Below are 56,859 nucleotides of genomic sequence, written 5' to 3'. Positions count from 1 at the left end.
AAAGCCGATCATCATGTCGACCGGATTGGGGCCGGTCTCCATGATCTGCACGATCGGGCAATCGGCGACCTCCAGCATCGCGCGCGATTCCGCGGTCTGGTCGATGCCGGTGACGATCAGCCCGGCGGGCTTCTGCGCGAGAAACAGCCGCAGCAGCTTCTCCTCCTGGAGGATGCTGTAGCGTGTATTGGACAGCTGGATCGAGTAGCGGCTGCCTTCGGAGGCGTCATAGATGCCGCGCAGCACGTCCGAGAACACGTTATTGGTGAGCGAGGGGATCAATACACCGATCACTTCGGTGCGTTGCGAGGCCAGCGCGCGTGCTGCAAGGTTCGGCACATAGCCGAGCTCCTTGGCGGCGCTCTCGACCCGCGTCCGCTTGGCAACCGACAGCGCTTCCGGATTACGGAAGAAGCGGGACGCCGTGATCGGGCTGACGCCAGCAAGCTCGGCGACTTCCGCCAGCCGGATTTTGCCTGACTTGGTGCGTTTTCGACCCATTTGTTGCTCTTATCACAGTCACCGTCGCAAACAAAGGAACGTTGACAGCGCTACCAGCACAGACTAACCAAAGACAAATTGCCAAAACCGCACAAACTGCCGACAATGTCGCCCGCTAAGATCGGGCTTCGTTCGGTGAAGTCCGACAAGAACAAGCAGGACGGTCGCGGCGCTAAGAGGCGTCCGTGGACTTTCGAGGAGGGAGCTAGATGTCGTCTGTGCAAATCCGCGACGTGCGAAAATCGTTCGGCAATTTTGAAGTCCTGCACGGCGTGACGGTACCGATCGAGGACGGTCAGTTCGTCGTCCTGGTTGGTCCCTCCGGCTGCGGCAAGTCGACGCTTCTGCGCATGCTCGCCGGTCTCGAGAACATCACCTCCGGCACGATCTCGATCGGCGACCGCGTCGTCAACAATGTCCAGCCCAAGGAGCGGGACATTGCCATGGTATTCCAGAACTACGCGCTCTATCCGCACATGACCGTTGCCGACAACATGGGTTTCTCGCTGAAGCTGCGGAATGCCGGCTCCGACGAGATCAACAAGCGCGTCAAGCGGGCCGCCGAGATCCTGGCACTGTCGCCGCTGCTCGATCGTTATCCGCGCCAGCTCTCGGGCGGCCAGCGTCAGCGCGTCGCCATGGGCCGCGCCATCGTCCGCGATCCGCAGGTCTTCCTGTTCGACGAGCCCTTGTCGAACCTCGATGCCAAGCTGCGCGTCGCCATGCGCACCGAGATCAAGGAGCTGCATCAGCGGCTGAAGACCACGACCGTCTACGTCACCCACGACCAGATCGAGGCCATGACCATGGCCGACAAGATTGTCGTGATGCATGACGGCATCGTCGAGCAGATGGGCACGCCGCTCGAGCTCTACGACAGGCCCGACAACCAGTTCGTCGCCGGCTTTATCGGCTCGCCCGCCATGAACTTCCTCAAGGGCCATGTGCGCGTCAACGGCGTTGCGACCTTCGAGGGGCCGAACGGCGTCAAGCTGCCGCTCAAGAATGCGCCGGCAGGGTCCGACGGCCGTCCCGCCGTCTACGGCGTGCGGCCTGAGCATTTCACCATCGCCGATGACGGGGCCGAGGCCGAGATCATCGTGGTCGAGCCGACGGGCTCGGAGACGCAGGTGTTCGCCAAGATCGGCGGCGAACAGGTCGTCGCGGTCTTCCGCGAGCGCCACCAGTTCAACCCGGGCGACAAGGTGCGGCTGAAGCCCGACCCGTCACTGGTGCACCTGTTCGACGAGGCGACAGGCAAGCGCATGTAGCGACGCTTACTGAAGTAAAAACTACCCAATACAAATATAAAATTAGGGAGAGAACTGATGAGCGATTTCGACAGGCGTAGTGTGCTCAAGGCGGGCCTCGGCGGCGCAGCGCTGCTGGCCGGCCCGGGCATCGTCCCGGTGCGCGCGGCGGAGTGGACCAACACGCCCGAGCCGAACGCGTCCATCCGCGTGCTGCGCTGGAAGCAGTTCATTCAGGCCGAGTTCGATAAGTTCGCCGAGCAGACCAAGAAGTTCTCTGAGAAGACCGGCGTCAAGGTCAAGCTCGAGGCCGAGAGCTGGGAGGACATTCGTCCGAAGGCGGCGGTCGCCGCCAATGTCGGCGCCGGTCCCGACCTCATCATCGGCACGCTCGATGATCCCCACAAATTCCCGGAGAAGCTGATCGACGTGACCGACGTCGCCCAATATCTCGGCGCCCAGTATGGCGGCTGGTATCCGGTCGCCGAGAAGTACGGCAAGAAGGGCAATGGCTGGATCGCGATTCCCCAAGGCGCGACCGGTGGCTGCCTGAACTACCGCATCAGCCATGTGAAAGCCGCCGGCTTCGAGGAGTTCCCGAAGGACACCGCCGGCTTCCTCAAGCTCTGCCAGGCGCTGAAGAAGAACAACACGCCGCCCGGCTTTGCGCTCGGTCACGCCACGGGCGATGCCAACGGCTGGTGCCAGTGGGCGCTGTGGGCGTTCGGCGGCAAGGTCGTCAACGAGAAGAACGAGGTCGTGATCGACTCGCCCGAGACGATCGCCGCGCTCGAATACGTCAAGCAGCTCTATGAGACCTTCATCCCCGGCGTGTTGTCCTGGAACGACTCCAACAACAACAAGGCGTTCCTGAACGGCGAGCTCAGCCTCACCCTGAACGGCATCTCGATCTGGACGGTCGGCAAGAACTCGACCGATCCGAAGCAGCAGGAGATCGCCAAGGACATGAACCACGCGCCGATGCCGATCGGTCCCGTGGGCGTGTCGACCGAGCAGCAGAACGTGCTCGTCTATTACGGCTACAAGCACTCGAAGTATCCGAAGGCGGTCAAGGAATACATCAAGTTCATGATGGACAAGGAGAATTACGACGCCTGGGAGGTTGCCTCCAACGGCTACGTCTCGCCGCCGCTCCCGGCCTACAACGAAAACCCGGTCTGGACGTCGGACCCGAAGATCACCCCGTACCGTGACTGCCTGAAGCGCTGCCGCGACAACGGCTTCGCCGGCGATCTCGGTTATGCCTCCGCGGCCGTGATGGGCGACTTCGTCGTCGTCGACATGTTCGCCGAGGCAGCCTCGGGCTCGGCAACGCCGAAGCAGGCGGCATCGCGCGCCGCCGAGCGCGCCAAGCGCTACTACCAGGTCTGATCAGCTCCAATCCCCGCGGCGTCCGGTTCACCGGACGCCGCGACTTTTCGTAGAGGGGAATCCGACATGGCAGTCATGGCCGAGTCCACTGCGGCGCAGGTCAAGCGCAGTAGCCTGTGGACCAGAGCATTCGAAAGCCGGAATTTTCTCGGCGCGATGTTCATGGTGCCTGCGATCGCCATTCTGATCCTGTTTCTGGCCTATCCCTTGGCGCTTGGCTTCTGGCTCGGCATGACCGACACCAAGATCGGCGGGGCGGGCCGCTACATCGGCTTCCAGAACTTCATCTCGCTGTCCAAGGACTCCGTGTTCTGGCTGTCGGTGTTCAACACCATCTTCTACACGGTGTTCGCGAGCGTCGTGAAATTCGCGATCGGACTTTACCTGGCGCTGTTGCTCAACGAGCGGCTGCCGTTCAAGTCGATGATCCGTGCGATCGTGCTGCTGCCTTTCGTGGTGCCGACGGTGCTCTCCGCGATCGCGTTCTGGTGGATCTATGACAGCCAGTTCTCGATCATCTCCTGGGTGCTGATGAAGGCCGGCCTGATCACGCAGTACATCGACTTCCTCGGCGACCCCTGGAATGCACGCTGGTCGGTCATCGCCGCCAACATCTGGCGGGGCGTGCCTTTCGTGGCGATCACGCTGCTGGCGGGCCTTCAGACCATCTCGCCCTCGCTCTATGAGGCCGCCAATCTCGATGGCGCCACCAACATGCAGCGCTTCCGCCACATCACGCTGCCGATGCTGTCGCCGATCATCGCGGTCGTGATGACCTTCTCGGTGCTGATGACGTTCACCGACTTCCAGCTGATCTACACCATCACGCGGGGCGGGCCGATCAACGCCACCCATCTGATGGCGACGCTGTCGTTCCAGCGGGCCATCACCGGCGGCAATCTCGGCGAGGGCGCGGCGATCTCGAATGCGATGATTCCGTTCCTGGTCGCGGCGATCCTGCTCAGCTTTTTCGGGCTTCAGCGCTCTCGCTGGCAGCAGGGCGGGAGGGACTGACCATGACGACCGCAGACGACCAAAGCGTCGGAATGGACTACCTCGAGAGCTTCCCGCGGAAGTTCTTGCGCGTCTACCTTCCGCTCGGCCTGATCATCTTCTTCCTGCTGTTCCCGTTCTACTGGATGGCGGTCGCGACGTTCAAGCCGGACGCGGAAATGTACGACTACGAGAAGTACAATCCGTTCTGGATCGTGCATCCGACGCTGGAGCACATCAAGAAGCTGATCGTCGAAACCGACTATCCGCTCTGGATGTGGAACACCGTGATCGTCTCGGTGTCCTCCACCTTCATCTCGCTGTTTGCCAGCGTCTGCGCCGCCTATGCGATCGAACGTCTCCGCTACAAGGGTTCGCGCTATGTCGGCCTTGCGATCTTCCTCGGCTATCTCGTGCCGCCCTCGATCCTGTTCATTCCGCTGGCGGCGATCGTGTTCCAGCTCGGCCTGTTCGATGGCAATCTGGCGCTGATCCTAACCTATCCGACCTTCCTGATCCCGTTCTGCACCTGGCTCCTGATGGGCTATTTCCGCACCATTCCCTACGAGCTCGAGGAATGCGCGCTGATCGACGGGGCGACGCGGCTTCAGATCCTGGTCAAGATCACGCTGCCGCTGTCGCTCCCGGGGGTGATCTCGGCCGGTATCTTCGCCTTCACGTTGTCCTGGAACGAGTTCATCTACGCGCTGACCTTCATCTCCTCGTCGGAGAACAAGACGATTCCCGTCGGCGCCATCACCGAGCTCGTCAGCGGCGACGTCTACCATTGGGGCGCGCTGATGGCGGCGGCCCTGACCGGCTCGGTCCCTGTAGTTATCCTTTATTCCTTCTTCGTGGAGTACTATGTGTCGGCGATGACCGGCGCCGTGAAGGAGTGATCGCGGGGCCTGCCTTGAGAGCGCACCAGGAGCGGTGCGCTCCGGCCAATAAGTAAGAAGGAGTAGGCTCTTGCACATTCTGGTTCTGGGCGCCGCCGGCATGGTCGGCCGCAAACTCTGTGAACGGCTGCTGCGCGACGGTCGACTCGGCAAGAGCGACATCACCAAGCTGACCATGCATGACGTGGTCGAACCCAAGAAGCCGGAGAAGGCCGGTTTTGCCGTCGAGACCGCTTCGGGCGATTTCGCTGTGCCGGGCGCTGCCGAGAAGCTGATCGCCGGCCGCCCCGACGTGATCTTCCACCTCGCGGCCATCGTCTCGGGGGAAGCCGAGCTCGATTTCGACAAGGGCTATCGCATCAATCTCGACGGCACGCGGATGCTGCTCGATGCGATCAGGCTCGTCGGCGGCGGCTACAAGCCACGCGTGGTCTTCACCTCCTCGATCGCGGTATTCGGCGCGCCGTTCCCCGATGCGATCGGTGACGAATTCTTCCACACCCCGCTGCTCAGCTACGGCACCCAGAAGGCGATCGGCGAATTGCTGCTCGCCGATTATTCGCGCCGCGGTTTCCTCGACGGCATCGGCATCCGCCTGCCGACCATCTGCATCCGCCCGGGCCTGCCCAACAAGGCGGCATCGGGTTTCTTCTCCAACATCCTGCGCGAGCCGCTGGCCGGCAAGGAGGCGATCCTCCCGGTGTCCGAGGACGTCCGCCACTGGCACGCCACGCCGCGCTCCGCCGTCGGCTTCCTGCTCCACGCCGGCACCATGGATCTCGCGACCGTCGGCCCGCGCCGCAATCTGACCATGCCGGGCCTGTCGGCCACGGTCGGCGAGCAGATCGCTGCCTTGAAGCGCGTCGCGGGCGAGAAGGTCGCCGCACGCATCAAGCGCGAGCCGGATCCCTTCATCGTCGGAATCGTCGGCGGCTGGCCGCGCAATTTCAATGCAAAGCGGTCGCTCGAGCTCGGCTTCACCACTGCCGAGAAGAATTTCGACGACATCATCCGCATTCATATCGAAGACGAGCTCGGCGGCAATTTCGTCGCCTGATCTCTGACTGAGCGGGTCAAATGATGGCGAGCGTTGCTTGCATCGGCGAATGCATGGTCGAGCTCCGGCAGGCCCAAGGCGGGCAATCTGCCGGGCAGTCCGGCGGGCAGGCTGGCGGGCTTTACTCGCGCGGCTTCGGCGGTGACACCCTCAATACGGCGGTGTATCTCGCGCGGCTCGAGGTCAAGGTCGACTATCTCACCGCGCTTGGCGACGACGGCCTCAGCGATGAGATGATCGCGGCCTGGAATGCCGAGGGCGTCGGCACCAGGCGCGTCGTACGGCTGCCGGGCAAGCTGCCCGGCCTCTACATGATCCAGCTGGATGCCAAGGGCGAGCGCCAGTTCTTCCACTGGCGCGACAGCGCGGCGGCGCGCCAGCTGATGAATCTGCCGGAGACCGACGAGCTGCTCAACTCGCTGATGAGCTACGACATCGTCTACCTCTCCGCGATCACGCTCTCGATCTACGACGCGCCCGGACGCGAGCGCCTGTTCGCCGCGATCAAGCGCGCGCGCCTGCTCGGTACCCGCTTCGTGTTCGACACCAATTTTCGCGCACGAGGCTGGCCGGATCGCGATGTCGCGCGCGAGGTGTTCGCCGCCGCCTTCGCGGCCGCCGACATCGTGCTGACCTCGACCGAGGACCTGCTCGCGCTCTATCCCGGCGAGAGCCACGAGCAGCTGATGGCGCGCATCCCGAGCCCTGAGCTGGTGTTCCGGCTGGCCGAGCCGGTGAGCCTGCTACGCTTTCCCGGCGGGACCAGCGAGATCCGCGCCGAACCAATGACCAAGCCCGTCGTTGATACCACGGCGGCCGGCGACAGCTTTGCCGCGGCCTATATCGCGGCCCGGCTCGCCGGCTCGGATCCGGTCGAGGCCGCGCAGGCCGGGCATCGTCTTGCCAGCCTCGTGATCTGCTATCCCGGCGCCATCATTCCGGGCTATGCCATGCCGCCGAAGAAGCGGCACCGGCCGGCGACTACGCGCCAGGCGACCAAGTGAAACGAAGATCCAAGATAAGATCCACGAGATGACCACAGCCGCCCAACAGAACCACCTCGTCGCGCTGTTCAGGGACGCGACCGTTATTCCCGTCCTCACCATCGAGCGTATCCAGGATGCCGTGCCGCTGGCGCGCGCGCTGGTCGCCGGCGGCGTCCGCACGCTGGAGGTGACCCTGCGCACCCCCGTTGCGATCGAGGCGGCGAGGGCGATGATGTCCGAGGTCCCCGAGGCGAGCGTTGGTATCGGCACGATCCTCAATCCAGCCGACTTCACCCGTGTCGAGAAGCTCGGCGTCAAGTTCGGCATCAGCCCGGGCCTGACCCCCGATCTCCTCAAAGCCGCAACCGACAGCTCCTTGCCATTCGCGCCGGGCATCGCCACGGCGTCCGAGCTGATGATGGCGCTGTCCTACGGCTTCGACGTCGCAAAATTCTTCCCGGCCGAGCAGGCCGGCGGCATCAAGGGCCTTCGCGCGCTCGGCGGTCCGTTCCCGAACGTGCGGTTCTGTCCGACCGGCGGGGTCGGCGAAGCCAATGCGGCGACCTGGCTGGCCGAGCCCAACGTGGTTGCGGTCGGCGGTTCCTGGCTGTGCCCGACGGCGGAGATCAGGGCCGGGAACTGGGCCGGCATAACTGCCATCTGCCAGCGCACACTCAAGGCCCTGAAAGCGGCGTGAAGTCTTGCCATCCCTGGGCTAAGACTTAGCTCAGGAAGAGACCCTAGGGAGAAAAGACCATGACCGCCAGCATCGTCGGATGGGCGCACACGCCGTTCGGCAAGTTCGACACTGAAACCGTCGAAAGCCTCGTCACCCGCGTGGCTAATGAGGCGTTGGCGGACGCCGGCATTTCGGCCTCCGACGTCGACGAGATCGTGCTCGGCCATTTCAACGCCGGCTTCTCGCCCCAGGACTTCACCGCTTCGCTGGTGCTCCAGGCCGACCCGAAGCTGCGCTTCAAGCCGGCAACCCGGGTCGAGAACGCCTGCGCTACCGGATCGGCCGCCGTGCACCAGGGCCTGCGCGCGATTGCCGCAGGCGCCGCCAAGATCGTGCTGGTCGTCGGCGTCGAGCAGATGACGCGCACGCCGGGTCCGGAGATCGGCAAGAACCTGCTCAAGGCCTCCTATCTGCCGGAGGACGGCGAGACGGTCGGCGGCTTCGCCGGCGTGTTCGGCAAGATCGCCAGCTCCTATTTCCAGAAATACGGCGACCAGTCCGATGCCCTGGCGCTGATTGCGGCCAAGAACCACAAGAACGGCGTCGCCAATCCCTTCGCCCAGATGCGCAAGGATTTTGGCTTCGATTTCTGCCGCGCCGAGAGCGAGAAGAACCCTTACGTCGCCGGTCCCCTGAAGCGCACCGACTGCTCGCTGGTCTCCGACGGCGCCGCGGCGCTGGTGCTGGCCGACGCCGAGACCGCCAAGACCATGAGCAAGTCGATCGGCTTCCGCGCCACCGCGCACGCCCAGGACTTCCTGCCGATGAGCAAGCGCGACATCCTCCAGTTCGAGGGCTGCACGATTGCCTGGCAGCGTGCATTGGAGAAGGCGGGCGTGCAGCTCTCCGATCTCTCCTTCGTCGAGACCCATGACTGCTTCACGGTCGCCGAGCTGATCGAGTACGAAGCCATGGGCCTGACGCCGAAGGGGCAGGGCGCCCGCGCCATCAAGGAGGGCTGGACGCTCAAGGACGGCAAGCTGCCGGTCAATCCGTCCGGCGGCCTGAAGGCCAAGGGCCATCCGATCGGCGCCACCGGCGTTTCCATGCATGTGATGACCGCGATGCAGCTTGCGGGTCAGGCCCCCGAGGGCATGCAGCTCAAGAATGCCAAGCTCGGCGGCATCTTCAACATGGGCGGTGCGGCGGTCGCCAACTACGTTTCCGTGCTGGAGCCGTTGAAGTAAGCTTTAGTCCTGCGGGTGGGCAAAGGCGCCATGCGCCTTGCCCATCCTCGTTCTTGCGCTAGATCAAGGTGGGCACGCTTCGCTTTGCCCACCTTAACGCTCCTGATTGGTTTGCGGGAAAAGCATCATGAGCAATGCCTACGAAGACTCGCTGTCGATGGACGCACTCAACGATCGCATCGCGATCATCGAGGACAATATCCGCCAGCTCATCGAGCAGGCCGCCGCCGCCTCGGGCGAGCAGAACGAGTCGCGGATCGCCGACCGCATCAACCAGCAGAACGACGAGCTCGATCGTCTCATCAAGATCCGCGAATCCCGCCAGAAGAAATAGCAGGCGACGGCGCCGCGCGATGCATGCCGCCATACGTCGGTCGCCCTTGCGCGAGCGGCGGCACTGCCGTTAGCTGGATCGAGATCGCAGGGACGTTCGAGCCCCGCGCAATCGGGAGCGAAACGAATGGGGCCGCTGAAAGGCATCAAGGTCATCGACATGACCACCGTGCTGATGGGGCCCTACGCGACCCAGATGCTCGGCGACTACGGTGCCGACGTCGTCAAGGTGGAATCGCTGGACGGCGACGTGACCCGCCTGATCGGCCCGACGCGGCACGCCGGCATGGGCCCGGTGTTCCTCAACACCAACCGCAGCAAGCGCTCGATCTGCCTCGACCTGAAGAAGCCTGCGGGGCGCGAGGCGGTGCTGCGACTGCTGAAGGACGCCGACGTGCTCGTCTACAACGTCCGCCCGCAGGCGATGGCGCGGCTTCAGCTCGGCTATGACGTCGTCTCCGCAATCAACCCGCGCCTGGTCTATGCCGGCGTGTTCGGCTTCGGCCAGGACGGGCCGTATGCGGCAAAGCCCGCCTATGACGATCTGATCCAGGGCGCCACCGCATTGCCGGCACTGATGGCGCAGACCGGCGACGGCGTGCCGCGCTACGTGCCGAACGCGCTGGTCGACCGCATCGTCGGCCTCACCGCCGTCGGCGCGATCTGCGCCAGCCTCGTTCATCGCGACCGCACCGGGCGCGGCCAGCGCGTCGACATCCCGATGTTCGAGACCATGGCCGGCTTCGTCATGGGCGACCACATGGGCGGGCTTACCTACGAGCCGCCGCTCGACAAGGGTGGTTACGCCCGCCACCTCTCGCGCGACCGCCGACCTTACAAGACCTCGGACGGCTATCTCAGCGTCATCGTTTACAACGACAAGCAGTGGGAGAACTTCTTTGCGGCGACGGGACGTGACGATCTGCGGACCGATCCCAAATTCGCGACCTTCGCCGGTCGCGCCGCCAATATCGACGTCGTCTATGCCGAGCTCGCGCGCGTTTTTGAGACGCGCACCACCGCGGAGTGGATCGACCTTCTGACCAAGGCCGATGTGCCGGTCATGCCGATGCACGATCTCGCGTCGATCCTGCACGATCCGCATCTGGAGACGACGAACTTCTTCCCGGTGGTGAACCACCCGACGGAAGGCCCAATCCGCAGCATGAAAGTGACCGCGACCTGGTCGGAGACCGAAGCGGAGCCGGTGCGGCTGGCGCCACGGCTCAACGAGCACGGCGCGGAGATACTGCGCGAGATCGGCTATTCCCAGGACGAAATCGCCACCATGGTCAGCGACGGCGTTACGCGCTCGGCGCCGGAGTAGGGAGGTGTGCCCCATGAGCTTCATCACCGGCGTCGGCCTCACGCCGTACGGCAGGCACGAAGGCTCCTCCTCGCTCGACCTGATGAGCAAGGCCGCGCAAGCCGCGCTCGACGATGCCGGCCTGAAGCGTTCCGAGATCGACGGCATCCTCTGCGGCTACTCCACGGTCTCGCCGCACATCATGCTGGCGACCGTCTTTGCCGAGCACTTCGGCATCCGCCCTGCTTACGCGCACGCCGTCCAGGTCGGCGGCGCCACGGGCCTGGCGATGACGATGCTGGCACATCACCTCGTCGAAGCAGGCGTCGCGCGCCACGTGCTCGTCGTCGCCGGCGAGAACCGGCTCACCGGGCAGAGCCGTGACGCCTCGATCCAGGCGCTGGCGCAGGTCGGCCATCCCGACTACGAGGTGCCGCTCGGCCCGACCATTCCCGCCTATTACGGCCTCGTCGCCAACCGCTACATGCACGAATACGGCGTGACCGAACAGGATCTCGCCGAGTTCGCGGTGCTGATGCGCAAGCACGCCTGCACCCATCCCGGCGCGCAATTCCACGATCCCATCACGGTCGCCGACGTCATGGCCTCGAAGCCGGTGGCGATGCCGCTCAAGCTGCTCGATTGCTGCCCGGTGTCCGATGGCGGCGCTGCCTTTGTCATCAGCCGCGATCGGACCGGGGAAGCGGGCGTGCGCATCCGCGGCTGCGCGCAGGCCCACACCCATCAGCATGTCACGGCCGCACCCGGCCTCAGTGAGCTCGGCGCAGAAATCGCGATCGCGCGCGCCAAGGAGGCCACCGGCCTTGTGATCTCCGATGTGCGCTATGCCGCCATCTACGACAGTTTCACCATCACGCTCGCGATGCTGCTGGAAGACCTCGGCCTCGCCGGACGCGGCGAGGCGGCCGCCCGCGTGCGATCAGGCCATTTCAACCGCGATGGCGCGATGCCGCTCAACACCCATGGCGGCCTGCTTAGCTATGGCCATTGCGGCGTCGGCGGCGCCATGGCGCATCTGGTCGAGGCGCATTTGCAGATGACGGGGCGGGCGGCGAATCGACAGGTGCGCGACGCCTCGATCGCGCTGTTGCACGGCGATGGCGGCGTGCTGTCGTCCCATGTGAGCATGTTCCTGGAGCGGGTGCGATGAGCGAGCGTCTAGCCGACTGGACCAGGGGCGAACCGGCGATCACCTATCAAACCTGCGCCGGATGCGGCCATGTGCAGTATTTCCACCGCGCCTTCTGCGCCGCCTGCGGCGTGTCCGATCCGCACGAAGCGCGCGCCAGCGGCAAGGGCAGGGTCTACGCGACCTCGCTGGTCTGCCGTGCCGCCACATCAGAGACGCGCGCGCACGTGCCCTACAACATCCTGCTGGTCGATTGTGTCGAGGGGTTTCGCATGATGGCCCACGGTGAGAACGATCTCGCCATCGGCGATTCGGTCACTGCGAGCTTCAAACCCTTTGCCGGCAAGCTCGTACCGTTCTTCACGAAAGAGAAACAGAGAGACCAATAGAGGAATTCGTCATTCGGGGGCGGTCCAAGGGACCGAACCTGGAACGGGATTCTGGGCCTGGCGCTGTGCGAGGCGCCACCCCGGAATGACGAAAACTTTGACCTAGCGCCCGTAGAACAAGATGCTGGCGATGACGAGCATCGCCGTCACCGCCAGCATATGCGCGAGCGCTTCCGAGGCCGCCCCCTTGGTGGCTTCCTTCATGCCGTTTTCTCCCTAGACTTGGGCGTGACTCATCGTTGCGTGGTGAGCGCAAGACGGCCAATTATTTTACTCGGAACACCCCACTTGCGAGTATTCACCGCGATTTGTCCCCACGCGGCGAATATCGACTGTGCCAAGGTCGATCAGCAATGCGGCGGCAATTTGACTCGATGATGTTGCTCCTGCGTCGGCGCAAGAATAGAGTTTCGCGGAACTCTCATCGACAACGACAAAAAGCATCAATAGCCCGAGAAAGTTTTAGGGAAGAACTTCTGGGAAAACTTCAGGAAAATCATGGCCCGCATCAACTACAGCGACCCGTCCAAGGCGTCCGATCGCACCCGCGAAATCCTCGACAAGAACCGCAACGCCAACATTTTCCGCATGATGGCGCACTCGCCGAGCTATTTCGAGCAGTACTGCCGTTTAGGGGGCGCCATCCGCCACAAGGGTGAGCTCGACCCGGTCGTGCGCGAGCTCGCGATCACGCGTACCGGAATCCTGTGCGAGGCGCCGTACGAGATTGTCGCGCACAAGCGCATCGGCAAGAACGTCGGCGTCACCGACGAGCAGAACGAGGCGCTCTCAAACTGGCAGACGGCGGCCTGCTACAATGAGGTGCAGCGTGCCGCGCTCGCCTTCACCGACGAGATCGTGAAACTGAACAAGCCGACGGATGCGACCTTCAAGGCAATCGCATCGAGGCTGACGCCGGCCGCTCTGGTCGAGCTCCAGCTCTCGGTCGGCTTCTACATCATGACGTCAAAGTTCTTGGAGACCTTCGAGATCGATCTTCAGCCGGTGACGGAAGTGGTCGGCTGATCCGATAGAAGCGGCGAGGCATGCCGATGACGATCGACGAATATGCGGCCTGGGCCGCGACCATTGCGAAAGTCGAAGAGCACCCGACCAACGAACGGCTGTCTTATCTCGGTCTCGGCCTTGCCGGCGAGGCCGGCGAGGTGGCCGATCACATCAAGAAGCTGCTGCGCGATGACTGGCTCGACAAGGCAGGTCTCGTCGATGAGCTCGGCGATGTCATCTACTACTGGGCCTGCCTGTGCGCCGCGACCGGCCAGAAACCATCGGAATTGCTCGAGGCAAGCGCCGCCAAGATCAAGCGGCGGCTAGGCGAGGCGGCGAGCCGCTGAGCAAGGTGTGAGCTGAGGGCGCCGACAGCCTCCACGGCGTCTTGGCCGGGCTTGTCCCGGCCATCCACGCCTTGCCACGCAGCGCAAAGAACGTGGATGCCCGGGACAAGCCCGGGCATGACGAACTCTTTTGAGCTTCCGCCGGCGCTCACGTCGACGTCAAAATATCCACCTTCGCATTGGCGACGATCAGGCGGTCGGCCAATAGCTGGGCCAGGTTGCGCATGATGCGCTCGCTGGCGCGCGGGTGCTGTTTGCGGAAGCGCTCGAAATCCATCAAAGGCACTTCGAACGCGGTGGCTGCCATGTCGGCGAACACGTCGGCGGATCGCGTTGCCTCCAGCAGCGCCATCTCGCCAAAGGCCATGCCGGCGGTGAGCGTCGCCAGCCTGACGCCATCGGGCAGCGTGACGTGGACCGCGCCGCTGCGCAGGAAGAACACGGCGTCGGCGACATCGCCGGTCGTGACGATTTTTGCGCCGGACGGAAAGCTCCTGACGGTGCAGAGTACAGCGAGATCGGCCAGCTCGTCCTCGCTCAGCCCGGCGAGCAGCGGCTGCTCGGCAAGCTCGGTGGTCTCGTGGAAGTCAATCGAGCCGCCATAGCGATAGACGATCTGGTCCTCGGCCCATTCGATCGCGGCGTCGAGCAGGTAGAAATCGCGGACGTTCTTCAGCTCCGCGGTCCATTCCCGCAAGGTGTCCCATTCCCTCGAGGCGCGCCTGACGCCGGATAGCACGACGGTCACGTTCAGCGCCGCGAGCTCCTCGAAGGCCTCGGCGACGAGCCGCGCACCGGCGCGCGTGGTCGAGGTGACGCGGTGAAGATCGAAAATCACGAATTGCGGCCGCGGCTGGCCTGCGAGCCGGCGCGAGACGTAGTCGACGGCCGACAGCGACAGCGTCCCGACCAGTTCGATGACCCGCACCTCCTGCTCATGCGCCGCCAGGATCTCGCGCTCCTGCGGCCGACGGACGCGCCGCGACGGGCTCTTGCCGATGTCGTAGTCGGCGATGACGGCGTTGCGCGCGTCGTCGCTGCGGTTGAGCATGTGCAGATCGTAATGCGAGGACAGCGCCTCGCAGACCTTGATGCCGCGCACGCTGTTGCCGTGCTTGTCGAGCTTGGGCGAATAGCTGCCGAGGCCGAGCCGGGCAGGGAGCGCGGCTAGAATGCCGCCGCCGACGCCGCTCTTGGCGGGAATGCCGATCCGGTAGATCCACTCGCCGGCATAGTCGTACATGCCCGAGGACGTCATCACCGAGAGTGTGCGCGAGATCGCGTAAGCGCTCAGCACCTGTTCGCCCGTCACCGGATTGATGCCGCGATTGGCGAGCGTCGCCGCCATCACCGCGATGTCGCGCGCGGTGACCAGCACCGCGCATTGCCGGAAATAGACGTCGAGCACGCCGGCGACGTTGTCGGAGATCACGGCGTTGGTCTTGAGGAGATAGCCGATGGCACGGTTGCGGTCGCCGGTTTGGCTCTCCGAGCTGTAGACGGCCTCGTCCACAGCGAGATCGCGGCCGGCAAAGCGGCTGAGCGCCAGGCGGATCTGCTCGAAGGCGCCCGTGCCCTTGCTGTCGTAGATCAGCCCGGTGCAGGCGATCGCGCCGGCATTGACCATCGGGTTGAACGGGTGGTTGTCGGAATTGAGCCGGATCGAGTTGAAGGGATCGCCGGAGGGTTCGACGCCGATCGCGCTTTCGACCTTGCCTGCGCCCAAGAGGTCCAGCGCCAGCGCGAACACGAACGGCTTCGACATCGACTGGATGGTGAAGGGCACCCTGGAGTCGCCGACTTCGTAGACATGGCCGTCCAGCGTCGCGAGGCTGATGCCAAAACAGGCAGGGTCGGCCTTACCAAGCTCGGGGATGTAGTCGGCAACGCTGCCTGAGGTCTCGGCCGAGAATTCGTTGAGGCAAGTTTCCAGAAACCGCAGCAAGGGCGGCTTTGAGCGGGTCCAGGCGGAGGGCGACAGCGGTTCCATCGCCTCTCTTGTGCAACGCAATCAGGGCGCGCGCAACCCGTCCGGTACGATGGTCTGCCGGCGAACCAGGAGCAGGGCGAGCAAGGTCGTGGGCACGAGGATCGCCAGGCCGAGCAGCGTCACCTGCATCTGCGACAGCGGCATGATTCCGCCGCCGGGCGTTGCCACTACGAAGCCGCCGATCACCAGCAATACGCGGATGGGCCACTCCAGCACGCCGGCGCCGCGGAGGTCGCCGACAAAGGCTTGGTAGCCCTGGATGCCGCCGCAGATGAACAGCGTGCCGAACGCGGCAAGCCCCATCAGGCCGAGGCCGGCGAAGTAGGGGCTCGGCCCCTGCAGCACCAGCGCCGGATTGAGCACGAAGAAGAACGGGATGAAATAGATGATGCTGCCGACCCACATCGATTCCCAGCCGGTCTTCATCGCTGGCGAGCCGGCGATGCCTGCGGCAGCGAAGGAGGCGATCGCGACCGGAGGCGTGATCGACGACAGCATGCCCCAGTAGAAGATGAACATGTGGACCGCCATGCGGTTGAGCCCGAGCTTCTCCAGCGCGGGCGCGACCAGGATGGCGAGGAAGATGTAGCAGGCCGTCGTCGTCAGTCCGAGGCCGAGAATGAGGCTGGTGAGGGCGCACATGCCGAGCAGCAAGAAGGCATTGTCTCCGGCAATGTGGAGCAGATCGTTGGCGAGGCTCGATACCACGCCGGTCATCGAGAACGCGCCGATCAGAAGACCGCAGCCGGCGAGGATGCCGACCAGTTCGACGAAGGTGCGGCCGTTGACCTCCAGGAATTTGCCGATGGTCGCGAACGTCCAGCGCGTGTCCTTGGAGAAGAGCTGGTTGAGGACCAGCAGCAGGGCCGTGGCGTAGAACGGCGCGTGGCTCTCGCGCTTGAAATAGAGCAGCATCACGATCAGGAGCGCGATGACGAACACGTAGTACCAGCCGTCCTTGATCGTATCCATGACCCGCGGCAGCTCGGCGCGCGGGATGCCTTTCAGCCCGTGACGCGCAGCGTAGGTATCGACCTGCATGAACAGGCCGACGTAATAGAGCGCGGCCGGGATGATCGCGGCGACGGCGACTTCTGCGTAGCTGACGTTGAGGAACTGCGCGATCACGAAGGCGGTCGCGCCCATCACGGGCGGCGCCAGCACCGCGCCGGTCGAGGCGCAAGCCTCGATCGCGCCGGCATAGGAGGCGCGGAAGCCGCTCTTCTTCATGACGGGAATGGTCATGGTGCCGGCGGTGAGAACGTTGGAGATGATCGAGCCGGACATCATGCCGAGCAGGCCGCTGGCAAAGATGCAGACCTTCGCCGCGCCGCCTCGGAAGGTGCCGCACATTGCGAAAGAGAGGTTGATGAAGAATTTGCCGGCCCCCGTCATCATCAGCGCGGTGCCGAACACCAGGAAGCCGATCACGGTGTCGGCAAAGGCCTGGATGGGAATGCCGAGCAGGCTTTCGCCGGAGAGCACGTGATAGGCGGTGGCCTGCTCCAGCGTCGATTGCGTGCCGCAGAACGGTCCGAGCCAGCCGGCCTCGGCGAACAGCGGATAGACGGTGAAGGGGAACACGCTCAGGAGCAGGCTCCAGCCGCCGGTGCGCCGCAGCGCTTCCATCAGCATCACCCACATCACGAGGCCCGCGGCGATCACACCGTTCGGCGCGCCGCCGAATTCCCAGCCCGCCTCCGCCGCCTTGCGCACGTTCGACATCAGCATGATGGCCGCAGCGAACGTCGCGACGAACAGGACGAGATCGTACCAGGGAATGCGATCGAGCGGAGCGCGCGCCGTCCCTGGAAAGATCAGGAAGGTGAACGGCAGCATCAGCGCGATCAGGAGATAGAAATACTCCGTGTTGAGCTGGGTGTAGCCGATGAAGAAGCGCAGCGAGAATTGCTGGTTGATGCAGAGCAGGATGGTCGCTGCCGTCGCGACCACCAGCGTCCAGCGCCAGGCGCCGCGCAGGGTGCGCACGCGCGTGACCTCCGCCTCCTGCATGTTGCCGGCGGCGCCATGCGGATCGTCGAACACGACTCGCTTGACTTCGTCCGTGGAGCCGGTGGAGGTGGAAGCAGACGACATGATCGATCCCGCGCGTGGGCAGCTAACGTTAACTAAAGCGAATGGCCGTTGGTTGAATCGAATGCGGCCGCGGGCTCAACCTCTCCCGCTTGCGGGAGAGGTCGGCGCGCCAGCGCCGGGTGAGGGCTCTCGCCTCTGGGGGAATCCCGCCGTGGAGACACCCTCTCCCCAACCCTCTCCCGCAGGCGGGAGAGGGAGCGCACCGCGTCCTGGCGACCATCAGCTCCGTCGCAACACTATTCATCAAACCCGTTCGGCATGTCGGCCTTCGCAAGCGCTGCGCCGCGCGCCTTCATCCAGCCGTCGAGAAACGCCTTGTCGTCGGACGGCGGATTGGATTTGCCGTACTCCGTCCAGGCGGCGCCGAGCACCTCCTGGCGCTTGATCAGCTTGCTGTTGTGCGCCTCCTGCGCATCGCTCCATTGGCCGGCTTCCTTCAGCGCCTTCACCGCGCCGGGATGCACCGGTACCACCCAGTTCTTGGTCTGGCGGTCGGCGCCGAGGCCGCCGGCGCCGGGCGCTGAGTCCTTGTAGGCGTCGTAGTTCACGATCATCGACTTGGTGATCGCATAGATCTGATCGGCCGGCTGCGAAGCATAAGCCACGAAGATCGGGTAGGGGTAATTGCCGAGCTCGACCGGCTTCTGTGGCGAGATGCCGGCGCCGCAGGTCGCAAGCTGCGGAAAGAAGAACGAGCCGACCTTCTGCATTCGCGCCCAGCCCTCCTTGTCCTTGGCCGGCAGCGGCGGCCAGATCAAGCCGCGCGGCGAGGTCTCGGCTTCCTTGGCCGGGCCGGTGATGGTGGTGCCGAAGGCGGCATCGACGTCGTTGTTGATGAGCCCCTTCCACATCGCGCCGTAGCTTGCGAACTCAACGGCCTTGACGTCCTTCTGCGTCAGCCCTGCGAAGGCGAGCACCGCGAGCGAGTTCTGGTTCAGCGCGGGCGAGCCGACCACGAAGCCGACGCGTTTGCCTTTGAGGTCTTTCAGTTCCTTCACGCCGGTGTCGGCCGCCACGCCCAGCGAGCCGCAATTGCAGTCGACGGACGAGAGCAGGATCTGGAGCGGCTGCGGACCCCATTCCTTCGAGCCGAACTCGAACACGCCTTCCTGCGCGAAATAGGTGCCCGATCCCATCGCCGCGGAGGCCGCCCGCTTGGCGCGCAACGGTGCAAGGCGTGCCACGTCGTTGCCTGCGGGGAGTACGCGCACATCGGTGCCGTATTTATCCTTCATCATCTTGCCGACGCCGACCGCGATGTTGAAGCCGGCGGTGCCGGTGTCATAGGCGGTGAACGTCAATGTCGCCGGCAGCTTGATATCCTCGGCGGATGCATAGCGTGTAGACACAACAGAAATGCCCGCCACCAAGGCAGGCGCGAGCACGAGCAGCCCACGAAGCATGTTTCCCTCCAATGATCTCCGCTTTTGCCGCGAAGATTTTCGTTCTTTGTTTGAAACAGTTTTTTATTTGAAACAGATCATGTCACCGCGATCAAGCGATGGCAACGCCGTACCCCATGCGTGCAGGAATGAGGCTGACAGATTGTCGCGGAAGCGGCGCATAGCGCAATCAGTTTGCAACGATCGCGATCGCCTGTCCTTCGGCGACGACGTCGTCGAGCTTGACGAGAAGCGACGTGATGGTGCCGCTCGCAGGCGAAGGCACGGGTATCTCCATCTTCATCGCTTCGACCACTACAACGTCGTCGCCATCCGCAACGGTTCCTCCAACTTGCACGGGAGTTGAACAGATGCGACCCGCGACCTCCGTGACGATCTTAATTTCTGGCATGCCATCGCCTTTTTGTTGTCGTCGCAAAATGCCTGAGGTAGCGTCGTCTGCAAGTGGAATTTAATTCCGCAGAGCGGAACAGACCGGTAGGGAACATGGGACGACGATCGGAGCGGTTGAGTAGGCAAGGTGCACTCGCTGGCGACGCAGGCGAGGGTGATGTCATCCAGGTGGTGTCGCGCGCGTTCGACGTGCTGCGATGCTTCGAGGGCCACGATAGCAGGCTCGGCAATCTCGAGATTTCAAATCGCTGCGGTTTGCCGCGCTCGACGGTGTCGCGGCTCACGCACACGCTGACCCGCATGGGCCAGCTCGTCTATCTGCCGCGCGATCAGAAATATCGCATTGGCCCGAGTGCGGTGGCGATGAGCGCTTCGATGATGAAGGGCGCGCAGCTGCGCAGCATGATCCGCCAGCGGCTGCAGGAGGTCGCCGAGCAGCTTCCCGGCACGGTCGGATTCGTCGTGCCCGATCGCTTCCATCTCGTCTATCTCCAGTTCGCGCGCTCGCCGAGCGCGCTCGGCCTGCACGAGGGCACCGGCAGCCGTATCTCGATGGCTTCGACCGCGGCAGGCGCGGCCTACACCGCGGCGTTGGCGCCCGAGGTGGGCGACGCCTTCATTGCGGAGATGGAGCGGGAAGCCCCCGAGGCCGTGAAGATCCTCAGGCCCCGCATCGAGGCCAACCGGCAGTCACTGCGTGAGCGCGGCTATGTCGTGGCCTGCGGTCTGTGGAGCCCGCATATCAACGGGCTCGCGGTGCCGATCTGGTCGCCGCAATATCAGACCTTCGTCGTCATCACGATCGGCTTGCTCGCTGCGATGTATGACGAGCAGCGTCTGCATGCCGAAGTCGCCCCGTTGATGCTCACGCTCGGCCGCTCACTCGGCAGCCTGATGGAAGGCGCGGAAGGTGACGTCTTCAACAACCGTATCTCGCGTAAACCGGTCGCAATGGCCGTGCACAACAATAACAAGCCGATCAACTCGGAGGGAGTGAATGAACTGGAAGCCGGAACTCGACGAGCTCGCCCGGCGCGAAGCCTTCGCGCGGGAGATGGGCGGCGTTGACAAGGTCAAGCGACAGCATGACCAGGGCCGGCTGACTGTTCGGGAGCGCATCGACGGACTGATCGACAAAGGAAGTTTTCACGAGATCGGTGCCGTCTCCGGCATCGGTGAGTACGATTCCAGCGGCGAGCTGCAGAAATTGACGCCGGCGAACTGCGTGTTCGGCCGGGCGCGCGTCGATGGCCGCACGATCGTCGTGGTCGGTGACGATTTCACGGTGCGCGGCGGCTCCGCCGATGCGTCCATTTCCGCAAAGCCGCTGATGGCGGAGGAGATGGCGCACGACTTCCGCCTGCCCATCGTCCGCATCATCGAAGGCTCCGGCGGCGGCGGCTCGGTCAAGACCATCGAGACCAAGGGCGCAGCCAATCTGCCCGGCGGCATCGGCGGCACGCGCTGGTATCACTTCACGACGGAGAATCTGTCGCGCGTGCCGGTGGTCGCGCTCGGCCTCGGCTCGGTGGCGGGCTTGGGCGCTGCGCGTCTTGCCGCCAGCCACTATTCCATCATGACCCGGAAGTCCGCGATGTTCGTCGCAGGCCCGCCGGTGGTGAAGGCGCTGGGGCAGGACCTCTCGAAGGAAGAGCTCGGCGGTGCCGACATCCAGACCCGCGCCGGCGCGGTCGATCATGCCGTCGACACCGAGGAGGAGGCCTTTGCCTGCGCGCGGCGCTTCCTCTCCTATCTGCCGTCGTCGGTCTACGAGCTGCCGCCGACCTTGCCGTGCAGGGACGATCCGGAGCGCACCGAGGAAGCGCTGCTCAACGCGGTGCCGCGCAACCGCAAGCAGGTCTACAAGATGCGGCCCATCATCGAGTCGGTCGTCGACAGGGGCTCGTTTTTCGAGGTCGCCAAGAATTTCGGCAAGCCTGTTATCGTCGGCCTCGCGCGGCTCGAGGGCAGGGCGGTGCTGCTGCTCGCCAGCGACAGCTTTCACTATGGCGGCTCCTGGACCGCGGATGCCTGCCAGAAGGTGGTGCGCTGGGTCGATTTCGCCGAAACCTTCCACCTGCCGGTCGTCTATCTCATGGACTGCCCCGGCTTCATGATCGGCCTCGATGCCGAGAAGGCCGCCACCATCCGCCACGGTGTCCGCGCGATGGCCGCGGTGAACCAGACCACCGTGCCCTGGTGTACCGTGATCCTGCGCAATGCTTTCGGCGTCGCCGGCGTCGTGCATCAGCCGGCCGACCGGTTCTCGATTCGCTACGCCTGGCCGTCCGCCTATTGGGGCTCGCTGCCGCTCGAAGGCGGCATTGAAGCGGCCTACCGCGCCGACATCGATGCGGCCGAGGACAGGGTGGCGAAGCTGAGGGAGATCGAGGAGCGCCTCAACAAACTGCGCTCGCCGTTCCGCTCGGCCGAAAAGTTCTGGGTCGAGGAGATCATCGATCCCAGGAAGACGAGATCGCTCCTGTGCGAGTTCGCGCGCCTCGCCGAGCCGCTGCGCAAGGCAGGGCCGCCTGAAAACATGACGATCAGGCCTTGATAATCAGGCATCATCGCGACTGCCGCGACAGTCTTGTCGCGGCAGCGATGGCGTGACCTCCAGACAACGACGCGCTACGTTCCCCCGGCAAGAACAAGAGGACGCGCTAATCGTGTACGACTTCATTATCGTGGGCGGCGGCTCGGCAGGGTCCGTGCTGGCCCACCGGCTCTCCGCAAAAAGCGCCAACAAGGTCCTGCTGTGCGAAGCCGGGCAGGACACACCGCCCGGCAACGAGCCGGCCGAGATCAGGGACAGCTATCCGGGCACGGCCTATTTCGATCCGCGCTTCCACTGGACCGAGCTCAAGGTCACGACCCAGATCGTCAGCCACAACAATCCGAACGAGGGACGTCCGCCCTTGCGCAAATACGAGCAGGCGCGGGTGCTCGGCGGCGGCTCGTCGATCAACGGCCAGATGGCCAATCGCGGCGCGCCGACCGACTACGACGAATGGGAGGCGCGGGGCGCTGCGGGGTGGAGCTGGAAGGACGTGCTGCCCTTCTTCAGGAAAGTCGAGCGCGACCTCGATTTCGATGGGCCGTACCACGGCAAGGACGGCAGGATTCCGGTGCGCCGCATCCCGCGCGAGCACTGGACGCGGCATTCGCAGGCCTTTGCCGAGGCCTTCCAGCAGGCCGGCCACCAGTTCTTAGCTGACCAAAACGGCGAATTCGTCGATGGCTATTTCCCGGTGACGCATTCCAACCAGGCCGAGCAACGCGTCTCGGCCGCCATGGGCTATCTCGATCGCGACACCCGCAAGCGTGCCAACCTCACGATCTCCACCGGCACACAGGTTCGGGAGCTGCTGTTCGAAGGCACGCAATGCGTCGGCGTGAAGGCTGTGGTCGACGGGCGGGAGCAGGAATTCCGCGGACGCGAGATCATTCTCTCCAGCGGCGCCATCCATTCGCCGGCGCATCTGTTGCGCGCCGGCATCGGGCCGGTCGGTCACCTCAAGGACCTCGGCATTCCCGTGCTGATGGGCTTGCCGGGCGTCGGCCAGCGGCTGATGGATCATCCCTCGATCTCGCTGTCCTCCTTCGTTCGCCGCGGAGCGCGCATGAACGAGCATACAAGGCGACACATGCAGCTTGGCCTGCGTTACTCCTCCGGTCTGCCGGCCGTGCCGAAGGGTGACATGTTCGTCGTTCTGCTCAGCAAATCCGCCTGGCATGCGGTCGGCGAGCAGATCGGCTCGCTCTTGACCTTTGTCAACAAGACCTATTCCGAGACTGGACAGGTCAAGCTCGCCTCGAGCGATCCCGCCGCGGAGCCGATCGTCGAATTCAACCTGCTGTCCGACCGGCGTGACCTCGATCGCCTGATGAGTGGCTTCCGCAAGATGGCGGCCATTCAGATGAGCGACGTCGTCAAGAAGGTGACGGACAAGCCGTTCCCGGCCGCCTACACGGACAAGGTCCGCAAGATCGGCGTGGTCAACACCAGGAACAAGATCCTCACCAGGATCGCCGCGACCTTGATGGACGGGCCGGCGGCGCTGCGTCACTACATGATCGACAATTTCGTGGTCGAGGGCTTCACCTTCGATCAGGTGATCAACGACGACGAGGCGCTGGAAGCCTTCGTGCGCAAGGCGACCATCGGCGTGTGGCACGCCTCCTGCTCGTGTCGCATGGGCCGGGCCGACGATCCCATGGCCGTGGTCGACAGCCAGGGCCGCGTCAAAGGCGTGCAGGGCCTGCGCGTCGTCGACGCCTCGATCTTCCCGGTGGTGCCATGCGCCAACACCAACTTCCCGGTCCTGATGTCGGCGGAAAAGATCGCTGCTGCGATGCAGTGAGGGGGCATCCGCGGCGGGCTGGCCGGAGTAGCCGCGGGCCCTCCATGTCCCAGGCGAGGATGCCGCAAGCCAGGCCAGGATGCCGCCATCTGGGCCTGTCGCCGGTTGATCCTTACCGGCATTCTCCACGATCGCGTTTATGCGACGTTAATGATGCTTTCTCAATATGGAACACGGCACTTTGCTGCGGTCCATGTTTGTCGATTGCCCGTAAGTGTTGATTAAGAAGGCCATATCCATATTCCCGACTGCGATGCGCGGGTGACCGGCGGCAGGACTGCTGCGGCCTCTCTCATCACGAGATTTCAGGAAGTGTTTTTGCCGCAACGGCGGCAATCAGGATGAAGGTCATGCTCCGCCGCGTAGTGCTCCGTTTCGCGAGTGATCGGAAGGCCAACGTCGCCATTATCTTCGCGCTCATGATGGTGCCGACCATCTTTCTCCTGGGCATGACGCTCGACTACACGCTGGCCCTGCGCAAGCGGGAGCAGTTGAACGCAGCCGCCGACGCCGCCGCGATCGCAGCCGTGCGGCCCGCCATGCTGACGCAGACCGATGCCGAAGTCGTCAAGGCGACCGCGAAAGCCGTCTTTGCGGCGAAGTCGAATCTTCCCGGTCTGGCGGAGGTGCCGACGCCGACGGTCACTGTCACCGATTCCGGTCTCGCGCGGTCCATCACGGTTTCCTACAGCGCGAAGTCCGTCAATAATTTCCCCGGCGTTCTCGGCAAGCAGACTTGGGATGTCTCCGGTTCTGCAACGGCGAAGGCGTCGAGCGCGCCCAACATGAACTTCTACCTGCTGCTGGACGATTCTCCGTCGATGGCGATCGCGGCGACCCAGACCGACATCACCAACATGATCAACTACACCAAGAACCAGCCGTCGGGTTCGAAGAATTGCGCGTTCGCGTGCCACGAGACAAATCCGCAGAAGGACAGCGGCGCAACCTCCTCGACCAAGGACAACCTCACGATCGCACGCAACAACAACGTCACGCTGCGCATCGACCTCGTGCAGAATGCCGTTACGCAATTGCTGGTCGGACCCTGGTCGTGCCCACAGTCGGGTGTGTCCGGCGGTGTCATGCAGTGCATGTCGGCGCTCAACAACACCACCTACAGGGCCGCCATCTACACCTTCGACTACGCCCTCAACACGATCCAGACGCTGACCACCCCGACCACCGCCGGCACGAAGATCGCCAACATTCAGCTCATGACGGTCGACCACCAGAACTGCATCATTCTCGACAGCAAGGGCAACTGCGTCTACAGCACCGACTACGGCACGGATATCTCGGGCGGGCTGACGGGCGTCAACACCATCATGCCCAATCCCGGCACCGGCACCAACCAGTCGGGCGACACGCCGCAGGAGGTGGTCTTTCTCGTCACCGACGGCGTGGAAGACAAGCTGATGCCGAAGCCTGGAACCTGCGACGCAGCCGCCACCTATCCGCTCCCGACGGGCAACAGCTCGACCGTGCGATGCCAGCAGCCGCTCAACACGTCGATATGCACGACGATCAAGAACCGCGGGATTCGCATCGCGGTCCTCTACACCGAATATCTGCAGCTGCCGACCGACAGCTGGTACAACAGCCGGATCGCGCAATTCAACAATCCATCCTCGTCTACGGGCACGATCGCAACACGGCTGCAGTCGTGCGCGTCGCCCGGCCTGTATGCGAGTGTACAGACAGGCGGCGACATTTCCGCGGCGCTGACGAACCTTTTCCTCAAGGTCGCGTCCAGCACGGCCAGCCTCGTGCAGTAGGGAAGGGGCCATGCTCGGATCCGCCGCAACAACCAAGAGACGCCGCAACCGCTGTGCCGCCTTCGCGCGGGACGATAGGGGCGCCACGGCCGTCGAATTCGCGCTCATCGCGGCGCCGTTCCTCGCCCTCATCATCGCGCTGATCCAGACCTTCCTGGTCTTCTTTGCCCAGCAGATGCTCGAATCCGTGGTGCGCCAGTCGGCGCGCCTCGTCCTGACGGGGCAGGTCCAGTCCGCGCAGATGACGCAGGCGGTCTTCAAGCAGAAAGTCTGCGATCAGATCGTGATCCTGTTCAATTGCAGCGGCCTGATGGTCGACATGCAGGTGGCGACCTCGTGGACATCAGCGAACACGGCGATGCCCACCCTGACCTTCGACAGCTCGGGCAAGGTTACCAATGTCTGGCAGTACGATCCGGGCGATGCCGGCGATATCGTCGTTCTCCGCGTCATGTACGTGTGGCCGGTCGTCCTCGGGCCGCTCGGTTTCAACCTCTCGAATCTCAGCAACGGCAACAGGCTGATCATGTCGTCCGCTGCGTTCCAGAACGAGCCAGGAGCTACCTGATGATCTCCGCCCTGTCGTCTCGCGCTCGGCACCTGTTGACCGATGACCGCGCCGTCGCAGCGACGGAGTTCGCCATGGTGGTGCCGTTCATGCTGGTGCTCTATGTCGGCGGCGTCGAGCTCGGCAACGGCCTCGCCATGAACGTCAAGGTCAGCGCGACCGCGCACAGTGTCGCCGACATGGTCACGCAGAACACGGCGGTCACCTCGTCCCAGATGGACGGCATCCTTGCAGCTGCGACCGCCATCATGGCCCCATATCCCATCAAGAGCGGCACGACCTCCTTGATGACGATCACGGTCTCGGAAGTGTCGACTGACAGCAGCGGCAAGGCGACCGTGCAATGGAGCAAATCGACAAGCTCCACGGGGGCGAGAGCCGTCGGTCAGCAGATGACGCTGTCATCCTTCACCGCGCCGAGCGGTACCAGCAACGCCAATATCTCGCTCATCTTGAGCGAGGTGTCCTACGACTACGCGCCCAACCTCGGCTTCACCATCGCCGGCACCGTGAAGCTGTCGGACAGCTACTACCTGTTCCCGCGTTGCTCGACCAACAGCCCGGCCACCTCGAGCTTTCCCTATTACGACGTGAAATATCCGGCGACGACCACCTGCACCTGCGTCCAGCATTTGCAGCAGAAGAGCTGCTAGCGTCGCGCGGTCGATCTTTCCCCGACCGGGCCGCGCCAGACCCTAGTGAATGATCTGGCTCAGGAAACCCCTTGCCCGTTCCGTGCGAGGAGCTCGGAAGAACGTTTCCGGATCTGCCTCCTCGATGATGCTTCCGCGGTCCATGAAGACCACCCGGTCGGCGACCTCGCGGGCGAAACCCATCTCGTGCGTCACGCAGACCATCGTCATTCCCTCTCGCGCCAGCTCGACCATGGTGTCCAGCACTTCCTTGACCATCTCTGGGTCGAGAGCGGACGTCGGTTCATCGAACAGCATGATCTTGGGCTGCATGCACAGCGCCCGCGCAATGGCGACGCGTTGCTGCTGACCGCCTGATAGTTGTGCGGGATATTTGTCCGCCTGATCGTGAATGCGAACCTTTCGCAGCAAGCCGAGTGCGCGATCGCGCGCTTCCGCTTGTGAAATGCCGCGCACCTTCATCGGGGCCAGCATGCAGTTCTCGGCGACCGTGAGGTGCGGAAACAGGTTGAAGCTCTGAAACACCATCCCGACCTCAGAGCGAACGCTGTTGATGTCGGCGACACGATGGCTCAACTCGACGCCGTCGACGACGATCCTGCCTCCGTCGTGTTTCTCGATGTGGTTGATGCACCGGATCAGCGTCGACTTGCCGGAGCCTGACGGTCCGCAGAGCACGATCTTCTCGCCCTTGCCGACCTTGAGATTGATCTCGTTCAGCGCGGTGAATGCGCCGAACCGCTTCATCACGTTCTCAATGATGACGATTGCGCCGGGCTGCGTGGCATTGCCGACAGTCTCTTGAGGCATGTTCGTCTCCCGAATGCGTGGCTGCTTGATATCCCGGTGGTCATCGCACCGCGGCAAGGGCATATCGCTTGCGGAGGGTGGCGACACACTGCGAGGCTGCAGAGCTGATGGCCAGATAGACCAGGGCGATAACGAGGTACATTTCAACGAGCCGGCCATTGAGCTGCGCGAGCTTCGAAGCGGCTCCCAGAAGATCCGTCAGCGAGAGGACGTAGACGAGAGAGGTGTCCTGAAACAGGATGATCGTCTGGCTCAGGATGATCGGACTGGCAACACGCAGCACCTGCGGAAGGACGACATGGCGGTAGGTGTCGTAGGTGGACAATGCGAGTGCCTGGCAGGCCTCGAACTGACCCTTGTTCACCGCCCGCAGCCCGACACGGATGATCTCGGAGTAGTAGGCCGCCTCGAACAATCCGAAGGTGATGAAGGCCGTATATGTGGCGCCGATCGGAATCGGGCGGCCGTTGCCGCTCAGGTGCCCAAGCACGATCGGCACCAGGAAGAAGAACCAGAACAGGACGAGGATCAGCGGGATGGACCGGATCAGCGCGACGTAGCCGCGGACAATCTGCGCAAGCACGGGGATCTCGAAGTGCTGGACGAGCGCAAGGCAGGTTCCGAGAACCATGCCGATGACGAACGCGGCGGCCGTGAGCGACAACGAGAAGAGGAGGCCCGACCAGAGATAGGGCCAGGATTGTGCGAGTATCGAGAAATCGAGGGTGTTCATTTCACAACCTCCATGGCGCCGGGCAGGGCGCCGCCTTGCTGCATGTCGGCAGTCAGATCCTGATCAGAAGCGAGCTTGGCGGGGGCGCTGCCGGGAATCCGGACCGCTCTGTCGATCAGCATCATGGTTTGATAGGCAATCAGTGCCAGACACAGGTAGACGATGGTCGCCGCGCCAAATGCCGAGAATGTCTGGAACGTGGCCTCGCTGATCTGGCGGGCCTGAGCGGTCAGCTCCATCAAGCCGATGGTGAGTGCGACTGAAGTGTTCTTGTAGATGCCCATGACCTCGCTCGTGAGGCTCGGCACGATGAGGCGCAAGGCCTGCGGCACGATGACATAGCGATAGGTGAGGTAGCCGCCGAGACCGAGGGCGCTCGCGGCCTCGATCTGCCCCCGTGGGAGCGCTTCGATTCCCGCCCGGACTTGCTCGGCTATGCGGGCCGCGGTGTAGAGCCCGAGGCAGAGAAGTGCCGGGAAGAACGAGGCCCAGGGCGGCGGAATTTGCTTGATTGCATCGCCGACCGCGCTGGGCACCACCTCTGGGAAGACAAAATACCAGAGGAACATCTGCACCAGGACAGGGATGTTCCGGAATATCTCGACATAGAGCCGGGCCAAGATCGAGAAGAAACGATTCCGGACCGTGCGGCCCACGCCGACGATCAAGCCGATGCCGAACGCGATCCACCAGCCGAAGAAAGCCAGAGCCAGGGTCCAGCCGAGACCCGACAGAAGCCAGTCGATATAGCGCTGGCCGTCCGCCGCCTGTTCAAACAGCACTCCGAACATCGCGAGCCTCCAGGTGCAGGTGCGAACGAGGATGACCTCGCGAGAAGAGCCGAACGATGCCGGCGTTAGTCGACGGCGTCGCTCGGATGCGCGATCCTGTCCTTGAGCGTCTCGGAGAGCGGGAATGCGAGATTTTCGCCCTTGGGCGGAATCGGGCTGTTGAACCACTTCGCATAGGTCTTCTCGAATTGACCCGATGCCATCTGCTTGGACAGGACCTCATCAACGAGCGCCTTGAAGCCGGCGTCGCCCTTCGTGAACATCAGTCCGTAGTAGATCTTGGCGTATCCCTCGGGCAGGAACCTCAGTGCATTGGGATTTGGTGCCGCGGCCTTGAGGCCCGCAAGCAGGATGTCGTCTTCCATGAAGGCGGAGGCACGCCCGGTGGTCAGCATCAGGAATGACTCGGCGTGGTCTTTTGCCTGGACGATGTTGAAGCCGAGCTGCTCCTTTGCGTTCACGCCCTGGGCAAATCCGACGGCGTTGGAGCCCTGGGTCACGACGACGGTCTTGCCCTTGAGGTCTGCCGCGCTCTTGGGCCCATCCGCCTTGACGAGCCATCGCGGCTGGCTGACGAAGGTGGCAACGGAGAATGAGACCTGCTCCTGCCGCTTCTTGTCGTTTGCCGTGCCGCCACACTCGATGTCGACAGTTCCGCTCTGGATCAGTGGAATCCGGTTCGAGGAGTTCACCGGGGTGTAGTTCACCTTCACATTGGGCAGCTTCAGCGCCTCCTTGATGCGATCGACGATCGCCCCGCAGAGATCGAGCGAGAAGCCGACGGGCTTCTGGTCGGGCCCGAGATATGAGAACGGTATCGATGCCTCACGGTAGCCGATGGTGATCGCGCCGCTGGATTTGATCTTGTCCAGCGTCGGGCTGTCGGCGGCCACGGAGGGAGTTGGACTGACGGCCATCAGTCCCGGGAGAAGTCCCAGCACCTGAATGAGCTTCTTCATGCTTTTCACCTTCCCATGGTTTGTCGAATTCAAGCTGCGGCCGAGGACCGCGTGAGCCCTCGCTTGCGAACGACATCGATCAGGCGATCGATGTCGGTGGCGGTGTTGAACATGCCGAGCGAGACGCGAATGCCGTCTCGTTCGGGCGACACGCGCACGCCATTTTCCTCGAAATAGCCGAGCCAGTCCGCCGCGGGCAGGGCGATGACGTAGATATGCGGCGCGCGGTGCTGTCGATCGCGCGGGCCAACGAGGCGAACGCCCAGCTCGTCCAGGCTCGCGATCAGGTGATCGCCGAGGTCGAAGCAGTGGTTCTGGATGTTCTGCACCCCGATCTGCTCGATCATGTCGAGGGAAGCGCCGAGAGCATGGACCGCGGGCAGATTGAAGTTGCCGAGCTCGAACCGCCCAGCGGACGGCGAGGGCGCCATCTTGTCGGGGCGCGCAATCAGATCCTCCGGAATCTCGGCGAGGCTCGCGGCCGCCAGATAGGTCGGCTCCAGCGCTTGGAGCGCCTTGTCCCAATAGAGCAACCCAAGCCCTTGCGGGACCAGCAATCCCTTGTGGCTTCCAGAGCCGATGAAGCTGGCGCCGATCGCCTTCGCGTCAACAGGCACGACGCCGATCGCCTGCATCACGTCCACGACGAAATAGAGCTTCTTCCTAGCGCACATCGCGCCGACGCTCTCGATGTCGAAGCGGTGGCCGGCGTGGAAGGTCACATGCGACATCGAGATCGCGCGCGTCTTTTCGTCGATGAGGGGCGCAAAGCTGTCGGCATCGACGATATCGGTCATCGGGATGAAGCGGACCTCGACGCCCTTTCGCTGCAGATTGAGGAACGCATAGGCGTTGTTCGGATGATCGCCGTGGATCATCAGGACATTGTCGCCGGCCTGAAGCGGCAGCGCGTTGGCCGCGATGTTCATGCTTTCCGACGTGTTCTTCGTGAAGGCGACCTCGTCGGCGGTCACGCCGAGAAAGCGGGCGACCTTGGCGCGGGTCTGCTCCACCCGGTCGAGCCAGACGCTTTTTGGTCCGGCCATCTCGAAGCCCTCGCGAAGGAAGAGCTCGATCGCGGCCTTCACGGGACGTGCGAGCGGCGTTTGAAACCCGGAATCCAGGTAGACCATCCGCTCGACGGCGGGGAATTCCTTCCTCACCGCGTCGACGTCATAGTGACGAGACATGCACATCTCCTGTTGGGCGCGCCGTCACCCCCTTGGGTCTCGGCCAATGGCGGAGCGAGATTCTGGGAACGGCGAGACTGCGTTGCACAACTTCTGGTCAATCACCGGCAACGCCAAGAATATGAGCTTTCCTGATTTCGACAAACGAAATTGTCGAATTTCAATAGATTTAATTCCGAAAAATGATAATGCTTGACGTTGATCTTGATTTCGCTACCTATTTCGGCCGGTGAGAAGATGACGAAGCGCCTGGAGAAGGATGGGCCCCTGGATCGCGCCATTGCGATCGTTCGGCACGTGGCCGACCAGCGCAAAGCTGTCTCGGCCGCGGAGATCGCAAAGGCTCTCTCGCTGCCTCTTCCGACAGCGCACAGGTTGATCGGAAATCTCGAGGATCGCGGACTCCTGCAGAAGGCGCTGGGGACCAAGCGTTACGTCGTGGGCAACCAGCTCGTCACACTGTCGGCCACTGTGATCGGAGCAGCCTTCCGCACGGCGCGGCGGCACGCCGTCCTGCGGGCGGTCGCGGGAGAAATCGGCGAGCAATGCGAGATCGGCGTCGTGCGCGACAATTCCGTCGCCTATGTCGACAGTGTCCGCGTTTCGGAGCCGCAGGGTCTTCAGTTCAACCCGGGGGAAGCGGCGCCGTTGCACTGCACGTCCACCGGCAAGATCTACATGAGCAGACTGCCCGAGCGTATCAGGGCGAAGCTGTGCCGCGCGCTCCCCCTGACCAAATTCACGGAAACCACGGTCGTCGACGTCCACGCACTGATGAAGGTTCTCGATGAGACGCGGCGGCGCGGTTGGGCCAAAACCAACGAAGAATACGTGAAGGGCGTGGTGGGATGTGCCGTTCCCATTCTGTCACCGGATCGGGAGTTGATCGCTTGCCTGGGCGTTTCCGTACCGGTGGCGCGCGTGAGCTTCGCCGAACTGGACCGGTTCATAGCGCCGCTGCAAAAGGCCGCGGCGCTGCTGTCGGAGACCATTCTGCAGGTCGAGGACGATGACGGCGCGGATGGGCAGTGATGACGCCGTGCTCGCGTGATCGCGAGCTCCGATCATTCCGTCACAGCCGCAGCACCTTGCCGGGGTTCATGATGTTCTGCGGATCGAGCGCGCGCTTGATGGTTCGCATGATGTCGAGCTCGATCTTTGAGCGGTAGTGACTGAGCTCGTCGAGCTTGTCCAGGCCGATGCCGTGCTCGGCCGAGATCGAACCACCCATGGAGGTGACGAGATCGTTCACGGCGCGCGTGATGGCGGGCGTGTACTGGGTCAGTGTCTGCCGATCCATGCCCTTGGGCCCCATCAACGAAAAATGCAAATTGCCGTCGCCGATATGCCCCAAAGGATAGGGGCGAATGGTCGGGAGAATGTCGAGTACGGCCTTGAGCCCCTTGTCGATGAACTCGGGGATCTTGGAGATCGCGACCGACACGTCGAAGCTGAGCGCCGGTCCTTCGGCCCGGGTGGCCTCGGCGGAGCCCTCCCGGATGCGCCACATGTTGCGCGACTGACCGACCGTCTGCGCGATCGCTGCATCGAGCACGCGACCGGCCTCGAGCTGATCGGCAAGGAACTGCTCCATCTTCTCGGACATGCCCTCGGCCTCGTCCTGGCGGGCCCGCGCGGATGACCATTCGAGCAGGAGGTACCAGGACGCATCCGCCTTCAGCGGATCCTGGGTGCCGGGGATATGGCGCAGCACCATGTCGATGGCGGCGTGGCTCATCAACTCGCAAGAGCTGACATTGTCCTCGGACGCCGCGTGCGCTTCGGACAGGATCTCAAGGGCCGCGCGCGGATCGCGGATGGCCAGCCACGCTGTGCAGACGTCCTTCGGTGCCGGCCATAGCTTGAGCACGGCCTTGGTGATGATGCCCAGCGTGCCTTCGGCGCCCATGAACAGATGCTTGAGGTCGTAGCCCGTGTTGTCCTTCTTGAGGGCACGCAGTCCGTTCCAGACATCGCCATTGGCCAGCACGACTTCGAGCCCCAGGACGAGATTGCGGGCATTGCCATAACGCAGCACCTGCACGCCGCCGGCGTTCGTCGACAAATTGCCACCGATCATGCACGAGCCCTGGGCGCCGAGACTGAGGGGCAGGAACCTGTCGTGACCGGCCGCAGTCTCCTGAAGCGTCTGGAGAACGCAGCCGGCCTCGACCGTCATCGAATAGCCGACGGGATCAACCTCCAGAATGCGGTTCATGCGGCCGAGCGACAACACGATGCCGGTGTGCGCTGGCCAGGGCGTTGCCCCACCCATCAGGCCGGTATTGCCACCCTGCGGCACGATCGCAACGCCGTGCTCGTGGCAGAGCCGGACTACTTTGGAGACCTCTTCGGTGTTGGCGGGACGAACGACGGCTCCCGCACCGCCAACCAGCAATCCCCGCCAATCCGTCACGAACGGCTGCTTGCCGTGGTCGTCCTCGATAAGGCCCTTCTCGCCGACGATCGCGCGCAACGCATCGCGCATCTCGGTGGTCAAAGGAGCGGTCGGGATGGTGGGGAGGGACGACGGGAAGGCTGCCGGCATTATGTTTCCTCTGGCGCATCTTGGTGTGCACTGCGCGCGTCAAGCGCTTGAGGGCATTGTCCACGTTTGCGGCGGGGAGTCTAACGACAATGTGGCTTGACCCTGTGGACCGGTGGGCCCGCATCGACAGGTCCGGAGGTTCTCGATCCCTGACGTCCGGCAATTGATCCAGGTCAAAGGAGAATGACCGGATCGCTGGAGGACGATGGTCCCCCAACGATCGTTGCAGCTTCGTCAGGCGGCCACCGTGGCGCGGTTGAGCGCGGCGATCAGCTTTGCGGCGATGGGTTGATCCGACCGCGGGTTCTGGCCAGTGATGAGCTCGCGGTCCTCGACGACGTAAGGCTCGAAGTCGATGGCGCTCCTGCTGACCTCGCCACCAGCCGCGCCAAGCGCGTCCGGCATGGTGAAGTAGATCTTGCCGTGCAGGAAGTTCTCCTCGATTGGCTTCTCCTCCGAGGCCGTGAACACCGTCATCTTGTATCCCGCATACTGCCAGCCCTTGCCCAGCTCGGCGATCCTGGCCTTGTCGCTGGCGATCAGGGCGGCGCGGTACTCCTTTGCGTGCGGCAAGGCGGCCAGTGTCGCGATCGGTCCGTGGCAGAGCAGCGCGGTCGGCTTCTTGCGCTCGTGGAAGTACCGCAGGATCTTGCCGAGCTCGACATCCTGCATGAGGTCAACCACCGGGGCCTGTCCGCCGGGGACGAAAACCGCGGCGTAGTGATCCAGCCCCTCGTCGATGATCGAGCGCAGCGTCCTCACGTCGGTCATCGACGGATCGCTGTCGAAATAGGTGCGGGCCCGACGGTAGGCATTCTCGTCGCCGCCAAAATGCTCAGCGGAGTCCGATGGCGGATCGATATACGGCTTCGTACCGTCAGGCGTGGCCAGCACCACCTCGTATCCGGCGTCGATTAGCGCCATCGCCGGCACGACCGTTTCATTGAGGTACTGGCCGGTCGGACCGGTGCCTCCACCCTGGATCTCGATACGCGTAGCGTTGGAGCCGACGACGAGTACTTTTCCTTTGGACATGGTGTCTCCAGGAGTTTTGCTTGATCGTCTGGTGGTTAGAACGTCATCACGGCCAAACTCACACGCTCGCCCTAGTGCTCGAGCAGCGGCTGGCCTGAAGCACGCGCACAAGCGCCGATCCGCGCTGAGACTTCGCTCGGAAACAGCGTCGGTTGTCGGCTCAAAAATCTGTGGTTGGCATAAAGGTGAGCGTGTTCGCTGATGGGCACAAGCAGGCCTCGCAACGTCATTCCGCGCGCATTCTAGGGGCGGCGGCGCAGTCTGACTATGTGGGACGATTGGCTTGAAGCGGATGCTTCGTGCGATTCCGCAATAATGGCATGATGCCCCTGTTTTGCCCGACGTGTCAAACGGCGTTGCGGACGCACCAAGCTAAGTCATTGATCCGACTGCTGCCGGCTACTGTGCATGGGGTTGTTTTCGCACTGTTTGTTTGAGCTGCCACCCGGATGACGCATTACGCGCTCTCCGTCTCCCGGTGCACGTCGTGCACCACGAGCCCCATGCCTTCATCGGGCATCTTGATCCAGTCGCGGCGCTTCAGGGTACGCTTGGTGTCCTCATAGCCGCTTGTCCAGTGCTCGCGCATCGAGGTGCCCGAGAACTCGTGGTCCTTGGCGTCGCCCTCGTAGGCCTTCTGCTGGTAGATCAGGTGCAGGATCGCGATCTCCGGCATGCGGCGCAGGCTCGCCTTGAGCTGGCGGTCCTCGTCGGAGAGCTGCTCGTCGGGGACTTTCGCCAGCGCCTTGTAGAGCAGGACCTTGAGATTGTGGGTGCGGCGATAGACGTCGGTGTTGTGGCGCGTGCGCGAGGAATACATGATGTCCTTGTGGCGGGCCATCACGTCCTGGATCGAGCGCGGCAGCACGCCCCGTGCGCTGAACAGGTCGACCTGGAACACCAGAGAATTGAGCGCGTCCTCCTGGTCGAGCAGATGCTGGAGCGGCGTGTTCGAGACGATGCCGCCGTCCCAGAAATGATCGGTGCCGATCCGCACCATCGGCAGCGCCGGTGGCAGGGCGCCGGAAGCCATGATGTGCTCCGGCTCGATCTCGTCATGGGCATTGTCGAAATAGATGAAATTGCCCGAGAGCACGTTGACCGCGCCAACGGCGAAGCGGACCTTCTTCTCGTTGATGAGGTCGAAGTCGACGAGTTCGAGCAGGCTCTCCTTCAGCGGCATCGTGTCGTAATAGCTGGTGGCGGTCTTGGCGCCGACCGGGCTGAACCAGGGATTGACCTGGTGCGGAGTGAAGAAGCCCGGCTGGCCCATCGCGGAGGTCATCCAGGAGCTGTAGAGATTGCGCCACTGGCGGAAGATGTCGCCGTCCGGCGTGTAGTGCCAGATCTTGCGGTTGGTGATGCGCTCCCAGAAAATCTGCAGGGCCTCGAGCCGCTTCTCCGGCTTGTTGCCGGCGATGATGGCGGAGTTGATCGCGCCGATCGAGACGCCGGTGACCCAGTCGGGCTCGATGCCGGCCTCGTGCAGCGCTTGGTAAACGCCGGCCTGGTAGGCGCCGAGCGCGCCGCCGCCTTGCAGCACCAGCGCGACCCGGTCGCAGCGCTCCGGCCGCCAGCCCCGCGAGGGCGGCTGATGGGTCTGATATGTCGGTTGCGACGTGCGGGCGTCCATGGCGATGTCTCCTGCTTGCGGCAAACGATTGCGTCCAGCAGTGACGGGGTGATGACAACTTCGGCGCCAATGCATCGGCTGCATGCACGTCAACCGCAAGGCGAATGGCAGCCGGTCACGCGCCTGACGGAAATTCATCACATCGCAGTCAATGAGGATCGCTAGCAATTCGCACCAAGCCTGTTGCGGCCGGGCGGGCATCACATAAGACATCACACAGGAGATCAGGATGCGCAGGGAAGACGTGCTGAGACTTCCGTCCATGCCGGCGGCCGGGCCGAGCTACCCGGCCGGGCCCTATCGCTTCGTCAACCGCGAATTCCTCGTCATCACCTACGAGACCGATCCGGACCTGATCCGCGCCGGCCTGCCCGAGCCGCTCGAGCCGATCGACCAGCCGATCGTGCATTACGAATGGATCAAGATGCCGGATTCCTCCGGCTTCGGCAGCTACACCGAGTCCGGTCTCGTCATTCCGGCACGCCTCAATGGCGAGGAGGTCAACTTCGTCTCGCAGATGTATCTGGACGATGATCCGCCGATCGCGGCCGGCCGCGAAATCTGGGGCTTTCCGAAGAAGTACGCCCATCCCAAGCTCGAGATCGTCAAGGACACGCTGACGGGCACGCTGGAATATGCCGGCCAGCTCGTCGCCATGGGCACGATGGGCTACAAGCACGAGAGCATGGCCGGCAACGGCGATCTCACCCGGGCCACGCTGTCGAAGACGCAGATCAATCTGAAGATGATCCCGGGCGTCGACGGCCGCCTGGAAGTCTGCCAGCTCGTCGCCATCAACCTCGTCGACATCGTGCCGAAGGGCTCGTGGATGGGGCCTGGCCGTCTGCATCTGGTGCCGCACGTCAATGCCCCCGTCGCCGACTTCCCGGTCCGCCGCTGCGTCGGCGCGCACCATTACATCGCCGACCTGACGCTGCCGTTCGGCCGTGTCGTGCACGACTATGTCAGGGAAGCCGAGGCGCTGGCCGCGACGGGGCTGGCTGCGGAGTAGGGCGGGCGCGGCATCATCAAACTGTAACAGAGCCGTAATTGAGTAGCCGTGCGAAGTCCGGAAGCTGTCGTCAGCCATCTTCCGGATGCAGGGCATTGTTGGCGGTTGGGGTTGGCCATGGCTGAGGCGGCAAAGCTTGTCAGCGAGATATCGAATGCCGAACCCGCCATTCCCGGCCTCGTGTGGGCATTCCGCCTGCACGGCGACGGCAGCGCCGAAGCGCTGCCGATCGACCAGCCGATCGCGTTCAGCCATGACGGCCGGCTCTGGCTGCATTTCAATTTGACCGACGCACGCGTGCGGTCGTGGATCGCGGCATCAGCGCTGCTGCCGCTCGCGCGCGAGCTACTGCTGTCGAGCGACACGTTCCAGCAGCTTCACGTCATCGATCATTGCGTCTACGGCGTATTTTCCGACCTCGTACGCGAGATCGACAGCGCCACCGAAGAGACCGCGTTCCTGCGCTTCGCCATGACCGAGCATCTCCTGGTCAGCGGCCGCCATCAGGCGCTGTGCTCGGCGGATGCGACGCGCCGCGTGCTCGAAGGCGGCTATCGCGTCGACAATGTCGCCCATCTCCTGGAGAAGATCGTCGACGAGGTCGCCGATACGCTGGATCGGATGGCCGACAAGCTCGGCCAGGAGATCGACGACATCGAGGAGCGGATTCTCGCCGACGAGGCCAAGCCGGAGATGCGCCGCAATCTCGGCCGGCTGCGCCGCACCTGCGTCAGGTTGCATCGGCAGCTGACGGGCCTGCGCGTGCTGTTTCACCGCCTCGACCAGAAGAACACCGATCATCTCGCACCGGCCTTGCGCATCCACGCCGGCAAGCTGGCGCAGCGGCTGGACGGGCTCGATCACGACATCGTCGAATTGCGCGAACGCAGCCGTCTGCTCGAGGAGGAGCTACGCTTCAAGAACGAGGAGGAGAGCAACCGCCACCTCCACACACTCTCGATCGTGACCTCCATGCTGTTGCCGCCGACGCTGGTTACCGGCATCTTCGGAATGAACACCAAGGGTCTGCCGCTCACCGACGTCGAGAGCGGATTCTTGTGGGCGGCGGTGCTGATGGCTTCGTCAATTGGCGCGGCCTATCTGTTCATGCGGCGCACGGGCATTTTCAAATAGCGTGCGCCGATCGTGAGTTGGAGTACCCATACATCCCTGGCGGCCGCGGCGCTGGCGAGCACGGTGGCAAGCACGAACGCGTTCGCCGGCGCCAAGGACGAGAGCGCGGCGGAATGGCTGTTTCCAAAATGGTTCAACGAATGGCATGACGGGCTCGCCAACAAGGGCCTGAACTTCGGCGCCACCTATATCGCCGACAACATCGGCAACGCGACCGGTGGGGTCGCGCGCGGCGCCATCCATTTCGGCCGCTTAGATCTGTCGGTCGACGCCGATCTCGACAAGCTGGTCGGCTGGACCGGCGGCCGCTTCTACGCCAATGCCTTCGTGATCTACGGCCGCGGGCTGTCGCGCAACTATGTCCAGAACCTCGCCACCATCAGCGAGATCGAGGCGCTGCCCGATCAGCGGCTCTACAACGCCTATTTCGAGCAGAGCTTGTTTGGCGACCGGCTCAACATCAGGGCTGGCCAGCAGGCCGCCGACGTCGAGTTCTTCGACAGCCAGACCGACGACCTCTTCGTCAACGGGACCTTTGGCTGGCCAGCGATCAAGGCGTCCAACCTTCCGGCCGGCGGCCCGGCACCGCCGATCGCGGTGCCCGGCATTCGCATCAGGGCGGCGCTATCGGATCAGATCACGGCCTATGGCGCGGTGTTCAACGGCGATCCGTCAGGGCCGGGCGATGTCGATCCGCAGTTGCGCGACCATCATGGTCTGGCATTCCGCGTCAACGATCCGCCCTGGGTGATCGGGCAGGTCCGGTTCAGCTACGACATCGATGTCGGCGGCCGTCCACTCGCCGGCAATTTCACGCCGGGCGCGTGGAAGCACTATGGCTCGTTCGACAGCCAGCGCTTTACGGCGGAGGGCCTGTCCATCGCGGACCCCAGCGGCAGCGGCATTGCTGCAAAGCTTCGCGGCAATTACGGCATCTTCGCGGTGATCGAGCAGGTGCTCTATCGCCCGCCGGAGGTGCGGGACAACAGCACCTCGGCCTCGCTCCCCGGCATCACGGCCTTTGGCCGCATCGCCTATAGTCCGCCGGACCGCAATCTAATCGACCTCTATCTCGATGGCGGCATCGGCTTCGTCGGCTTCACGCCCGGGCGGCCGCTCGACCGCTTCGGCGTGGCGATGGCCTATTTGCGGATCTCGAACACCGCGCGCAACCTCGATATCGATACGCAGGCCTTTACCGGCATCCAGAGTCCCGTGCGCAGCAACGAGACCTTGATCGAAATGATCTACGAGGCGCACGTCAAGCCGGGCTGGCTGATCGCGCCTTACTTCCAGTACGTGTTCCGCCCCTCCGGCGGTGTCCCGAACCCGAACGATCCGACCGGTGTCTCGCGGATCGGTGACGCCGCGGTGTTCGGCGTCACCACCACGATCCGGTATTAGGCCATCGCAGGCTTCGGCTCGGTCTTCGGCTGCCGCGATAGCGCCAGCACGATCAGCGCGGCGAATACGCAGAGCGCGCCCGCGATGAAGAAGGCGGGCAAATAACTCTGATAGACCGTCCGCGAAAAGCCGGCGCCGAAGGCGGCCGTGCCGGCACCGAGCTGATGGCCGGCAAAGATCCAGCCGAACACCAGATTGGCGCGCTCGGGTCCGAACTTTTGCGCGGTGAGGCGTACCGTCGGCGGCACCGTGGCGATCCAGTCGAGCCCGTAGAACATCGCGAAGATGGAGAGGCCGTAGAACGAGAAATCGCTGAAGGGGAGGAAGATCAGCGAGAGACCGCGCAGGCCGTAGTACCAAAACAGCAGCCATCGATTGTCGTAACGGTCCGACAGCCAGCCCGACATGATCGTGCCGAAGAAGTCGAAGATGCCCATCGCCGCCAGCAGGCTGGCCGCCTGCACCTGCGGGATGCCGAAATCGAGGCACATCGGGATCAGGTGTACCTGGACGAGGCCGTTGGTCGAGGCGCCGCAGACGAAGAAGGTTGCAAACAGGATCCAGAAGGCGGTCGATTTCGAAGCGTCGCGCAGCGTGCCGAGCGCCACGCCGGTGATCGAGCCGTGGCTGACGGGCGGCGCGGGCAGGGGCGCGGTGCCGTCGTCGCCGAACGGGCGCAGGCCGACATCGCTCGGACGGTCACGCATCGCGAGCAGCACCGCCAGTGCCGAGATGCCGAGCATGATGCAGACGAAGCCGAGTGCAAGCCGCCAGCCGTAACGTTCGGTGAGGCTTGCCAGCAGCGGCAGGAACACCAGCTGGCCGGTCGCAACGCTCGCGGTCATGATGCCGACGACGAGGCCGCGCCTTGTTGCGAACCAGCGCGTGGCAATCGTCGCACCCAGCACCAAGGCGGTCATGCCCGTGCCGATCCCGATCACCACTCCCCACAACGCGATGAGCTGCCAGATCTCGGTCATGCCGAGCGAGAGCACGAGCGCCGAGACCACGATCAGTTGCGCGACGAGCGTGACGTTGCGCAGGCCGTAGCGGTTCAAGAGTGCCGCGGCGAACGGCGCCATCAGCCCGAACAGAATGAAGCGGATCGACAGCGCCGACGAGATCTCCGCCGTGCTCCAGCCGAACTCCTTCTGCAGGGGAACGATGAACACGCCGGGCGCGCCGACCGTGCCGGCGCTGATCAGCGCGGCGAGGAAGGTCACGCCGACCATCACCCAGCCGTAGTGGATATTGCGGCGGGAAAGTGCTGCCGCGAGCCAGTTCGAGATCATTGGGCCTCGGTATTGATGGGCAGGTCGCAAGAGACCTGCGTCAGTTTGCAGGATGGCACGGGACGCGTCTGTCGCAAATGACAGAGTTCCCTCGTTTTCGGACTTTCAGGCGTCAGCGCGCCAGCCGTTCCACCGCGATCGCGGTGGCTTCTCCGCCGCCGATGCAGAGCGCCGCGACGCCGCGCTTGAGGTTCTGAGCCTTGAGCGCATGCAGCAGCGTCACGATCAGCCGCGCGCCGGTCGCGCCGATGGGATGGCCGAGCGCGCAGGCACCGCCATTGATGTTGAGCTTGTCGCGGGGAATGCCGAGGTCGCGCTGCGCCGCCATCGCCACCACTGCGAAGGCCTCGTTGATCTCGAACAGGTCGACATCGCCCGCGCTCCAGCCGACCTTGTCGAGCAGCTTGCGGATCGCCGGAATCGGCGCCGTGGTGAACCATTGCGGCTCCTGGCTGTGGGTGGCGTGGCCCTTGATCTCCGCGAGAACAGGCAGGCTGCTGCGATCGGCGAGCGAGCGCTTTGCCAGCACCAGCGCCGCGGCGCCGTCGGCGTTCGCGGAGGAGGCGGCGGGCGTGATGGTGCCGTTGGCGCGGAATGCCGGCTTCAACCCGGGAATCTTCGCGGGATCGACCTTCAGCGGATGTTCGTCATTGGCGATGACGCGGGGGCCTGCTTTCTCGCTCAGCGTGATCGGCGCGATCTCGGCCTTGAATGCGCCGCCCTCGACCGCCTTGCGCGCGCGGCTCAGTGTCTCCATGGCGTAGGCGTCCTGGTCCTTGCGGGTAAACTGGTAGGCTTCCGCGGTCGCCTCGCCGAAATCGCCCATCGAGCGGCCGGTCTCGTAGGCGTCCTCAAGCCCGTCCATCATCATGTGGTCGATGATGCGGTCGTGGCCGACGCGATAGCCGCCGCGTGCCTTCGCGAGCAGATAGGGTGCGTTGCTCATGCTCTCCATCCCGCCGGAAACGACGAACTCGGCCGAGCCGGCACGGATGATGTCGTGTGCGAGCATGGTCGCCTTCATGCCGGAGCCGCAAACCTTGTTCACGGTGGTGGCGCCAGTGGCATCGGGCAGGCCGGCCACGCGTGCGGCCTGCCGCGCCGGAGCCTGGCCCTGGCCAGCCGGCAGCACGCAGCCCATAAAGACCTCATCGACCTTCTCGGGCGCGAGTTTTGCGCGCTCCAGCGCCGCGCCGATCACGTGTGAGCCAAGCTTGTGCGCGGGGACCGGCGAGAGCTCGCCCATGAAGCGGCCGAGCGGGGTGCGGGCAGCGGAGACGATGACGACGGGATCGGCGGCTTCGGCCATGACGGGGCTCCCTGGCGATGACGTGTAAGATTACGATCATCATATGATGCGGCGCAAAAAATGCAACCGCGGCAGGGATGAGAAATTGTCGTGGTTCGGATGAGATTTGTTGAGGTGATCCGAAAGTCTCCTCCACGTCGTCCCGGCCTTCGCCGGGACGACAGCGCGGGGTCGTCACTGAATATGCGAATAATAAGTGGCGTTCCGTCGCGGGGGTCGCTGCCCTACCGCTTCCTGTTCACAAACGCGCCCATCAGCCGCGTCGGCTCGTCGGTCAGGAACGATTGCCCGAACACCTTCACGCTCAAATTCACCGACTCCGTCAGCGGCAATTCTTCCCATTGCCGCAGCAGCGCCTTCTGCGACCGCAGCGCCTCGGGGCCGCATTCGAGCAGCGCCTTCACGACGTGCTCGACCTCGGCATCCAGGCCACCCTCCGGTGCGACCCTGTCGACCAGGCCCCAGGCCAGCGCTGTGGCTGCGTCGATGTTCTCCGCCGTCATCACCAGCCAGCGGGCGCGGGCCCAGCCGATCAGGCGCGGCAAGAGCGCGGCATGGATCACCGAGGGGATGCCGACGCGCACCTCCGGCATGCCGAAATGTGCGTCATGGGCGGCGATGCGGAAATCGCAGGCGGCGGCGACTTCGAGCCCGCCGCCGAGGCACCAGCCGGGCATGCGCGCGATCACGGGGGCGGGGAATTGGCGCACGGCCTCGCAGAGATCGCGCAAGCGGCTGATGAAGGCTTCGGCCGATGTTTGGTCGAGCTTGGCCATCTCTTTGATGTCGGCGCCGCCGATCATGCTCTTCTCGCTCTGGCCACGCAGCACCACGACGCGGACGCTGCGGTCGGTTGCGAGCCGTTGCAAACCCTCGCGCACCGCGTCGGTCACGGGCGAGCCAAGAATGTTGAGGGAGCCGGCGTTGCAGATCGCGACATGAACGACGCCGCGCGCGTCGCGCGTCACGCCGCAGTGATTGTTGAGCATTTCCATCGTGGCATCTCGAAGGTTTCGTGGACCGGCGCAAGGCGCGCCGGTCGAGGTCACTTCCGGGCCGAAACGCCTGGCTTGTCAAGCGGCTGGGGGACGGAGTTGCCAGCGCGAAATCCGTGGCATAGTATGATGAATATAATATAAAGAGGCAGCCATGACCTATAACGATCAACTCGACCTGTTTTCGCCGGCTCAGCGACGCGAGCGCGTGGTGGACTGGCAGGCGCCGGCACCGGTTGCGAAGGTTGCGATGGGCCTGTCGGGTATGGACGCCATGCTGGGCATTCGCGACGGCCGGCTACCGCCGCCACCCTTCGCAAAGCTGATCGGGTTCACCATGGCCGTGGTCGAGCCGGGCCGCATTGTCATGGAACTGGAGCCGCGCGAGTATCTCGAGAATACCATCGGCCTTCTGCACGGGGCGACGGCGGCGGCGCTGATCGATACCGCGATGGGATGTGCGATCTCGACCCGGCTGGAAGCCGGGCAATCGTCCGTGACGCTCGACCTGAAGATGACCTTCCTGCGGCCGCTGTCGGTCCGTTCGGGGCGGATCTCGGCCGAAGGCAAGATCATCAAGCTGGGACGCCAGACCAGCTACACCGAAGGTTTTGTGCGCGACGGTAAAGGCGCGCTCGCGGTCCATGCAACTGCAACCTTCTCCATGATCAGCAATGTCTGAACACGAATTAATTCACCGCCTGGTCCATTTCTGTGTTATGAGATGATCTTCGACATTTAATGAGATGCGCATGCGCTATTCCCGGGAACACAAGCAGGAAACCCACGACCGCATCGTCAAGAAGGCCTCGGTGCGGCTGCGCGAAAAGGGCGCCCATGGTATCGGCGTTGCCGATCTCATGAAGGAGGCGGGCCTGACCCATGGCGGCTTCTACGCGCATTTCGATTCCCGCGAGGCGCTGGTGATCGAGGCCTTCGCTTACGCCATGGATCGCTCCATGGACCATTGGCGCAAGCTCACGGGCGAGGCCGTACCGGGGAAGCGATTGGCGCTGATCGCGGAGAGCTACCTCTCAGCGCTGCACCGCGACAATCCCGGCCACGGCTGCTCGATCCCCGCCCTCGGAGCCGAGATCGCCCGCGAGAGCCCGAAGACGCGCAAGGCGTTTGCCGGCAAGCTCGACGAGATGATCGAGATGATGACGGACTACATCCCGAACGTGCCGCGCAAGGCGGCACGCAAGCAGGCGATCGCGACACTGGCAACGATGGCCGGAACCATGCTGCTGGCGCGTATCGCCGGGTCGAGCGAGCTGTCGGACGAGGTGCTGAAGACGGGCAGGGACAGTGCGCTTGGCGCACGGGGCGAGCCGAAGGTCGCGGCGGCGAGGAAGACGAAGCAGAGCTAGGCGGGATGCCGTAGGGTGGGCAAAGGCGCACTTGCGCCGTGCCCACCATCTCTCCACGGTTGCGGCTGATGTGGTGGGCACGCTTCGCTTTGCCCACCCTACGGGATCGGTGCTTGCCGCCCCGCAAACAACGCCCGCTCGCGCTCTACGATCTCCGAGATGTAATCCGCGACCGCCCGGATCCGCGCGAGGTCCTTGCTGTCGGCATGCATCAGCATCCAGAACGTCCGCGTGATCGAGACCTCCTCGGGAAGCACCGGGACGAGCTGCGGATAGTCGCTTGCCATGAAGTGCGGGAGCACCGCGATGCCGAAGCCTGAGAGCGTGGCGTTGAGCTGTGCGATCAGATTGGCGCTGCGGAAGCGTGCGGAAATCTTCGGCGACACCTGCGGCAGATAGTCGAGCTCGGGCGTGAACAGCAGCTCCTCGATGTAGCCGACGAAGCGGTGCTGCGGCAGGGCCTCGCGCGAGGTGATCTCAGGGAAGCGGTCGAGATAGCCCGGCGCGGCGTAGAGCCCGAGCCGGTAGTCGAGCAGCTTGCGGCCGACGATGCGGCCTTCCTTCGGCATGGTCAGGCTGATGGCGATATCGGCCTCGCGCTTGGAGAGACTGAACAGCCGCGCGGTGGCCACAAGTTGCAGATCGAGATCGGGGTAGCGGTCCGCGAACGGCGCTAGCCGTGGCGCCAGGAAGGCGGTGCCGAACCCGTCGGGCGCGCCGATCCGCACCGTGCCGGTCAGCCGCGCCACCGAGCCGCCGACCTGTTCCTGGTTGGCGACGATGGTCGATTCCATCGCTTCCGCGCTGTCGGCGACTCGCTGGCCGGCCTCGGTGAGGAGGTAGCCGGTCTTGCGCCGGTCAAACAGTTTTGCCGAGAGGTGCTTCTCCAGCCGGTCGACGCGGCGGATCACGGTGGCATGGTCCACGCCGAGTTGTTTTGCCGCAGCCGAGACCGAGCCGCCCCGCACAATGGCCAGCACGAAGCGGAAGTCGTCCCAATCGATAGCGCCTTGATCCAGCATTTTCGCACATCTATGGTGCAATATCTCAGACTTGAATCCCAATAAATGCAGGTCGATAGGATTTGTCAAAGCGTTCAAGCTCGACCTCAAGGAGATCATTCCATGCGTTCAGTCGGACATTTCATCGGTGGCAAGGAAGTGAAGGGCGCGTCGGGCCGGACGGCAGACGTTTTCGAGCCGATGACCGGTGACGTCCAGGCCAAGGTTGCGCTGGCGTCCAAGGCCGAGGTTCGGGCCGCCGTCGAGAACGCGCGGGCGGCACAGCCCGAATGGGCGGCGACCAATCCGCAGCGCCGCGCCCGCGTCATGACGAAATTCGTCGAGCTGGTGCAGCGCGACTACGACAAGCTTGCCGAGCTGCTCGCGCGCGAGCACGGCAAGACCGTTCCCGACGCCAAGGGCGACATCCAGCGCGGCCTCGAAGTCGCCGAATTCGCCTGCGGCATCCCGCATCTGATGAAGGGCGAATACACCGAGGGCGCCGGCCCCGGCATCGACATCTATTCGCTGCGCCAGCCGCTCGGCGTCGTCGCCGGCATCACGCCGTTCAATTTTCCGGCGATGATTCCGATGTGGAAATTCGCGCCCGCGATCGCCTGCGGCAACGCCTTCATCCTCAAGCCGTCGGAGCGCGATCCCGGCGTGCCGATGAAGCTTGCCGAGCTGATGATCGAAGCGGGCCTGCCGGCCGGCATCCTCAACGTCGTCAACGGCGACAAGGAAGCGGTGGACGCCATCCTCGACGATCCCGATATCAAGGCCGTCGGCTTCGTCGGCTCCACGCCGATCGCGCAGTATATCTATGAGCGCGCCGCGCAAACCGGCAAGCGTTGCCAGTGCTTCGGCGGCGCCAAGAACCACGCAATCGTGATGCCCGATGCCGACATGGACCAGGCCGTCGACGCGCTGATCGGCGCCGGCTACGGCTCGGCCGGCGAGCGCTGCATGGCCGTCTCCGTCGCGGTCCCCGTCGGCAAGTCCACCGCCGACCGTCTGATGGAGAAGCTGATCCCGCGCGTCGAGAGCCTCAAGATCGGCACGTCGATCGACCCGTCGGCCGATTACGGTCCGCTGGTGACCCGCGAGGCGGTCGAGAAGGTCAAGAGCTACATCGACATCGGCATCAAGGAAGGTGCGACGCTCGCGGTCGACGGTCGTGGCTTCAAGATGCAGGGCTACGAGAAGGGCTTCTATCTCGGCGGTTCGCTGTTCGACAACGTCACCAAGGACATGCGGATCTACAAGGAAGAGATCTTTGGCCCGGTGCTCTCGGTCGTGCGCGCGCACGACTACAAGGAAGCGCTGGCGCTGCCGTCGGACCATGACTACGGCAATGGCGTTGCCATCTTCACCCGCGACGGTGACGCCGCACGCGACTTCGCGGCCAAGGTCAACGTCGGCATGGTCGGAATCAACGTGCCGATCCCGGTGCCGATCGCCTATTACACCTTCGGCGGCTGGAAGAAGTCGGGCTTTGGCGATCTCAACCAGCACGGTCCGGACTCGGTCCGCTTCTACACCAAGACCAAGACGGTGACCTCGCGCTGGCCGTCCGGCGTCAAGGAAGGTGCGGAGTTCTCGATCCCGACGATGAAGTAACTCAAGCAGCGCGAGCTCGACATGCAGTTCGCCCTGAATGAGGATCAAGTCGCGGTTCGCGACATGGCGTTGGCGTTTGCGGCCGAGAAGATCGCGCCGCACGCGTTGCGCTGGGACGAGGAAAAGCATTTCCCCGTCGACGTGATGCGCGAGGCAGCAAGCCTCGGCATGGGCGGAATCTACATCCGCGACGACGTCGGCGGCTCCGCCATGTCGCGGTTCGACGCGGCGCTGATCTTCGAGGCGCTGGCGACGGGCTGTCCGACCACCTCAGCCTTCATCTCCATCCACAACATGGCGAGCTGGATGATCGATGCCTTCGGCAGCGACACCCAGCGCCAGAAGTGGCTGCCGAAGCTCTGCACCATGGAGCTGATCGCGAGCTACTGCCTGACCGAGCCAGGCGCCGGCTCGGACGCGGCAGCGCTGCGCACCCGCGCGGTGCGCGAGGGCGACCATTACGTGCTCAACGGCCAGAAGCAGTTCATTTCGGGCGCCGGCGGCACCGACCTGCTGGTGGCGATGGTCAGGACCGGCGGCGACGGCCCCGGCGGCATCTCGACGCTCGTCATCGACGGCAAGATGCCGGGCGTGTCGTTCGGCGCCAATGAGCGCAAGATGGGCTGGAACGCACAGCCGACCCGTGCCGTGGTGTTCGAGAACGCCCGCGTGCCGGTTGCCAATCGGCTAAGCGAAGAAGGCGTCGGCTTCAAGATCGCGATGGCCGGCCTCGACGGGGGGCGCCTCAACATCACCGCCTGTTCACTGGGCGGCGCGCAGGCCGCGCTCGACAAGGCGCGCAGCTACATGAAGGAGCGCAAGGCCTTTGGAAAACGCCTCGACGAATTCCAGGCGCTGCAGTTCCGTCTAGCCGACATGGCGATCGAGCTCGAAGCTGCGCGCACGTTCCTGTGGCGCGCTGCGGCGGCGCTGGACCGCAAGGATCCTGACGCCACGATGCTCTGCGCGATGGCCAAGCGCTTCGGCACCGACGTCGGGTTCGAGGTCGCCAACCACGCGCTCCAGCTTCACGGCGGCTACGGCTACCTCAGCGAATACGGCATCGAGAAGATCGTGCGCGATCTGCGTGTGCACCAGATCCTCGAAGGCACCAATGAAATCATGCGGCTCATCGTGGCGCGCAAATTGATCGAGGGCGCGCGATGAGTTCAGCGGAAGAGGGCGATCTCATCGTTCGCCGCGAGGGCGCGGCGGGCGTGATCCGGCTCAACCGGCCGAAGGCGCTCAACGCCATGACGCTGGAGATGTCCATCGGCATCGATGCGGCGCTCGACCGGTTCGAAGCCGATCCTGATGTCGCGGTGATCGTGCTGGAAGGCGCGGGCGAGCGGGGCCTTTGCGCCGGCGGCGACATTCGCGGCCTTTGGGAGAGCTCGCACGAAGGCGGCGACCTCGGCGCGCGGTTCTGGCGCCAGGAATACGTCATGAATGCGCGGATCGCGAAATATCCGAAGCCGTATGTCGCGTTCATGGACGGCCTCGTGATGGGCGGCGGCGTCGGCCTGTCGGGCCACGCCAGCCATCGAATCGTCACGGATCGCACCAAGCTGGCAATGCCCGAGGTCGGGCTCGGCTTCTTCCCCGATGTCGGCGGCACCTGGCTGCTCTCGCGCTCGCCCGGCGAGATCGGCACCTATTTCGGCCTGACCGGCCAGACCATGAACGGGCCCGACGCGATCCATGCGAAGTTCGCGGACGCCGTGGTGCCGGCGGCCAAGTGGCCGGAGTTGCGCGAGGCGCTGACCAAGGTTCGTCAGGGCGCGACCGCGGCCGACGTCAGCAAGCTCATCAATGGCTTTGCGACGGGCGAGGCGGCCGGGCCGGTCACCGCGAAGCAGGCGACGATCGATGCGCTGTTCGGTTTCGACCGCATGGAGGATGTCGTCGCTGCACTCAAGCGCGACGGCTCCGAGTTTGCGCTGGCCACGCTGAAGACTCTGAACGAGAAGTCACCGCGCGGCATGGTGGTCACGTTAAAACTGCTGCGCCTTGCACGCACGGCCTCAAACCTGGAAGAGTGCCTGGTGCGCGAATATCGCGCCGCGCTCGAAGTCTTTCGCAGCGATGATTTCCGGGAGGGCGTGCGCGCGGCCGTGATCGACAAGGACCGCAATCCGACCTGGTCGCCGCCGCGGATCGAGGATGTGACGCCGCAGCTACTTGCGCCGTATCTCGCCGAGATCGGCGCCGACGAGTTGAAATTCAACTAGAACATTCAAGCGGAGGAAACGAAGATGGCCACGATCGCATTCATCGGTCTCGGCAACATGGGCGGTCCGATGGCCGCCAATCTGGTCAAAGCCGGCCACAAGGTCGTCGCCTTCGACCTCGTCGAGGCGTCGCGCGCGCAAGCCAAGGCCGACGGCGCCGGCATCGCCGACAGCGCGGCGGGTGCGGTGAAGGGCGCCGATGTCGTCGTCACCATGCTGCCGGCCGGCAAGCATGTGCTCGGCGTCTGGAGCGAGGTCGTCCCTGCCATGACCAAGGACGCGCTGATCATCGACAGCTCCACCATTGACGTCGAGAGCGCGCGGCAGGCGCATGCGCTGGCCGCCAAGCACGGCGTGCTCTCGGTCGATGCGCCGGTCTCCGGCGGTACCGGCGGCGCCAAGGGGGCGACGCTCACCTTCATGTGCGGCGGCGACGACAAGGCGTTCGCCGCGGCCAAGTCCGTGCTCGAGAACATGGGCAAGAAGATCGTGCATTGCGGCGGCGCCGGCGCTGGGCAGGCCGCGAAGATCTGCAACAATATGATCCTCGGCATTTCCATGATCGCGGTGAGCGAAGCCTTTGCGCTTGGCGAGAAGCTCGGGCTCTCCCATCAGGCGCTGTTCGACGTCGCCTCGACCTCATCGGGCCAGTGCTGGTCGCTGACGACCTATTGCCCGGTACCGGGCCCGGTGCCGACCTCGCCGGCGAACAACGACTACAAGCCGGGCTTTGCTTCGGCGCTGATGGTGAAGGATCTGACCCTGGCGCAGGACGCGGCGAAGGCCGCCGGTGCGGCGACGCCGCTCGGCAAGCATGCGCAGGAGATCTATCAGTCTTTCGACGCAGCCGGGCAGGGCGGGGTGGATTTTTCCGGAATTATCAAGCACGTTAGGAGTCTAGCCGGGAAAGCCTAATGACGACATTTCAGGAAGCGCGCGCGTTCCTTCTGCAACACCGCACGGATTACGAGGCAGCGGTCAAAGGTTTCCGCTGGCCCGATCCGGTTCCCTTCAACTGGGCGCTCGACTGGTTCGACGCGCTCGCGAAGGATGCGGACAGCAAGGACCGGCCCGCGCTCTGGATTGTCGATGCCGCGCAGGACAAGCAGACAAAACTCTCCTTCGCGACCCTCTCGAAGCGCTCGAACCAGGTCGCCAACTTCCTTCGTGCGCAGGGCTTGAAGCGCGGCGACCACCTCTTGCTGCTGCTCGGCAACGTGGTTCCGCTCTGGGAGACGATGCTGGCGGCAATGAAGCTCGGCGTCGTCGTGATTCCTGCGACCACGTTGCTGACCGCAGAAGAACTTCGCGACCGGCTCGATCGCGGCAAGGCGAAGGCAGTGATGGCTGCGGAGGATCAGGTCGCGAAGTTCGCGAGCCTTGGCGCCGAGAATATCGTTCGCATCGTGGTCGGTGCGGCCTCGGGCGGCTGGCTTGCCTATGACGAGGCGGCGAAAGCGCCCGAGAGTTTTGCGCCCGACGGACCGACCAACGCCGACGACCCGATGCTGCTCTATTTCACCTCGGGCACGACCGCAAAACCAAAACTGGTGCGGCACAGCCAGCGCAGCTATCCGGTCGGACATCTCTCGACCATGTACTGGATCGGGTTGAAGCCCGGCGACATCCATCTCAACATCTCCTCGCCCGGCTGGGCCAAGCACGCCTGGAGCTGTTTCTTCGCGCCGTGGAATGCGGGCGCGACCGTATTCGTCGTCAACCAGCCGCGCTTCGACGCAAAAGGCCTGCTCGCCACCATCGGCCGCTGCGGCGTCACCACGCTGTGTGCGCCGCCGACAGTGTGGCGGCTGTTCATCCAGGAGAACCTTGCCTCGTTCAAGGTGGCGCTTCGCGAAGTCTGCGGCGCCGGCGAGCCGCTCAATCCCGAAGTGATCGACCAGGTGCAGGCCGCCTGGGGCCTAACCATCCGCGATGGCTACGGCCAGACCGAGACGACGGCGCTTGCCGGCAACTCGCCGGGCCAAAAGATCAAGGTCGGCTCGATGGGCCGGCCGCTGCCGGGCTATCGCGTGCAGGTCAGCGACGCCGACGGCCATCCGGCCAGGGAAGGCGAGGTGGCGCTGGTGCTGGGCGCTGACCGCCCCGCTGGCCTGATGCAGGGCTATCAAGGCGACGACGGCAAACTCTCGGGCGCCGAAGGCGAACTCTATCGCAGTGGCGACGTCGTGTTCGAGGACGAGGACGGCTATCTCACCTTCGTCGGCCGCTCCGACGACGTTTTCAAATCCTCCGATTATCGCATCAGCCCGTTCGAGCTGGAGAGCGTGCTGCTCGAGCATGAGCTGGTGGCGGAAGCTGCTGTCGTGCCAAGCCCGGATCCGATCCGGCTCGCCATTCCCAAGGCGTTCGTGCTGCTGACGTCAGGTGCGGAGCGCTCCCCGGCGACCGCGCTGTCAATCTTCCAGCACCTGCACACGCGTCTTGCGCCGTTCAAGCGCATCCGCCGCCTCGAAATCGTCACTGAGTTGCCGAAGACGATCTCTGGAAAAATTCGTCGCGTGCAGCTACGCAGGCTGGAACGCGACAATGATCGCAATGATCCGCTGCGCGGCCGGGAATTCCGTGAGGAGGATTTTCCGGAACTGCCGAAGACACGGAGTGAGACCTAAGTGAACGAAGTCTGGAAGAAGCCGCCGATTTCCCTGGAGGCCTATCAGGCCATGGTCGGCAAGGAGATCGGCGTGTCGTCGTGGCACCTGATCGACCAGCCCCGCATCGACAGCTATGCCGACGTGATCGAGGATCACCAGTTCATCCACGTCGACCCTGAACGGGCCAAGAAGGAGACTGCGTTCGGCGCTACCATCGCGCACGGCTTCCTGACGATGTCGCTGATGTCGATCATGTCCTACGAGGTGATGCCGGTCATCGCCGGCACCACGATGGGCGTGAACTACGGGTTCGACAAGCTGCGCTTCATCTCGCCGGTGCGTTCGGGCAAGCGCGTCCGCGGCCGCTTCGTGCTAGCGGAAGCCAAGCTGCGCAAGCCGAACGAGTTGCAGTCCCGCACCAATGTCACCGTCGAGATCGAAGGCGAGGACAAGCCCGCGCTGGTCGCGGAGTGGCTGGGATTGATCTATTTCGCCTAATACCGCCCGTCGTTGCCGGGCTTGACCCGGCAACCCATCGCTGCTCAAAAGCCGACAAATCTTGCTCGGTGCACCCTCTCCCCTTGTGGGAGAGGGTGGCGAAATCGAGCGAAGCGAGATGAAGCCGGGTGAGGGGTCTCTCTCCACACGCTCATCTGCCGAGACACCCCCTCATCCGGCGCTTCGCGCCACTTTCTCCCACAAGGGGAGAAGGAAGAAAGGAAGCACTCATGGCAATCAGGTTCGACGGACGCGTCGCCATCGTCACCGGCGCAGGCAATGGTCTGGGGCGCGCGCATGCACTCGGGCTCGCCAGCCGCGGCGCAAAAGTCGTCGTCAATGATTTCGGCGGAGCGCGCGATGGCACCGGCGGCTCGCTCTCGCCAGCTGAAGCGGTGGTCGAGGAGATCCGCAAGGCGGGCGGCACCGCGATGGCCGACGGCGCCGACGTCTCGAATTTCGAGCAGGTCACCGCCATGGTCGAGCGCGCCACCAAGGAATGGGGCAGCGTCGACCTGATGTGCGCCAATGCCGGCATTCTGCGCGACAAATCGTTCGGCAAGATGGAAGCCGCCGATTTCCAGAAGGTGCTCGACGTGCATCTCGTCGGCACCTTCTATTGCTGCAAGGCGGCCTGGGCCGGCATGCGCGACCGCAATTACGGCCGCATCGTGCTGACCACCTCGTCTTCCGGCCTCTACGGCAATTTCGGCCAGGCCAATTACGGCGCGGCAAAAACCGGCATGGTCGGCCTGATGAACGTGCTGGCCGAGGAAGGCCGCAAGAACGACATCCGCGTCAACATCATTTCGCCGACGGCGGCGACCCGCATGACCGAAGAGCTGCTGCCGCCGCAGGCGCTGCAACTGATGAAGCCCAACGCGATCACACCCGCGGTCGAGTACATGCTGAGCGAGGACGCGCCGACCCGCACCATCATGGGCGCCGGCGCCGGCTCCTTCGCCGTGATCAAGATTGTGGAGAGCGAGGGCATCAACCTGCCGGAATCCGAATGGACGCCGGACGCAATCGCCGCGCATTTCGCCGAGATCAGCGACATGTCGAAGGCGAAGGCGCTTCAAGGCGCGTTCGAGCAGACGCAGAAATATGTGGCCCAGGCCGCAGCGCGGGCGGGGATCAAGCTCTGACCGACATCGCCGTCATCGGTGCCGGTCCCGCTGGCCTGATGGCGGCGGAAGTGCTCACGTCAGGCGGCGCCTGCGTCACCGTCTATGATGCGATGCCATCGGCGGGCCGCAAGTTTCTGATGGCCGGCCGCGGCGGGCTCAATCTCACCCACAGCGAGCCGCTGCCGGATTTCCTCGCCAAATACCGCGAGGCGATGCCGCATCTGCGCACGGCGGTCGAGGCGTTTCCGCCTGATGCGCTGCGCGACTGGAGCGCGGCGCTGGGTGAGGCGACCTTTGTCGGCACCAGCGGGCGGGTGTTTCCGAAAGCGTTCAAGGCATCTCCCTTGCTTCGCGCCTGGCTGCGACAGCTCGATGCGGCCGGCGTACGGTTTGCCTTTCGCCATCGCTGGACTGGCTGGGACGAGGGGAAGCTACAATTTCGAACGCCTGACGGTCCGACGGTCATCGCAGCCGACGCCACGGTGCTGGCGCTCGGCGGGGCAAGCTGGCCGCGGCTGGGATCGGATGGCACCTGGGTCGATTGTCTCGCGGCGAAGGGCGTTGCGATCTCAAGGCTCCGGCCGGCCAATTCCGGCTTCACGGTCGCTTGGTCCGACGTCTTCCGCGAACGCTTCGAGGGCCAGCCGCTCAAGGGCGTGGCGCTGACGATCGGCGCACACACGGTTCGCGGCGAGGCCATGATCACCCACAGTGGTATCGAGGGCGGTGCGATCTACACGCTGTCGGCCGAGCTACGTGAAGCGGTGCTGGGTCTCGGGCAGGCGACGCTGATCATTGCATTGCGGCCAGACATTGAGGCAAGTGCGCTGACCACGCGCCTGTCAGGCACGCGCGGCAAGCAATCGCTGGCGAACTTCCTGCGCAAGGCAGCGCAGCTGTCGCCGGTCGGCATCGGCCTGATGCAGGAGGCGGCCATCGCCTCCGGCCGGCCGCTGGCAGCGCTCTCGCCGGCGGAGCTGGCGGATCTGGTGAACGGGATTCCGGTTCAGCTGACCGGCGTTGCCCCGATCGAGCGCGCCATCTCGACCGCGGGTGGGATTGCCTTCGATGAGCTCGACGAGCACTTCATGCTGCGCAAGCTGCCCGGCGTCTTCGCCGCCGGCGAGATGCTGGACTGGGAGGCGCCGACCGGCGGCTATTTGCTGCAGGCGTCGTTTGCGACCGGTGCGGCCGCGGGTAGGGGTGTATGGGCGTGGCTCAACCGCTAACCACCGTCATTGCGCGCGCAGCGAAGCAATCCAGAATCCCTCCATGGAGGTAGTCTGGATTGCTTCGTCGCAAGAGCTGGCCGAGAGAGCAACGCGCCCTACCGCAGCTTCCCCCGCGCCGCGACCGGCAGCGTGCCGATGATCTCGTCGCCGCGGACCATCACCACCTCGTCCATCATGTTGACGACGACGCAAACATGGTTCGGCACGATGCGGACGACATCGCCCACGTTCGGGCGCGTGTTGCTGCGGGAGAGGTCGAGGAAGCCGTGCTCCTCCGCGAAGCGCGCGATCTTGGCTTCGGGATGCTCGAGGATCAGGCCGTGGCCGTCGAGGCCGCCGGTGTCCGTCGTCAGCGTCTTGGAGCCGGCGTCCAAGATCCCGCGTTCGGGCGCAGCGCGGCTCACCACCGTCGAATAGATGTGCAGCGCGCAGTCGTCCCAGCTGGCAACGCCGGCGGCGACCTGCATGCGGTCGTTGTAGATGTAGGTGCCGAAGCGGTGCTCGGTGCCGCCCTTGAGCTTGCCGAGATTCTTCAGGTTCGGCGTGCCGCCGGTGGAGACGATCTTTGCGTCCAGGCCGTGGGCGCGCACGCCGGCCAGCGCTTCGTCATAAAACTTCTGCGCATCGGCCCAGCCTGTTTCGGTCGGGTACATCATGAAGCCGGCGAATTCGAGCCCCTTCGATGCGGCGATCTCACGGGCCAGAGCGATCGCCTCGGCCGGCGTCTCGACACCGGCGCGCTTGCGGCCGGTGTCGCATTCGACCACCACCGAGAGCGGGCGGCCTGATGCCGCCGCTGCCTTGGGCAGCCCCGCGACGACGGTCGAATTGTCAGCGGCGACCGTCATGTTCACTTTCGCCTGGAGCGCGCCGAGGCGGGCCATCTTCTCTTCGCCGAGCAGATTGTAGCTGATCAGAATGTCATCGATGCCGGCATTGGCCATGATCTCGGCTTCGCCCAGCTTCTGGCAGGTGATGCCCTTGGCGCCAGCCGCGACCTGCATCTTGGCGATGGTCGGGTTCTTGTGGGTCTTGATGTGCGGCCGGCTGGCGACGCCGGCGTCATCGCAGGCCTTCTGGATCCGCGCGATGTTGCGCTCGACCCTGTCCATGTCGATGACGGCGCAGGGCGTGCCATATTCACGGGCGATTTTTGCGGCGAGGGGAGTTGTCATAGGTTATGCCTGTTCAATTTCTTCGCGGAGCATTTCCAGTTCGAGCCAGCGCTCTTCAGCGGCCGAAAGTTCGTCGTGTGCCTTGGCAATCGCGGCCGACGTGTCATCGAATTTCTTGCGATCCTTGGCATAGAGGTTGGGATCGTCAAGCACGCGCTGCAGCTTGGCGATATCGGCGTGCAACGTTTCCATCTTTTTCGGCAGCGTTTCCAGCGCGTGCTTCTCGTTGAAACTCAGACGCCGCTTTGGCGCGGACGCGGGAGCAGCAGCGGAGCGTTCCTCTTTCTTCTCTGCGGGGGCTTGCGCCTTCGCCGTCTCGCGCTTCAAATCGGCGCCGCGCTGCGCCAGCATGTCGCTGTAGC

53 protein-coding genes (2 of these 53 only partly in view) are annotated in these 56,859 nt (G+C 64.1%); 34 read left to right on the top strand and 19 right to left on the bottom strand.

The window, feature by feature from the left end; genetic code table 11:
* A protein-coding gene (locus NLM27_RS16360) for a LacI family DNA-binding transcriptional regulator (protein ID WP_254144283.1) crosses the window boundary here: on the bottom strand, positions 1 to 501 show its 5' end (the start). It extends 600 nt beyond the left edge of the window; 501 of the gene's 1,101 nt are visible here — the first part of the coding sequence; it begins with the start codon at positions 499 to 501; the stop codon falls past the left edge of the window.
* Positions 502 to 710: 209 nt separating this feature from the next.
* Between NLM27_RS16360 and NLM27_RS16355 the strand changes: the two genes are divergently transcribed.
* From NLM27_RS16355 to NLM27_RS16290, 14 genes are all read left to right on the top strand, one after another.
* A complete protein-coding gene (locus NLM27_RS16355) occupies positions 711 to 1,772 on the top strand; it encodes an ABC transporter ATP-binding protein (RefSeq protein WP_254144282.1) in 1,062 nt (353 codons plus the stop codon).
* Between the two features lie 57 nt (positions 1,773 to 1,829).
* Positions 1,830 to 3,143, top strand: coding sequence for an ABC transporter substrate-binding protein (locus NLM27_RS16350; protein WP_254144281.1), 1,314 nt, complete (start codon positions 1,830 to 1,832; stop codon positions 3,141 to 3,143).
* A gap of 66 nt (positions 3,144 to 3,209) precedes the next feature.
* The gene (locus NLM27_RS16345) at positions 3,210 to 4,157 is read left to right on the top strand and encodes a carbohydrate ABC transporter permease (protein WP_254144280.1); all 948 of its coding nucleotides are present in this window, start codon (positions 3,210 to 3,212) and stop codon (positions 4,155 to 4,157) included.
* A 2-nt stretch (positions 4,158 to 4,159) separates the two neighbouring features.
* Entirely contained in the window at positions 4,160 to 5,035 is an 876-nt protein-coding gene (locus NLM27_RS16340) for a carbohydrate ABC transporter permease (protein WP_254144279.1), read from the top strand.
* Positions 5,036 to 5,105: 70 nt separating this feature from the next.
* Positions 5,106 to 6,092, top strand: coding sequence for a D-erythronate dehydrogenase (gene denD / locus NLM27_RS16335; RefSeq protein ID WP_254144278.1), 987 nt, complete (start codon positions 5,106 to 5,108; stop codon positions 6,090 to 6,092).
* A 23-nt stretch (positions 6,093 to 6,115) separates the two neighbouring features.
* Positions 6,116 to 7,096: a sugar kinase gene (locus NLM27_RS16330; RefSeq protein ID WP_254148841.1), complete on the top strand. Its 981-nt coding sequence runs from the start codon at positions 6,116 to 6,118 to the stop codon at positions 7,094 to 7,096.
* A gap of 28 nt (positions 7,097 to 7,124) precedes the next feature.
* Positions 7,125 to 7,775 (top strand): bifunctional 4-hydroxy-2-oxoglutarate aldolase/2-dehydro-3-deoxy-phosphogluconate aldolase, encoded by a 651-nt coding sequence (eda, locus tag NLM27_RS16325; RefSeq protein WP_254144277.1) that lies wholly within the window; start codon positions 7,125 to 7,127, stop codon positions 7,773 to 7,775.
* A 59-nt stretch (positions 7,776 to 7,834) separates the two neighbouring features.
* Complete coding sequence (locus NLM27_RS16320; protein WP_254144276.1) at positions 7,835 to 9,004, top strand: acetyl-CoA acetyltransferase; 1,170 nt, start codon at positions 7,835 to 7,837, stop codon at positions 9,002 to 9,004.
* Between the two features lie 127 nt (positions 9,005 to 9,131).
* Entirely contained in the window at positions 9,132 to 9,338 is a 207-nt protein-coding gene (locus NLM27_RS16315) for a hypothetical protein (RefSeq protein ID WP_254144275.1), read from the top strand.
* A 126-nt stretch (positions 9,339 to 9,464) separates the two neighbouring features.
* Positions 9,465 to 10,664 (top strand): CaiB/BaiF CoA-transferase family protein, encoded by a 1,200-nt coding sequence (locus NLM27_RS16310; RefSeq protein ID WP_254144274.1) that lies wholly within the window; start codon positions 9,465 to 9,467, stop codon positions 10,662 to 10,664.
* A gap of 13 nt (positions 10,665 to 10,677) precedes the next feature.
* A complete protein-coding gene (locus tag NLM27_RS16305) occupies positions 10,678 to 11,814 on the top strand; it encodes a thiolase family protein (protein ID WP_254144273.1) in 1,137 nt (378 codons plus the stop codon).
* Positions 11,811 to 12,182, top strand: a complete 372-nt coding sequence (locus tag NLM27_RS16300) for a Zn-ribbon domain-containing OB-fold protein (protein WP_254144272.1) — start codon at positions 11,811 to 11,813, stop codon at positions 12,180 to 12,182. Before NLM27_RS16305 ends, NLM27_RS16300 begins: the two co-directional genes overlap by 4 nt.
* A 498-nt stretch (positions 12,183 to 12,680) precedes the next feature.
* Positions 12,681 to 13,208, top strand: a complete 528-nt coding sequence (locus NLM27_RS16295) for a carboxymuconolactone decarboxylase family protein (RefSeq protein WP_254144271.1) — start codon at positions 12,681 to 12,683, stop codon at positions 13,206 to 13,208.
* 26 nt (positions 13,209 to 13,234) lie between these two features.
* Entirely contained in the window at positions 13,235 to 13,537 is a 303-nt protein-coding gene (locus NLM27_RS16290) for a nucleoside triphosphate pyrophosphohydrolase family protein (protein ID WP_254148840.1), read from the top strand.
* 148 nt (positions 13,538 to 13,685) lie between these two features.
* On the opposite strand, the gene glsA is transcribed toward NLM27_RS16290, so the two are convergent.
* From glsA to NLM27_RS16270, 4 genes are all read right to left on the bottom strand, one after another.
* Complete coding sequence (gene glsA / locus NLM27_RS16285) at positions 13,686 to 15,527, bottom strand: glutaminase A (RefSeq protein ID WP_254144270.1); 1,842 nt, start codon at positions 15,525 to 15,527, stop codon at positions 13,686 to 13,688.
* Between the two features lie 21 nt (positions 15,528 to 15,548).
* On the bottom strand, positions 15,549 to 17,624 hold the full coding sequence (locus tag NLM27_RS16280) for a TRAP transporter permease (protein ID WP_254144269.1): 2,076 nt from the start codon (positions 17,622 to 17,624) through the stop codon (positions 15,549 to 15,551).
* Between the two features lie 236 nt (positions 17,625 to 17,860).
* Complete coding sequence (locus tag NLM27_RS16275; RefSeq protein ID WP_254144268.1) at positions 17,861 to 19,027, bottom strand: TAXI family TRAP transporter solute-binding subunit; 1,167 nt, start codon at positions 19,025 to 19,027, stop codon at positions 17,861 to 17,863.
* Positions 19,028 to 19,196: 169 nt separating this feature from the next.
* The gene (locus NLM27_RS16270) at positions 19,197 to 19,418 is read right to left on the bottom strand and encodes an acetyl-CoA carboxylase biotin carboxyl carrier protein subunit (RefSeq protein WP_028157702.1); all 222 of its coding nucleotides are present in this window, start codon (positions 19,416 to 19,418) and stop codon (positions 19,197 to 19,199) included.
* Between the two features lie 95 nt (positions 19,419 to 19,513).
* On the opposite strand from NLM27_RS16270, the gene NLM27_RS16265 reads away from it, so the two are divergent.
* The 6 genes from NLM27_RS16265 to NLM27_RS16240 all read left to right on the top strand — a co-directional run bounded on the left by NLM27_RS16265 (position 19,514) and on the right by NLM27_RS16240 (position 26,783).
* Positions 19,514 to 20,488, top strand: a complete 975-nt coding sequence (locus tag NLM27_RS16265) for an IclR family transcriptional regulator (protein ID WP_254144267.1) — start codon at positions 19,514 to 19,516, stop codon at positions 20,486 to 20,488.
* Entirely contained in the window at positions 20,418 to 21,977 is a 1,560-nt protein-coding gene (locus NLM27_RS16260) for an acyl-CoA carboxylase subunit beta (protein WP_254144266.1), read from the top strand. Before NLM27_RS16265 ends, NLM27_RS16260 begins: the two co-directional genes overlap by 71 nt.
* A 112-nt stretch (positions 21,978 to 22,089) precedes the next feature.
* Entirely contained in the window at positions 22,090 to 23,784 is a 1,695-nt protein-coding gene (locus tag NLM27_RS16255) for a GMC family oxidoreductase (protein ID WP_254144265.1), read from the top strand.
* 350 nt (positions 23,785 to 24,134) lie between these two features.
* Positions 24,135 to 25,562, top strand: a complete 1,428-nt coding sequence (locus NLM27_RS16250; RefSeq protein ID WP_254144264.1) for a TadE/TadG family type IV pilus assembly protein — start codon at positions 24,135 to 24,137, stop codon at positions 25,560 to 25,562.
* 10 nt (positions 25,563 to 25,572) lie between these two features.
* Positions 25,573 to 26,130 (top strand): TadE/TadG family type IV pilus assembly protein, encoded by a 558-nt coding sequence (locus NLM27_RS16245; RefSeq protein WP_254144263.1) that lies wholly within the window; start codon positions 25,573 to 25,575, stop codon positions 26,128 to 26,130.
* Positions 26,130 to 26,783 carry a TadE/TadG family type IV pilus assembly protein gene (locus tag NLM27_RS16240; RefSeq protein WP_254144262.1) on the top strand — a complete coding sequence of 218 codons (654 nt, stop codon included), beginning with the start codon at positions 26,130 to 26,132 and terminating at the stop codon, positions 26,781 to 26,783. The genes NLM27_RS16245 and NLM27_RS16240 overlap by 1 nt, the downstream gene beginning before the upstream one ends.
* 42 nt (positions 26,784 to 26,825) lie before the next feature.
* Here NLM27_RS16240 and NLM27_RS16235 read toward each other — a convergent pair whose 3' ends face one another.
* The 5 genes from NLM27_RS16235 to NLM27_RS16215 all read right to left on the bottom strand — a co-directional run bounded on the left by NLM27_RS16235 (position 26,826) and on the right by NLM27_RS16215 (position 31,266).
* The gene (locus tag NLM27_RS16235) at positions 26,826 to 27,593 is read right to left on the bottom strand and encodes an amino acid ABC transporter ATP-binding protein (RefSeq protein ID WP_305887595.1); all 768 of its coding nucleotides are present in this window, start codon (positions 27,591 to 27,593) and stop codon (positions 26,826 to 26,828) included.
* Positions 27,594 to 27,633: 40 nt separating this feature from the next.
* Positions 27,634 to 28,326, bottom strand: coding sequence for an amino acid ABC transporter permease (locus tag NLM27_RS16230; RefSeq protein WP_254144261.1), 693 nt, complete (start codon positions 28,324 to 28,326; stop codon positions 27,634 to 27,636).
* On the bottom strand, positions 28,323 to 29,117 hold the full coding sequence (locus NLM27_RS16225; RefSeq protein WP_254144260.1) for an amino acid ABC transporter permease: 795 nt from the start codon (positions 29,115 to 29,117) through the stop codon (positions 28,323 to 28,325). The genes NLM27_RS16230 and NLM27_RS16225 overlap by 4 nt, the downstream gene beginning before the upstream one ends.
* 65 nt (positions 29,118 to 29,182) lie before the next feature.
* Complete coding sequence (locus NLM27_RS16220; protein WP_254144259.1) at positions 29,183 to 30,076, bottom strand: amino acid ABC transporter substrate-binding protein; 894 nt, start codon at positions 30,074 to 30,076, stop codon at positions 29,183 to 29,185.
* A 29-nt stretch (positions 30,077 to 30,105) separates the two neighbouring features.
* Positions 30,106 to 31,266, bottom strand: a complete 1,161-nt coding sequence (locus NLM27_RS16215) for an aminotransferase class V-fold PLP-dependent enzyme (protein ID WP_254144258.1) — start codon at positions 31,264 to 31,266, stop codon at positions 30,106 to 30,108.
* Positions 31,267 to 31,503: 237 nt separating this feature from the next.
* Here NLM27_RS16215 and NLM27_RS16210 point away from each other — a divergent pair, with 237 nt between their 5' ends.
* On the top strand, positions 31,504 to 32,298 hold the full coding sequence (locus NLM27_RS16210; RefSeq protein ID WP_254144257.1) for an IclR family transcriptional regulator: 795 nt from the start codon (positions 31,504 to 31,506) through the stop codon (positions 32,296 to 32,298).
* Positions 32,299 to 32,338: 40 nt separating this feature from the next.
* Here NLM27_RS16210 and NLM27_RS16205 read toward each other — a convergent pair whose 3' ends face one another.
* From NLM27_RS16205 to NLM27_RS16195, 3 genes are all read right to left on the bottom strand, one after another.
* Complete coding sequence (locus tag NLM27_RS16205) at positions 32,339 to 33,814, bottom strand: FAD-binding oxidoreductase (RefSeq protein ID WP_254144256.1); 1,476 nt, start codon at positions 33,812 to 33,814, stop codon at positions 32,339 to 32,341.
* A gap of 234 nt (positions 33,815 to 34,048) precedes the next feature.
* The gene (locus tag NLM27_RS16200; protein WP_254144255.1) at positions 34,049 to 34,849 is read right to left on the bottom strand and encodes a type 1 glutamine amidotransferase domain-containing protein; all 801 of its coding nucleotides are present in this window, start codon (positions 34,847 to 34,849) and stop codon (positions 34,049 to 34,051) included.
* A 457-nt stretch (positions 34,850 to 35,306) separates the two neighbouring features.
* Positions 35,307 to 36,482 carry a patatin-like phospholipase family protein gene (locus NLM27_RS16195; protein ID WP_254144254.1) on the bottom strand — a complete coding sequence of 392 codons (1,176 nt, stop codon included), beginning with the start codon at positions 36,480 to 36,482 and terminating at the stop codon, positions 35,307 to 35,309.
* A gap of 229 nt (positions 36,483 to 36,711) precedes the next feature.
* Between NLM27_RS16195 and NLM27_RS16190 the strand changes: the two genes are divergently transcribed.
* The 3 genes from NLM27_RS16190 to NLM27_RS16180 all read left to right on the top strand — a co-directional run bounded on the left by NLM27_RS16190 (position 36,712) and on the right by NLM27_RS16180 (position 40,032).
* Positions 36,712 to 37,494: an acetoacetate decarboxylase gene (locus tag NLM27_RS16190; RefSeq protein WP_254144253.1), complete on the top strand. Its 783-nt coding sequence runs from the start codon at positions 36,712 to 36,714 to the stop codon at positions 37,492 to 37,494.
* Between the two features lie 117 nt (positions 37,495 to 37,611).
* The gene (locus NLM27_RS16185) at positions 37,612 to 38,628 is read left to right on the top strand and encodes a transporter (protein WP_254144252.1); all 1,017 of its coding nucleotides are present in this window, start codon (positions 37,612 to 37,614) and stop codon (positions 38,626 to 38,628) included.
* Positions 38,629 to 38,691: 63 nt separating this feature from the next.
* A complete protein-coding gene (locus NLM27_RS16180) occupies positions 38,692 to 40,032 on the top strand; it encodes a carbohydrate porin (protein WP_375142252.1) in 1,341 nt (446 codons plus the stop codon).
* On the opposite strand, the gene NLM27_RS16175 is transcribed toward NLM27_RS16180, so the two are convergent.
* From NLM27_RS16175 to NLM27_RS16165, 3 genes are all read right to left on the bottom strand, one after another.
* Complete coding sequence (locus tag NLM27_RS16175; protein ID WP_254144250.1) at positions 40,029 to 41,324, bottom strand: MFS transporter; 1,296 nt, start codon at positions 41,322 to 41,324, stop codon at positions 40,029 to 40,031. The two genes, NLM27_RS16180 and NLM27_RS16175, sit on opposite strands and share 4 nt — an antisense overlap.
* A gap of 112 nt (positions 41,325 to 41,436) precedes the next feature.
* Entirely contained in the window at positions 41,437 to 42,633 is a 1,197-nt protein-coding gene (locus tag NLM27_RS16170) for an acetyl-CoA C-acyltransferase (RefSeq protein ID WP_254144249.1), read from the bottom strand.
* 224 nt (positions 42,634 to 42,857) lie between these two features.
* Complete coding sequence (locus NLM27_RS16165) at positions 42,858 to 43,628, bottom strand: enoyl-CoA hydratase (RefSeq protein WP_254144248.1); 771 nt, start codon at positions 43,626 to 43,628, stop codon at positions 42,858 to 42,860.
* Between the two features lie 154 nt (positions 43,629 to 43,782).
* Here NLM27_RS16165 and NLM27_RS16160 point away from each other — a divergent pair, with 154 nt between their 5' ends.
* Entirely contained in the window at positions 43,783 to 44,310 is a 528-nt protein-coding gene (locus NLM27_RS16160; protein ID WP_254144247.1) for a PaaI family thioesterase, read from the top strand.
* A 70-nt stretch (positions 44,311 to 44,380) separates the two neighbouring features.
* Complete coding sequence (locus tag NLM27_RS16155; RefSeq protein ID WP_254144246.1) at positions 44,381 to 44,998, top strand: TetR/AcrR family transcriptional regulator; 618 nt, start codon at positions 44,381 to 44,383, stop codon at positions 44,996 to 44,998.
* A gap of 98 nt (positions 44,999 to 45,096) precedes the next feature.
* On the opposite strand, the gene NLM27_RS16150 is transcribed toward NLM27_RS16155, so the two are convergent.
* Positions 45,097 to 46,020, bottom strand: coding sequence for a LysR family transcriptional regulator (locus tag NLM27_RS16150; protein ID WP_254144245.1), 924 nt, complete (start codon positions 46,018 to 46,020; stop codon positions 45,097 to 45,099).
* 102 nt (positions 46,021 to 46,122) lie between these two features.
* On the opposite strand from NLM27_RS16150, the gene NLM27_RS16145 reads away from it, so the two are divergent.
* From NLM27_RS16145 to NLM27_RS16110, 8 genes are all read left to right on the top strand, one after another.
* Positions 46,123 to 47,619, top strand: coding sequence for a CoA-acylating methylmalonate-semialdehyde dehydrogenase (locus tag NLM27_RS16145; protein WP_254144244.1), 1,497 nt, complete (start codon positions 46,123 to 46,125; stop codon positions 47,617 to 47,619).
* Between the two features lie 21 nt (positions 47,620 to 47,640).
* A complete protein-coding gene (locus NLM27_RS16140) occupies positions 47,641 to 48,786 on the top strand; it encodes an isobutyryl-CoA dehydrogenase (protein ID WP_254144243.1) in 1,146 nt (381 codons plus the stop codon).
* Positions 48,783 to 49,850 carry an enoyl-CoA hydratase/isomerase family protein gene (locus NLM27_RS16135; protein WP_254144242.1) on the top strand — a complete coding sequence of 356 codons (1,068 nt, stop codon included), beginning with the start codon at positions 48,783 to 48,785 and terminating at the stop codon, positions 49,848 to 49,850. Before NLM27_RS16140 ends, NLM27_RS16135 begins: the two co-directional genes overlap by 4 nt.
* 3 nt (positions 49,851 to 49,853) lie before the next feature.
* Entirely contained in the window at positions 49,854 to 50,765 is a 912-nt protein-coding gene (mmsB, locus tag NLM27_RS16130; protein WP_375142318.1) for a 3-hydroxyisobutyrate dehydrogenase, read from the top strand.
* Positions 50,765 to 52,480, top strand: a complete 1,716-nt coding sequence (locus tag NLM27_RS16125) for an AMP-binding protein (protein ID WP_254144240.1) — start codon at positions 50,765 to 50,767, stop codon at positions 52,478 to 52,480. The genes mmsB and NLM27_RS16125 overlap by 1 nt, the downstream gene beginning before the upstream one ends.
* Positions 52,481 to 52,960, top strand: coding sequence for a MaoC family dehydratase (locus tag NLM27_RS16120; RefSeq protein ID WP_254144239.1), 480 nt, complete (start codon positions 52,481 to 52,483; stop codon positions 52,958 to 52,960).
* A gap of 230 nt (positions 52,961 to 53,190) precedes the next feature.
* Positions 53,191 to 54,108, top strand: a complete 918-nt coding sequence (locus tag NLM27_RS16115) for an SDR family NAD(P)-dependent oxidoreductase (protein WP_254144238.1) — start codon at positions 53,191 to 53,193, stop codon at positions 54,106 to 54,108.
* Positions 54,105 to 55,319: an NAD(P)/FAD-dependent oxidoreductase gene (locus NLM27_RS16110; protein WP_375142317.1), complete on the top strand. Its 1,215-nt coding sequence runs from the start codon at positions 54,105 to 54,107 to the stop codon at positions 55,317 to 55,319. Before NLM27_RS16115 ends, NLM27_RS16110 begins: the two co-directional genes overlap by 4 nt.
* Before the next feature lie 98 nt (positions 55,320 to 55,417).
* On the opposite strand, the gene NLM27_RS16105 is transcribed toward NLM27_RS16110, so the two are convergent.
* Positions 55,418 to 56,497, bottom strand: coding sequence for a D-TA family PLP-dependent enzyme (locus tag NLM27_RS16105; protein ID WP_254144236.1), 1,080 nt, complete (start codon positions 56,495 to 56,497; stop codon positions 55,418 to 55,420).
* Positions 56,498 to 56,500: 3 nt separating this feature from the next.
* Positions 56,501 to 56,859, bottom strand: partial view of an ABC-F family ATP-binding cassette domain-containing protein gene (locus NLM27_RS16100; protein ID WP_254144235.1) — the 3' portion only. Its footprint extends 1,456 nt past the window's final position; only the last 359 of its 1,815 coding nucleotides appear in the window; the start codon falls outside the window, past its right edge; it ends in the stop codon at positions 56,501 to 56,503.

This window comes from Bradyrhizobium sp. CCGB12, assembly GCF_024199845.1.
Lineage (GTDB): Bacteria > Pseudomonadota > Alphaproteobacteria > Rhizobiales > Xanthobacteraceae > Bradyrhizobium.
Note: the sequence above shows the minus strand (reverse complement) of the source record. Positions and strands in the feature narration are given on the sequence as shown.

Coding starts and splice junctions, on each gene's coding strand:
- NLM27_RS16355 (WP_254144282.1), top strand. CDS start 711: ATGTCGTCTGTGCAAATCCGCGACGTGCGAAAATCGTTCGGCAATTTT.
- NLM27_RS16350 (WP_254144281.1), top strand. CDS start 1,830: ATGAGCGATTTCGACAGGCGTAGTGTGCTCAAGGCGGGCCTCGGCGGC.
- NLM27_RS16345 (WP_254144280.1), top strand. CDS start 3,210: ATGGCAGTCATGGCCGAGTCCACTGCGGCGCAGGTCAAGCGCAGTAGC.
- NLM27_RS16340 (WP_254144279.1), top strand. CDS start 4,160: ATGACGACCGCAGACGACCAAAGCGTCGGAATGGACTACCTCGAGAGC.
- NLM27_RS16330 (WP_254148841.1), top strand. CDS start 6,116: ATGGCGAGCGTTGCTTGCATCGGCGAATGCATGGTCGAGCTCCGGCAG.
- eda (WP_254144277.1), top strand. CDS start 7,125: ATGACCACAGCCGCCCAACAGAACCACCTCGTCGCGCTGTTCAGGGAC.
- NLM27_RS16320 (WP_254144276.1), top strand. CDS start 7,835: ATGACCGCCAGCATCGTCGGATGGGCGCACACGCCGTTCGGCAAGTTC.
- NLM27_RS16315 (WP_254144275.1), top strand. CDS start 9,132: ATGAGCAATGCCTACGAAGACTCGCTGTCGATGGACGCACTCAACGAT.
- NLM27_RS16310 (WP_254144274.1), top strand. CDS start 9,465: ATGGGGCCGCTGAAAGGCATCAAGGTCATCGACATGACCACCGTGCTG.
- NLM27_RS16305 (WP_254144273.1), top strand. CDS start 10,678: ATGAGCTTCATCACCGGCGTCGGCCTCACGCCGTACGGCAGGCACGAA.
- NLM27_RS16300 (WP_254144272.1), top strand. CDS start 11,811: ATGAGCGAGCGTCTAGCCGACTGGACCAGGGGCGAACCGGCGATCACC.
- NLM27_RS16295 (WP_254144271.1), top strand. CDS start 12,681: ATGGCCCGCATCAACTACAGCGACCCGTCCAAGGCGTCCGATCGCACC.
- NLM27_RS16290 (WP_254148840.1), top strand. CDS start 13,235: ATGACGATCGACGAATATGCGGCCTGGGCCGCGACCATTGCGAAAGTC.
- glsA (WP_254144270.1), bottom strand. CDS start 15,527: ATGGAACCGCTGTCGCCCTCCGCCTGGACCCGCTCAAAGCCGCCCTTG.
- NLM27_RS16280 (WP_254144269.1), bottom strand. CDS start 17,624: ATGTCGTCTGCTTCCACCTCCACCGGCTCCACGGACGAAGTCAAGCGA.
- NLM27_RS16275 (WP_254144268.1), bottom strand. CDS start 19,027: ATGCTTCGTGGGCTGCTCGTGCTCGCGCCTGCCTTGGTGGCGGGCATT.
- NLM27_RS16270 (WP_028157702.1), bottom strand. CDS start 19,418: ATGCCAGAAATTAAGATCGTCACGGAGGTCGCGGGTCGCATCTGTTCA.
- NLM27_RS16265 (WP_254144267.1), top strand. CDS start 19,514: ATGGGACGACGATCGGAGCGGTTGAGTAGGCAAGGTGCACTCGCTGGC.
- NLM27_RS16260 (WP_254144266.1), top strand. CDS start 20,418: ATGAACTGGAAGCCGGAACTCGACGAGCTCGCCCGGCGCGAAGCCTTC.
- NLM27_RS16250 (WP_254144264.1), top strand. CDS start 24,135: ATGCTCCGCCGCGTAGTGCTCCGTTTCGCGAGTGATCGGAAGGCCAAC.
- NLM27_RS16245 (WP_254144263.1), top strand. CDS start 25,573: ATGCTCGGATCCGCCGCAACAACCAAGAGACGCCGCAACCGCTGTGCC.
- NLM27_RS16240 (WP_254144262.1), top strand. CDS start 26,130: ATGATCTCCGCCCTGTCGTCTCGCGCTCGGCACCTGTTGACCGATGAC.
- NLM27_RS16235 (WP_305887595.1), bottom strand. CDS start 27,593: ATGCCTCAAGAGACTGTCGGCAATGCCACGCAGCCCGGCGCAATCGTC.
- NLM27_RS16230 (WP_254144261.1), bottom strand. CDS start 28,326: ATGAACACCCTCGATTTCTCGATACTCGCACAATCCTGGCCCTATCTC.
- NLM27_RS16225 (WP_254144260.1), bottom strand. CDS start 29,117: ATGTTCGGAGTGCTGTTTGAACAGGCGGCGGACGGCCAGCGCTATATC.
- NLM27_RS16220 (WP_254144259.1), bottom strand. CDS start 30,076: ATGAAGAAGCTCATTCAGGTGCTGGGACTTCTCCCGGGACTGATGGCC.
- NLM27_RS16215 (WP_254144258.1), bottom strand. CDS start 31,266: ATGTCTCGTCACTATGACGTCGACGCGGTGAGGAAGGAATTCCCCGCC.
- NLM27_RS16210 (WP_254144257.1), top strand. CDS start 31,504: ATGACGAAGCGCCTGGAGAAGGATGGGCCCCTGGATCGCGCCATTGCG.
- NLM27_RS16205 (WP_254144256.1), bottom strand. CDS start 33,814: ATGCCGGCAGCCTTCCCGTCGTCCCTCCCCACCATCCCGACCGCTCCT.
- NLM27_RS16200 (WP_254144255.1), bottom strand. CDS start 34,849: ATGTCCAAAGGAAAAGTACTCGTCGTCGGCTCCAACGCTACGCGTATC.
- NLM27_RS16195 (WP_254144254.1), bottom strand. CDS start 36,482: ATGGACGCCCGCACGTCGCAACCGACATATCAGACCCATCAGCCGCCC.
- NLM27_RS16190 (WP_254144253.1), top strand. CDS start 36,712: ATGCGCAGGGAAGACGTGCTGAGACTTCCGTCCATGCCGGCGGCCGGG.
- NLM27_RS16185 (WP_254144252.1), top strand. CDS start 37,612: ATGGCTGAGGCGGCAAAGCTTGTCAGCGAGATATCGAATGCCGAACCC.
- NLM27_RS16175 (WP_254144250.1), bottom strand. CDS start 41,324: ATGATCTCGAACTGGCTCGCGGCAGCACTTTCCCGCCGCAATATCCAC.
- NLM27_RS16170 (WP_254144249.1), bottom strand. CDS start 42,633: ATGGCCGAAGCCGCCGATCCCGTCGTCATCGTCTCCGCTGCCCGCACC.
- NLM27_RS16165 (WP_254144248.1), bottom strand. CDS start 43,628: ATGGAAATGCTCAACAATCACTGCGGCGTGACGCGCGACGCGCGCGGC.
- NLM27_RS16160 (WP_254144247.1), top strand. CDS start 43,783: ATGACCTATAACGATCAACTCGACCTGTTTTCGCCGGCTCAGCGACGC.
- NLM27_RS16155 (WP_254144246.1), top strand. CDS start 44,381: ATGCGCTATTCCCGGGAACACAAGCAGGAAACCCACGACCGCATCGTC.
- NLM27_RS16150 (WP_254144245.1), bottom strand. CDS start 46,020: ATGCTGGATCAAGGCGCTATCGATTGGGACGACTTCCGCTTCGTGCTG.
- NLM27_RS16145 (WP_254144244.1), top strand. CDS start 46,123: ATGCGTTCAGTCGGACATTTCATCGGTGGCAAGGAAGTGAAGGGCGCG.
- NLM27_RS16140 (WP_254144243.1), top strand. CDS start 47,641: ATGCAGTTCGCCCTGAATGAGGATCAAGTCGCGGTTCGCGACATGGCG.
- NLM27_RS16135 (WP_254144242.1), top strand. CDS start 48,783: ATGAGTTCAGCGGAAGAGGGCGATCTCATCGTTCGCCGCGAGGGCGCG.
- NLM27_RS16125 (WP_254144240.1), top strand. CDS start 50,765: ATGACGACATTTCAGGAAGCGCGCGCGTTCCTTCTGCAACACCGCACG.
- NLM27_RS16115 (WP_254144238.1), top strand. CDS start 53,191: ATGGCAATCAGGTTCGACGGACGCGTCGCCATCGTCACCGGCGCAGGC.
- NLM27_RS16105 (WP_254144236.1), bottom strand. CDS start 56,497: ATGACAACTCCCCTCGCCGCAAAAATCGCCCGTGAATATGGCACGCCC.